The sequence below is a fragment of the Desulfovibrio sp. 7SRBS1 genome (assembly GCF_049723905.1).
Classification (GTDB): Bacteria; Desulfobacterota; Desulfovibrionia; order Desulfovibrionales; family Desulfovibrionaceae.
On sequence record NZ_JBJKFD010000001.1, the window covers coordinates 2,467,895 to 2,525,565 of the forward strand.

A 57,671-nucleotide genomic window follows, 5' to 3' on the forward strand; every position below is an offset into this window, starting at 1 on the left:
TTTTGGGGTTCGGCTGCCCCGGTATCTCCAAAATTTGGGGAATTTGGGGCATATAAGGCGTGTAGTGTATTTTGGGGTGTTCATGCGCGAAGACAGACTGCTTGAGCGAATCCGCAGGCTGGACGAGAAGCAGGACCGGCGCCAGGTGTCCGATCCGTCCCTGCTCTCCGACTCGGTAACCCGCCATCTCATCCAGATTCTCAATTCCCGCCAGGGCGGCTGCCAGTCGGCCCCGGATCTTGGCGTGCCCGATTTCACCCATCTTTCCGCCTCGCCCGAAGCCCCGGACATGCAGGCCATGGAACGCACCATAGAACAAGTCATAGAACGCTATGAACCGCGCATGAAGAACGTACGCATGCGCTTCAAGGAGCGTGTGGACAACTCACTCACCCTGCTCTTCACCATAGAGGCCCGACTCGCCATGGAAAACCTGGACATCCCCGTGATTTTCGAAAGCAGGGTGGATGCGGACGGCCGGGTTTCCATAAACCACTAATCGCTGAAACGAGAAGGAACACACGCCGGGCATGATCAACAAATACTATCAGCAGGAACTCTACCACCTGCGCGAACTGGCGGGTGAATTCTCCAAGGCGCACCCGGCCCTGGCACCGCTTTTGGGCGGCCAATCGCCCGATCCGGACGTGGAACGCCTGCTGGAAGGCTCGGCCTTTCTTACAGGCATGCTGCGGGAAAAGCTGGACGACGAATTTCCGGAGATCGTCCACGGCCTCATGCAGATGCTCTTTCCCCACTATCTGCGCCCCATTCTTTCCGCCACCATCATGGAATTTCTGCCCAAGGCCGGGCTTATGGAAACCATCCGCGTTCCCGCCGGAACCGAGCTGGCATCCGTCCCCGTGGACGGCACGGCCTGCACCTTCCGCACCAGCTACGACATGGACGTGCACCCCCTGTCCATAACCGGGGCCGAGCTGCTGGAAAAACCAGGACTACCCAAGACCATTCGGCTGGATTTCCACCTCAACGGACTTTCCCCGGCGGATTGGAAGGCCACAAGCCTGCGCCTGCATTGCAGCGGCAACTACAGCCGCGCCGCGGACCGCTACCTGGCGCTGAAACGCTATTGTACAGGGGTACGTCTCGTGCAGGGGGAAACCACCTGGGATCTTCCCCGAAACTGCATACGCGAAGGCGGCTTTTCCGACGAGGAAATGCTCTTCCCCTACCCGGCCCACTCCTATCCCGGCTACAGAATCCTCCAGGAATTTTTTCTGCTGCCGGAAAAATTTCTTTTTCTCGACATCACAGGGCTGGAAAACTGGACCAACCGGGGCGAAAGCACGGACTTCAGCCTGTTGTTCGACCTGCAGAACGCCGGACCGGACCTGCCCTGGATAGGGGCGGACAACTTTGTGGTCAACGCCGTACCTGCGGTCAACCTGTTTCCCCACTCCGCCGAACCCATCCGGGTGGACCACATGCAGCCCGAATACCGGGTTCGTCCCTCGGGCAAGCACCCCACCCACTACCAGGTGTTCAGCGTGGAGCGGGTACGCGGCGTACGCCGAGGCGCGGGCAAACTGCGAACCTTTGCCCCTTTTGAAATGTTCACCACCCCTTCGGCAGACCAGCCGATCTACACCACCACCCAGCGGCTTTCGCCCATACGCGACCAGGTGGAAACATCCATAACCCTTGCCTACACGGGCTGGCCCGACGAAACCGCACAGGAAACCCTGTCCATAGACGTGCTCTGCACCAATGCCAGCCTGCCGGAAAGCCTGCGCTACGGGGACATCTGCAAACCCACGGACACCTCGCCCGCGCTCATGGATTTTCGCAACATCATTCCGCCCACCTCGCCGCTGCAACCGCCCCTGGGCAAGCAGCAGCTCTGGAAACTGCTTTCGCATCTGTCCCTGAGCTATCTGTCCATAGCCGACGTGAAATCACTCAAGGCGCTTCTGGAGCTCTACATCTTCCCGGAAGGACGCGACCGCGCCAGGGTGGGCGCCAACCGCAAGCGTGTGGAAGGAGTGCACAGCCTGGAGGTGACGCCGCAGGACAGACTGGTTGGCGGAGCCGTCATCCGGGGCAGTGAAATAACCATGGAGGTGGACGGATCGTCCTTTGCCGGAGCAGGCGACGTGTATCTCTTCGGTTCGGTGCTCAACGCGTTTCTGGCGGGATACGCCTGCATCAACAGCTACACGCGTATGCGCATGGTCAACATTTACAACGGAGAGGAGCATTCATGGGCAGCCAGGACCGGCGACCGTCCTCTGTTATAGAAAAAGACCTGCTCACCAAGAGCAAGTCCTTTTCCTATGTCCAGGCGCTACGTCTGCTCAAGCTGCTTAAGGGCAAACGCACGGCTGGCGATCTGGAGGACTTCCTCACCAAACGGTTGCGCGTTCGTCCGGAACTCACCCTGGGCTTTCCGGGTACGGACATCGTTTCCCTGGAAAAGGAAGAAACCCGCACGGGCGAACGCTGGAACATGACGACAGGCTTTCTGGGGCTGTACGGATCATCCAGCCCTCTGCCCACATATTATACCGAAGACCTGCTGGACGAGGCCCAGAACGACCACTCGGTTTCCCGCGAATTTCTGGACATCTTCAACCACCGTTTCTACGCGCTCATGTTCCTGTGCTGGTCCAAGTACCGCACCTTTTTACGCGTTATCGAAGAGGAAGACCCGGCCAGCCTGGACATGCTCTTCTGCCTGCTGGGGCTGGGCGTGCCCGAACTGCGCGAGGAGCTGGACAATCCGGTCCAGGCCCTGCGCTATATGGGTCTGTTTCTGCATTGGCCCCGTTCCGCCACCGGGCTGCAGGCCCTGGTCAGCGACATCCTCAAGACCCATGCCCGCATCGAGTCGTGCGTGCCGCGCCGGGCGACAATCCCCAGGGACCAGCGCATGTGCCTGGGAAAAAGCAACACCACCCTGGGCGAGGACGCCTACCTTGGGCGGGAAATTTTCGACCGCATGAACAAATTCCGCATCCAGGTGGACGGCCTGGACGCGGAACATTTTCATAACACCCTTCCCGGCTCGGAGACGTTCAAACAGCTTTCGGTGATGACCGGGCTGTATCTGAGCGCGCCTTTGGAGTGCGAGCTGGAAGTCGCCCCTATAAAGGAAGAGGCCTGCACCGCCTGCCTGGGGGGAACCCCGGAAGGCCGCTGGGCACACCTGGGGCTGAGCACCTGGGTCTTTTCCACGGACACACTGGAGGGACAGCCCGCCAGAATTCCCTTGCACACCAACCGCATCCGGCGAGGAGAACAGCCATGCTGACCACCGACCTCCGCTCCCTCATAGCCAAGCTCGGCCCTTTGTGCACAACCGCGCTGCACAACGGAGCCGGTCTGGCCGTAACCCGCACCAACCACGAAGTAACCATTGAACATTTTCTGATAAAATTGCTGGAAAATCCGTCCAGCGACCTTTCCCAGATTCTGCGCGCCTTTGACGTGGAATCCTCGCGCATCATGGCCCTGCTGACCGAAGCCATGGAGGAACTGCGCACGGGCAACGCGGGCAAGCCGGTCTTTTCGCCGCTGCTGCTGGAACTCTTTCAGGACGCCTGGTCCGTCTCCTCCCTTACCCTGAACGAACCCAACATCCGTTCCGGCGCCATCATGCTGGCCTTTCTGGCCAAGCCGCGCTTTTTCGCCTCGGGCGCGTTTGTGGACGCCCTGGCCGAGGTAAGCAAGGAACGGCTGGAAAAGGACTTCTGGACCATTGTCAAAGGCTCGGCCGAGCAGGCAACAAAGGGCGCGGGTGGCGGTTCCGCCGGACCTGCGGCAGCGGGCGGGCCGGGTGGCGAGGCCAATTTCATCTCGCGCTTCTGCATAGACTTTACCCGCCGGGCCAAGGACGGCGACATCGACCCCGTGTTCGGACGCGACCAGGAAATCCGCCAGATCGTGGACATCCTGGCCCGCCGCCGCAAGAACAACCCCATCCTGGTGGGCGAACCCGGCGTGGGCAAGACCGCGGTCATCGAAGGGCTGGCCCTGCGCATCACCCAGGACGACGTGCCGGAAATCCTCCAGGGCGTGACCCTGCTGGGGCTGGACATGGGCGCGCTGGAAGCGGGCGCGGGCATGAAGGGCGAGTTCGAAAACCGGCTCAAGGGCGTGCTTACGGAAATAAAATCCAGTGAAAAGCCCATTGTGCTCTTCATCGACGAAGCCCACACCCTGGTGGGCGCCGGGGGCACGGCTGGCGGCTCGGACGCGGCCAACCTGCTCAAACCCGCCCTGGCGCGCGGGGAGATAAAAACCTGTGCCGCCACTACCTGGACCGAATACAAGAAATATTTCGAAAAAGACCCGGCCCTGGCCCGCCGCTTCCAGCTGGTGAAGCTGGACCCGCCTTCGGTGGAGACCACCAAGACCATCCTGCGCGGCCTCAAGGCCAGCTATGAAAAGGCCCACAGGGTCATTGTACGCGACGACGCAATAGTGGCTGCCGCGGAAATGTCCGACCGCTACATTGCCGGACGCTTTCTGCCGGACAAGGCCATCGACCTGCTGGATACCAGCTGCGCCCGCGTCAAGGTGAACCTCTCGTCCAAACCCGGCGCGCTGGAAGACACACAGCGGTCCATTGCCGCATTGCAGCGGGAAAAAGACGCCCTGCTGCGCGACCAGGCCCACAACGCGCCGGTGGACGTGGAACGGCTGGAAGAAATAGACGCCAAGCTGGCTGAGCTGGATGGCTGGGAAAAGGAGCTGGCCGCCCGCTGGAAGGAACAGAAGGAGCTGGCCGACAAGGTGCTGGAACTACGCGCCAAGGTCTACACGGCAACGACAGATGAAGGTGATGCGGGTGCACCTGAGGCTGAGGCAGAAGGAACAGAAGAAACTACTGCGGATGCAGATACCACCGCGCCAGAAGAAACACCGAAGGTGGCACCAAAGGAATCACCCGAGGAATCACTGGAAGAGCTCAGGAAACAGCTTTTGCAAGCCGACGCCGCTCTGGCCGCGGCCCAGGGCGAGGACGCGCTCATCCACGTGGAGGTTAACCCCGACCAGGTGGGCAAGGTGGTGGCCGATTGGACCGGCATTCCCGTGGGCAAGCTGGCCCGCGACCAGGCCCGCATGGTGGGGGAACTCAAGGAGCGCATGAACGAGCGCATCAAGGGCCAGGACCATGCCCTGGACGCCATTGCCCAGGAACTCCAGGCAGCCAGATCCGGCCTTACCGACCCGTCGCGGCCCCAGGGAGTTTTTCTGCTGGTTGGTCCCTCCGGCGTGGGCAAGACCGAATCGGGCCTGTGTCTGGCCGATCTGCTGTTTGGCGACGAACGCTCCGTGGTCACCGTCAACATGAGCGAGTTTCAGGAAAAACATACGGTCAGCCGTCTCATTGGTTCGCCTCCCGGCTACGTTGGCTATGGCGAGGGCGGCATGCTCACCGAGGCCGTGCGCCAGCATCCCTACTCCGTGGTGCTCATGGACGAGGTGGAAAAGGCCCACCCCGACGTGCTCAACCTGTTCTATCAGGTCTTTGACAAGGGCATGCTCTCGGACGGGGAAGGCAAGGAGATCAACTTCCGGAACACCATCATCATGCTGACCTCCAACCTGGCCTCGGATGTTATCCAGGAAATGACCACGAGCGGGGATAAAATGCCTTTGGACACCCTGGTCGCCGCCATCCGTCCCATCCTGTCCGACCACTTCAAGCCCGCACTGCTGGCCCGCATGACCATTGTGCCCTACGGCAGCCTTGCGCCCGAAGCCATGAAGATGATCACCGGGCTCAAGCTGGGCCGTCTGCAAAAGACCCTTATGGACAACAACAAGATGAAGCTCACCTGGAGCGACAAGGTGGTGGAAAGCATTGCCGAACGCTGCACCGAGGTGGAAACCGGAGCGCGCAACATCGAATACATCCTCAACGGCAACCTGCTGCCGCTCATGTCCCGCCGCATTCTGAGCGAAATGGGAGGCGGCGAAATGCCCTCCAAGGTGGCCGTGGACATGGACGAGGACGGCGGATTCACCGTGGAATTTAGTGGGTAAGCTGAGTTCAGCGGGCAACGTGCTGTCCGCAGATACGTCTTGTATTTTGTGGCTACACAGGAGGACACCATGAAAAAAAGCGTCTGGGTTACGGCTCTGGACAAGGACGAAGCCCTTGCCAAGGAGCAGATGGACACCCTGAGCAAATACGGGCTGGCCGTTTCCGGCCACTTCTGGATAGACGACCTTAAAAAGGCGGCCTGGCTCGGCCCGGTCGAGACCCTGATGGCCCCGGAGACCGCGCTGTGGGTCATTTCCGGCAAGCCCGAAACCTTTGCCGATCCCACCGTGCGCATCGGGCTGTCCCTGCTCTCGCTCAAGATTCAGGCGGCCAAGGGCCACGGGTTCAACATCATGGTGCGTCCCACCGGAGGGGTGCTGGAACAGGAGCTGCCGACTCCCCTGGCAGGCGCGACCATCCTGAAGGAATCCGACAATCTGGGCGTGAAGGCGGCAGCCGCCGTGAACATCCCGGCCAAGCCCCTGTGGGGCGAGTACCGTCTGAGCATCATTGCCATGCCCAGCGTGGGCCAATGGTTCGAAATAGGACCACGCGAAGGCGAATGGGCCGGAGCCCTGTTCGGTATTTCCGGTAAGGCGGAGATTGACGCCCACGGCGTAGGCGATGCAGGCGCACCGCCCGAACGCTGTGTGCTGAACTACCCCATGCAGAACGCCAAGCTGGAACTGGACGGCACGGAGTACACGGCCTGGGCCGTGAAGAACCCGCTGGACGCGGGCAGTTCCTATTATGTGCGGGTCAAAGGCGCGCCCGAAGCATTGGTGTTCGGCGAAATGGGCGAAGGCGACATGCCCGAGCTGTACACCATCAAGCTGGCCTGATTACGCACCGGCTACCACAAAAACTGGAAGCCCATCTGTTCGCTGGCCAGAACCGACATGGGCGGAGTGAAGACCACGTCCAAAGGCAGGCCCGACTCGCCCGGTTCGCCAGCAGTAACGCGCAGATCTTCTGGCACTTTATGGCCGGTTTCGGAAAACAGGGCCGCCAGCACCTGCCGGACAAGTTCGGCCGGGTCCGAGCCGACAGTGGACGCCAGCTCGGCGGTTTCCTCCTGCACCCGCAGGAGCACGCCGATGATACGGGAAAAGAGCAGACAATGGCGCAGGGAACCTCCATCCAGGGCGGTTTCCTTGGGAAGAAAGGCCGTATCCTTGCCGAGCGGCCCCACCAGGGGAGTCAGCCCGCATTCCAAAAGCTGGGCCATGCGGTCCTCGCCCATGGAAACCTCGCAGGCCATGTTGCCCGCCCCCTCGGTTCCGGCGGCCAGATCTTGCAGGACGAAACGGTTGTAGTCGGTAAACAGGGTGGACCAGCCCGTCTGCCCAAGGCTTTGGGCAATCAGCGTTGCCATGGCCCAGACCGGCGCACTCCAAAGATTTTCACGTTCGTCCAGATCGGCATGGCGGGTGCGCACGGCCATGCGGTTGGTCAGAAGGCCCAGCCATCCGGCAGCGGACGAAGCAGCCAGGGTACGAAATTTAGCAAAGGCCGCGTCATCCATATGATGGCGCAGGTAGGCAAGCTTGGAAAAACCGTCCCAGTCGTCCACGCCGAACAGGCGCGGCCCTGCCCAGGCCAAGGTGGGGCAAAGCAGGGACTCGGCAAATTCGGCCAGCCCGCCCAACAGTTCGATGCCGCGGGGTGTGTTGTCGAATTGCAGGTCGCACAGGATCAGTCCGGGCAGGTCGCTTGCCAGCTGGGGCAACAGCCCATCCAGGCTTTCGGCCAGATTGGCCGAAGACACGGAAGCCAGCAGCAGCCGGACCTGTTCCCCGTTTTTCGAGGCCGGGATGATGCCCTGCCGCAACAGCAGGCGCACGCCCTGCCAGCAGGCTTCGGCCCGGCGGAATTCGTGGTCGGCCACGATGCGGGCCATGACCGCCTTGGAAATCTGCTCCGCCTGCTGCGCCACCTGCTTCAGCGACCCGGCATTGCCGGAACGCTCGGCAGAAGACGCGTCCACCGCCACCATGGCCAGGATGTCGTCCACTTCGGAGTGGGTGTCCGAAGATTTGGCAGAGGTTCGCACGGAGGCGTCGGGATAGTCCAGGGGCAGACCGGGCCAACGCGACTGCATTTCGCCGACCGTGGAAGCGAGTTCCTCCCCGGCTGCCGCGGCCTGCGCAACATAGTCCCTGGCCTGGGCAAGGCGGTCCAGGTACTCCACCGCCCTGGGCAGCCCGCGCGGCGAGAAATCGCGCATGGAAGAAATTTCTACGGTGACTTCGCCCCCCGGGCACAGATCCTTGGGCATCTGGATGCGCAGACGCGGCCCCATTTCCTGCAGCGCCTTGTCCGGTTCGGAAGGATCGACCTCCACCAGCGTTGGGGAAACGTCCGCATCGGGCGTGGGACAAAAGGGAGCCAGGGCAACTATGGTGAACGGCGTGAGAACGGCGGACATGATCTCCTCCGGGAAGGTTGCAGGATGGCAAAAATGCCCGCTGGGGGGAAACGGGCGGTAGTTTTTCCTTTTGCTGAACTATGGCACAATGGCGCACAGGGTGCGGCCCTGTCAATTACCTGAGAAAAGGCGCGTAAAAATGAGACGTTCCCGCCACCGTTCACATACGATCTTCCACCTCGCCGCGTTCGCGCTGCTCTTTGTGCTGGCCGTGCTCCGGCCCATTGCCGCCTGTGCCGGTGCGGGAAACGACCTGCCGCCAGAAAGGAAAAACAAGGGCCTGCACACCGGGACCAACGCCACCAGTCTGCACCATGTTAAGCGCGACCATGTCCCGGCCAGGGAAAAGTCCTACCAGGGGCTGTTCTGCATGGACGGCATCCGCCATCCCGGAGATGATCCGTCCAACAGCACGGCCAAGAACCTGGACGTGTTGAAAAAAGACCTGGAACTGACCGCACGCAAGGCCATTCTGCGGGAAATCCTCTACGCCCATTTCAAGGAACAGGGACTGATACAGCCCACCCCGCTGCTGCGCGACGAATCCGTGGCCCCCTATCTGCAAACCCTCAAGCTGACCGGCATGCATTATTTCAACGGCGACAACTTCGGGGAAATCTGCCTGAAGTGTACGGGCCGACTGTCCGCGCGGGACCGCAGGCTGCTGGAAGAAACCACGGTGGCGGTCCAGGGCTTCTGCCAGCCCGGCAACGCCACGCTGGTAAAAGACCTGCGTTCCAACGCCACATTGGATTTCATGCACCAGACCCTGGGCAAGTATAATCCCAAGCTGTTTGCAGCCAGCCCCGGCGAGGCTGCCATGCTTTCCGGCGAACTGTGGCTGACCAACCAGACCGTGAACCTCGACAATCTGAACTATTGCATGGACGCGGTTGCCAAACTGGTGCCCTACTTTGCCACCTATTATGTGGTGCCGAAGAAAGACCCGTTCAAGCCCAAAAAGCCCGTGGTGGTCAGCAAGCAGGTCTGGAGCCTGGATTTGACCAACGGCACCGAAGGCGACCCCAGGCCCGACCTCGGCCAGGGGCTTGTTTTGGAGAACACGCCCCAGGGACGGGCCATAGGGCTGAACGCCAGCTACGCGTCCACAATGACCATTTCCGCCACGACTACTTCCGAGCAGGACCTCAAAGGCTTCAATGCCACGGTACAGGCCGACTGGCCCATCCATTTTCCGCAAAAGGGTCAGGACCCGGTACGCCTGGAGGTCGTTACAATATCCTGGAGCAACGGGGTGCGAAATTTTCTGACCATTGAACTGCCCGGTCCCCAGCCCATGGCCGTGCTGCACTACGGGCGCCAGGGCATAAGCTATCCCATGCCCTGGAACGACACGCTCAACCGCGTCACATTCATCAAAACCGGCGACCTGCTGCGCATCCGCTGCAACGGGAAACCCGCCATCACGCTCAAGGCCGGGGGCGACGCCCTGGGATCGATCACCCTGAACATGCCGGAAGGCACCACGATTCACGATCTGGTCCTTTCCAGGCGGTACATAGACTATGAATAGCCCGACCCGTTTCGCCCTCTTTCCAGCCTTTGCGCGCCTTGTTTTTGCTGCGGCCCTCTGCCTCCTGCTTCTGGCCCCGGCGACGTGGGGCAAAAGGGGCTGGTGCGCCAATGCCACCGGATCGGCTCCACAAGGACAAAATTCTCCGGCAAAACAACAGGCCGCTCCCAAAGCATCCGCCCCCCAATCGTCCACACCGGACACACCAAGCGGGCCCACACCGGATGGGCCCAGACCGGACGGGGCGGCTTCGAGTTCGCCCATCTGGACCGTTCCTTCGGGCACGCCGGACGGCAACCAGATACTCGGCATTCTGCGGGCCAAACAAAAAGCAGCCGGGAACCAGACCAATGCCATTCCCGACACGCAGGACGTCTCGAAAGACGTCCCGGAAAAGACAGATCAGGGACAAGCGGCCAATGCGACGGCCCTGACAAACGCAGCAAATGCAACAGGCGGAAACGGAACAAAGGCCCAATCCGAGCATGTGAACGCCACGAATGCCACGGCCCCGGTAGGTAATAAGACCGCTGGCAACGCGACTGTTCCGCTTGCCACAAATGCAACACATACCACCAATGCAACGGGCACCAACCAAACCCAGGCCGCCCCAAAGGCCCAGCTTGTAGGGCTCCCGCTTCCCGCACCAGACAAACCCATAGCAACCTTTCAGGCCGGGACCACAGGCCAGGGCGCCTTTACCACGGTCATTACCTGTGCGCCGCTTTCCGGCCAGTTGGGCCGCACCCGCCAGCAGGTGGCCGCCAGCCTCACGCAACAGGGCAGGTCCAAGGCCATGGATATTTTCTTCCACCGCCTCTACACCCCCAATGCCAAGGGAGAGCTTCCCCACATGGAGCCGGGCTTCAAAGCGCACGTGCTCTCGCTGCTGGAAGTGGTGGACCAGCCCCGGCTGTTCAACGGCAAGGGGCTTGGCGAACTCTGCGCCCAAACCATGTACAGCCTGCCCCAGCACGTTTTCAATCAGCTGCGCCCCCGCCGGATGGAGCTGAAAAACTTCTGCTACAGCGCCCCGGAACTCTCCCTGGAAGCCATGCGCACCCAGGCCCGCTACGCCGCCATGGACCGCATGCTGCTGCAGGCCGCCCCGCAATACACGGCCCTTACCAGGGAACAGCGCGCCATGCTCCTGCACAACCTCAAGATCAAACAGCTGTTCGACTGGTTCAGCAACGACATGTGCATGAGCGCCAGCGCCGACATCATTCCCATGCAAATGGAGAGGGAAATTAACAAGGCCCTGGGCCGCCTGCCCGACGCCCCGCCGCCCGCCGGTCCCAAGGTCGCCTACCAGCTGGACCTGAAAGGACAAGACGCTGGCGACCCGGTCCCGGAATGGGGCAAGGACATCGGCGTGTTCACCGATTTTCAGGGCAAATGTCTGGGCTCCACCGCGCCCAAAGGGGCCACGGCCCTTTTTCCGCTCACCACGGGCCAGGACTTCGACGTCTCCATCTTTGTGGCCAATGTCTTTGACCTGCCGCAAAAGCCGGGCAAATCCGCGCGCTTTCCCCTGTTTTCCCTGCGCTACGAAAACGGCTTGTGGGAAGACTACTCCCTCATTGCAGGCTACGACGACAAGCTCCAGCCCCAGGCCGTCTACCGGGTGGGCTCCATTGTCACCAACACACTACCCTGGATCGATGCGGTCAACTTCAACGAATACAAGGTGGTCAAACGCGGCTCCCTGATGAAGCTGTTCGTCAACGGCCAGTTCGTGTTCTACTTTTCCACGGGCGGCAACTCCCTTACCGGAGTACGCCTGCTCCTGCCCTGGAAGGCCCGGCTGTACGACCTTGTCATTACCGAGCCGGGACAGGCAGCCGTATCCCAAACGTCCCAAACCTCTCAAACGGGCCAAACGGGCCAAGCCTCTGCAAAGGACACCACGCCATGATCGACAGCCCTACCCCCACTATGACCCGCAGCGAAATCCTCCAGGCCATTCGCGAGGACGACACCATAGAAAACCAGGACCTTTCCGGCCTGGATCTGTCCGGGGCCGATCTGTCCGGGGCCCGTTTCGACCATTGCCTGCTGAGGGGAGCCAACATGAGCGGCGCGGTGATACGGCGCACGGGATTCTTCGACTGCGATCTGGAAGGCGCCAACATGGACGCCACAGACCTTACCGAGGTCTTCTGGGTGAACATGAACCTGCCCGGCGTCACCTTTCGCAATGCCGACTTTACCAAATCCATGCTCACCGGCGCCAAGCTGCCGGGCGCGGACTTCACGGGCGCGGACCTTACCCAGGCCGTGCTCAACGAAACCGACATGCAGGACGCCATCTTCGTGGCCGCCAAGATCGACAAGACCGTGTTTCTGGACGCGGACCTGCGCCGGGCCGTGTTCCGCGACTGCGACATCTACATAGGCATCTACCAGGGAGCCGACCTTACCGGGGCGAATTTCAAGGGAGCCGCCGTGCGCAACACCCTGCTGCGCAAGTGCAATCTGGAAGGCCAGGACTTCAGCGGGGCGACCTTCACCCTGAACCAGGCGGGCGGGGCCAACATGCGCGGCTGCAACTTTGCCGGGGCGGACATCACCCAGACCAATTTCATGGAATGCGACCTGACCGAAGCCGTCTTTGCCAAGGCCACTGCCCCGCGTACGGTCTTCATGGACGCGGTGCTGCACAAGGCCGACTTTACCGGGGCCAACCTGATGCAGTCCTACATGGAGTCCGCCGACCTCACCCTGGCCGATTGCTCGGGCGCGCACATGGAGCAATGCATGCTGCCCAAGGCCATCTGCCGGGCCACCAAGTTTGTGGGAACCAACCTGAACTGCGGGGATTTTTCCCACGCCGACCTTTCCGGGGCCGACTTCAGCCGGGCCGAGCTGACGCGCTGCAAGCTGCACCGCATTCTTGAGGAAAACACCCATTGGGATTCGGGCGCCAAGAGCGCGGCCCTGGGTACGGACGAGGAGCAGGCCGAAGCCGAGGATTGGGGCAAGTAACCGTGCGGTTTTGTCTTTTCCGAAATTTCATGCGGCCCGCGATTACCGGGCTTGTGCTGCTGGCCCTTGTGCTTTCGGTCTGCCTTGTCTCCGGCTGTGCCCTGCCCAAGGTGGATGTGACGCCTCTTACCAAGACCGAATACCCCGTCAACCGCGGCAGTGTGGATATTCTGGACGGCCCGCCCGACGAGGCCTTTGCCAAGGTCGCCCGCCTGGAAGTGAACGACGAGGACGGCGACATGGAAGCCCTTTCCCGCAAGGCAGCCAGCCTGGGCGCCGACGCCATTATAATGGACGAACGCAAGACATTCCGCGATTCCGTCCTGGCGCCCTACGGAGCCAAGGCGAGATACCGAACTGGAGGGATTGCCATCAAATACCTCCGCCCCAGTTTGCCGCCAAAAGCACAATAGCTTCGTTACTTCGAAAAACTCAAACCCTCGCATATCAAAAAAATACGCGTCGGGCTTGAGTTTCTCTTGTGCCTTGCTCTTGCACCTTTGGAGACAAACTGCCGAGTTGGGCAGGCTCATCACTTTGAAAATAAAATCAAAAAACACGGATAGAGGGAGAACAAGATAATCAAGAAACAAGACTGCCTCGTTGCACCTTTTTGAGCAGCCTGAAGAGCTCAGGGCAGGCTCATCACTTTGAAAATCAAAGCAGGAAAAAACAGGAAATACGCTCGCTTCGTTGCTCTTTTTTGAGCAGCCTGCCGGGTTGGGCAATCTCAGTCACTCCAAAGAATAAAAACCACTCGCCCAATTTTCACCTTGCATGGACGCGCCGCTCTTTTTCTGAAACAATGGGTATACGTGTTTTTTCCGTTTCATCCCGATCCCGAACAACGGGGAGGAATCATGGCGGACACACCCCCCATCCGGGTACTGTTGGTGGACGACGAGGTCTCGTACCTGCGGGTGCTGACCAAACGTCTGACCCTGCGCGGCATGGAGCCCATGGCCGTACAAAACGGACAGGAAGCGATCCGGGTCATCAAGGAGCACGAATTCGACATCGCGCTTCTGGACCTCAAAATGGTGGGGATGGACGGGCTGGAAACCCTGCGCATGATCTCGCTCATGGCCCCGGAGCTGAAAGTCATTCTGCTGACCGGCCACGGCGGGGAAAAAGAAGCACGCAAGGCCGTGCAGCTGGGAGCCGTGGATTATCTGGTAAAACCCTGCGACCTGGACACACTTATCGCCCGTATCAACGCTGCCGTAACCAAGACGGCAACAGACCACACGCACAGTACATCTTGAAAAAAGCGGCTTTTCCTACGACATTTATCGGAAATTTAAACCGTCGGACAATACGGCCCTTGCCTTTTGCCGCACGCACCTTATTTTATTTTTTCCGTCTTTTCCACGGGGTCTTCGCGACCAGCCACTTCGCTTGGGGCAAGCTCTTTTTCATCGCCAAACGGCTGTACATCCCAGGGGAACGATTTACGCGCCTCTTCAAGGGCAAAGGCTTCCACCGCCTCGTACCACTGGTTGAAGCTGTCCAGGAGTTTCTCGCCCAAAGGCGAAAGAATAAAGCCCTTGCGAGTCCCTTTTTTTTCCACCAGGGCGGCCCCCAGCATTTCCTCGCTGGTCTTGATTCTTCCCCAGGCGGCCCGATAAGACATGCCAAGGGCTTTTGCGGCCTTGTTCAATGAGCCAAGTTTCTGTACTTCGCGCAGAAGCAATACGCGTCCCAGGCCAAGGACCTGACCTTCGTCGGTTTCGAGCCACATATGAAGACGCAGGCGGGTATTTTGAACAATCATCATCGATCCCGGTTGTTTGATCTTATGTTAATAATAGCAGCTTACCATATTCGACCATGGTTGCCCATTATATGAAGTAGGCAGTCCGCTTTTCTTCAAGAAGGAACACATGACAGAAACCCAAACGAACATCCGCGACATCTGGCACCTTGCATGGCCCCAGTTGTTGATGATGTTCTTCCATTTTTTGATCGGCTTCGTGGACGTATGGGTCGCCGGGCGCATAAACAGCGACGTGCAGGCCTCCATGGGCATGATCAACCAGCTGCTCTTCTTCTTTCTGGTAGTGGCCATTGCCGTTGCCAACGGCTCCGTGGCTGCCATCAGCCAATCCTTGGGCGCGGGGCTGTACAAACGCATCCAGCGTTATGTGGGCCTCATCGTGCAGATAGGCGTGGTTACCGGATTGCTCATCTTCGGCATCGGCCTGGCTTCCACAGAGCTGATGATAAAGATCCTCCAGGTACCGCCACAGCTGACCGATATAACCAGATACTTCTTCAAAGTCTTCATGGGCGTGCTGCCCTGCTATTCACTCTTTGTGCTCACCAACGCGGTATTCCGCGCCCAGCACAAGGTCATGTTTCCGCTGTATACCGGCATCCTCATCACCACGCTGAACACCATCGGCGACCTGGGGCTGGGGCTGGGCTGGTTCGGCCTGCCGGAAATAGGCTACAAGGGGCTGGCCTGGAGCACATTCATTTCCGTGGGCGCAGGCGCAATCCTCAACCTGGCCATACTTGTCCGCCTTGGCAGCCTGCGCTGGGACAGCTTCCCTCCGCTGCGCTGGAGCAAACGCGCCCTGCCCTACCTGTTCAAGGTGGCCTGGCCGGGCGGCCTGCTGCACATTGTCTGGCATTCGGCATACATGCTGCTTTTTTCCATTACAGCCAGCCTGCCGCACAACAGCGTGGTGGCCCTGGCCGGAATGACCGCTGGCATGCGCGTGGAGGCCTTCCTGTTCATGCCCGGATTCGCCTTCAGCATGACCGGCTCCATCCTGGTGGGCCAGTACCTGGGCATGGGACGGCCCGACCTGGCGCGCAAGAACGCCTACCTGACCCTGCTTATCGGCATCACCGTCATGTCCACGGTGGCCGTGCTCCTGTGGCAGGTGATAGGCCCGGTAACCCATTTTCTGGCCCCGGACCCGGCAGTGCAGGCCGAAAGCATCAACTACCTTATCTACAACATGCTGTGCATTCCCTTTACACTGACCGGCATGATCATTTCCGGCGCCATGACCGGTGCGGGCGCCACCATGTACAATCTGGTCGCCTTTGGATTCAGTTCCTGGGTGGTTCGCCTGCCCCTGGCCTGGTACCTTGGCCACGAAGTTTACAAAGGCCCCACGGGCGTTTGGCTGGCCATGCTCATTTCCATGGCCTTCCAGGCCCTGTTTATCCTTTATCTGTTCCAGTTTCGCGACTGGACCCGTTTTGCAATGAAAACCCGGCGCAATGGCCGTACAAATATGAATGGAGTTCCCAATGCTTCTTGATTTTACTCCCGTAACCCTGGACAGACAGACCGAATACCGGACACTGTTCGACAACTGCCGCCAGAAAGCCTCGGACTACAGCTATATAAACCTGTGGGGCTGGCGGGACGAATACGGCCTGGAATGGGCCTGGACAGAAGACCGCGTGTGGCTGCGCCAGACCAAGCCCGAGACCGTCTATTGGGCACCCATCGGACGCTGCTGCAAGGGCAAATGGAACCGCGACATGTTCCCGGACGACGCCACCCGCTTCATCCGCGTGCCCGAGGCACTGGCCCAGATATGGACCGACGAACTGGGGCTGGAACTCACCGAGGACCGCGGACATTTCGACTACATCTATTCCGTGCCCGAGCTGGTGGAGCTGTCCGGCAACAAGTTTCATAAAAAAAAGAACCTGCTGAATCAGTTCAAGAAAAAGTACGATTACGAGTTCAAGCCCATGACTCCCGACTGCGTGGAACAGGCCCTGGACATGCAGGACTCGTGGTGCCGCTGGCGCGACTGTGAATCCAGCGAAACCCTGCTGGCCGAAAACGAGGCCATCTATCGCGTGCTGACCCATTGGGATCGGCTTGACGGATTGATCGGTGGAGCCATATGGGTTGATGGACGCATAGTGGCATACAGCCTGGCCGACGCCCTGGAAGGGGACACCCTGGTTATCCACTTCGAGAAAGGGGAAACCAAGTACAAGGGCATTTATCAGGCCATCAACCAGATGTTTCTGGAAAACCAGGGCGGAACATACCTGAGTGTGAACCGGGAACAGGATCTGGGAGACGAGGGATTGCGCAAGGCCAAGCTTTCGTACAATCCCACGGGCTTTCTCAAGAAGTACGCTCTGGACCTGAAGTGAGGACACATGGACTGGCGGGAACGAAAGGAAAAAGTACTGCATGATGCCAAGCGCATCGTGGTCAAGGTGGGCAGTGCCGTGCTTACGGGCAGGCAGGGCCTGGACCTGCGCGTGGTCAACCGGCTGGCAGACCAGATAGCCAAACTCCACGACGACGGCCTGGACGTGGTGGTGGTATCCAGCGGTGCCGTGGCTGCGGGCCGCAAGGCCATTATCCACTGCCAGAACTGCATGGAAGGCGAAGGACTGCCGGACAAGCAGGCCGTGGCCGCCATAGGCCAAAGCCGCCTGATGCACGAGTACGACGAAGCCTTTGCACGCTACGGCAAAACCACGGCCCAGGTATTGCTGACCAAGGACGACTTCAAGAAACGCCAGCGGTATCTGAACGCGCGCAACACCCTGCGCACCCTGCTTTCCTGGCACGTCATCCCGGTCATCAACGAAAACGACACCGTGGCCGTGGCCGAGCTGAAATTCGGGGACAACGACTCCCTGGCAAGCATGGTCCTCTCCCTGGTGGAGGCCGACCTGTTCGTGAACCTGACCAGTGCCAAGGGCGTGTTCGACATGAACCCGGACACCAACCCGGAAGCCCGTCCCATAGAATACATAGAGGATATCGCCCACCTGGATATCGACGCCGCCTGCGACGGCAAGACCAATGTGGGATCGGGCGGCATGCACTCCAAGCTCCAGGCGGCCCGCCGCGTGGCCCAGCTGGCCGTGCCCACGCTCATTGTTTCCGGGCTGGAACCCTTCGCCCTGGAAAAGGCCCTGTCCGGGGAAACCAGCGGCACCTGGATCATGCCCGAGGAAAACGCCGTGTCGGCCCGCAAGTTCTGGCTGGCCTACAACAGCGAACCCGTGGGCTCCATATGGGTGGACCAGGGAGCGGCCCGCGCCCTCATGGAAGGCGGAAAAAGCCTGCTTTCGGCCGGGATTTCGCGGGTGGAAGGCAAGTTCGGCAAAGGCGAGCTGGTACGTATTCTGGATTACCAGGGCCAGACCGTCGGGGTGGGACTCAGCAACTACAATGCGGACAATCTGCGCAGGATCATGGGCAAAAAGTCATCGGATATTCCGGAAATTCTCGGCCCCGGCATGTATTCCGAGGCCGTACACCGGGACAACCTGATGCTGGACCCCGCCTTGTAGCATTCGCTGTCTCGCTCTCTTTTTACTTTGCTATCACCAAGCCGGTGCCCGTAGGGGCACCGGCTTTTTTGTGGTCAATTCCCGGATTTTTCCGCGTAAAAAATAAAAAAACAAACCTCGCCTAGGGCGGATCAAGAAAACAGAACAATCGCTAAAAGAAAAAGACAAGCACCATAACCTCCTTTTATTACGGGAAATACAATTATAGAAAAAAACATGAAATAGTGTTTGACAATAATATAAAGAACACATAGCACACAAATTATGTACAAAATCTGTACAGAATGAGGAGCACAAGTGAGCGTATTCAAAAAAGAAGCCGAGACAAAACGCGTCATTTTCAATGTACGCCTCGACCTGGCGGAACGTCTGGAAAAAGCCAAAGAAGACGCCAGAATGTTGGGGAAGAAGCTCGACCACGAAGGCGTGATAGACAAGGCCCTGGAAAAATTTCTCCACAAGGCGGAACGCAAACTCGAGGAATTGCGTCTCGAAACCGACAAGAAAGGAAGTGTACAAAGGACTTCCCGCCCTAGTGGTGACGAGATGGAAATCCCCGAAGATTGCGACGGGGAGATTGAACAAGCCAACGAGCCAAACCAGGACCTGGAATAAGGAGTCGACAATGGGATCCAAATCCGAATCCATGAAAAAGGAAGAAGTCCGTCTGTCGTATGATGCCGGGGTGCTGCTGCGCCAGATTGCGGAAGGCTTCTCCCACCGCAAGTTCACGTTTGCATCCGAGGATGGCGACGTTGTTGTGGAAATTCCCGACGAAGTGAAAGTCAAATTCGCGTTCAAGGAAAAGAACAAGAAAGACGGAACGAAAAGCAAGCTCAAGGTGGAGATGGCATGGTTTACGCCCTGCTGCGACCAGCCTGAAGAGTGTACCACCAAAAGCAGCGAGGCTGCCGGGAAAAACGAAGAATAATGGCCCTCGCCTCGGCGGGCGAAAACTTTGTACAGGCAGAAAGCCCACACACCACAAATCCAGGAGGCGGAGATGAAAGTTGAGAAAATAGACATTGAGGGCAACCTCAAGTTGGAATCGGTCTGCACCTATCTGGAAGATATCGCCGCCAGCCTGCGTGCCGGGCGCGTCTGTCTGAGCAGAAACACGGACTTCGTCACCCTGACACCTTCCGACCTTTTGGAAGTGTCCATTGCCGCGGGCAGCAAAAAGGGCAAGGAAAAGTTGAGCCTGCGGCTGGAATGGAAAACCGAGCTGAACTCCCCCGACAGCCAGACAATTTTCGCCGTGAGCACCGAGGAACCGGTCCAGGAAAGCGAACCGGAAAAATCCGAGGAAACGGCAGCCCAAGAGCCGGAACAAAAGGCCTGCCCCACCAAGGCAGCAGAATCGCCCAAAGAAGGCCCGGCACAACCCGCTGAAACCAAAGCCGAAGCCGCGCCCAAGGCTGCGGAGAAAAAAGAACCTGCCAAGCCCGCGGCCAAGAAACCCGCGACCAAAGGCAAAAAGGCTTCCAAATAGCCAGAGCAACAATCATTTGAGATGATAAAAAAAGACCGGGGATTTTCCCGGTCTTTTTTGTGATGGGCATCTTCTGTCACCGAAATTTCAAGCCCGAACTGTTCAAACTCATTGTGGGCGGTTCTGGACAGCTTGCCTTCTTATCCAGGCGGCTCAGGACTACGCAAAGTAAATTTTTCGCGGCAACGCAGTTAGCGTGCCGTTATGAACGACCTATCGCGGGCGGCTCAGAATGGTGCGAAAACAAGGCGCAATGGAAATGAAGTCGTGAAGTGTGCTCTTCTGCACATGAGCGATCTTCATTTCCTGCGGCAACGCAGTTAGCGTGCCATTCTGGGCCGCCTGGCTTACCCGGCTGACTGCATTTCGCCGATAAGACGTTTCAACTCCCCAGCCTGCTGCGCCAGCTCTGTAATGGCCTGGCTGGCCGCGCCCATGCCCTGGCTTGTATCCATGGAAATTTTGGTTATTTCCTCCACTGCGAGATTGATTTCCTCGCTGGAGGCCGACTGTTCCTCGCTGGCCGCGGCAATGGACTGCACCTGCATTGCGGTCTCGTCCACCATGCCCACAATGGCTTCCAGGGCCTCTCCGGACTTTGCGGCCAGGTCTGTGGATTCGCCAATGGCCTTGGTGGCCAGTTCGGTTTCCTGCACACTTTGGTGGGTACCGCTCTGGATGCGGCCGATGGCTTCGGTAACCTCTTTGGTTGCGCTCATGGTCTTTTCCGCGAGTTTGCGCACCTCGTCGGCCACCACTGCGAAACCGCGTCCGGCGTCTCCGGCCCGGGCCGCCTCGATGGCGGCATTGAGGGCAAGCAGGTTGGTCTGGTCGGCGATATCCTCGATAACCCCGATGATCTGCCCGATGCCCTGCGCCCCTTCTTCCAGATCCTGCATATTGGTGCGCAGTTCCTCGGCCATTTTGTTGACCTTGCCTATGGAGGCCACGGCATTACGGACAATATCGGCCCCGTTGCCCGCCACATCCTTGGTGCTGAGGGCGTTTTCCGAAGCCTGGGAGGCATTGCGGGCCACTTCCAGAACTGTGGCGTTCATCTGCTCCATGGCGGCGGCTGTTTCCGTGGTGCGGTCGTTCTGCAGCTGGGCGCCCTGGCTGGCCTGTTGCACCTGGGCTGCCAGTTCCTCGGCTGCCGCGGAAACCTGATCCGCAATGGCATTGGCCTCGGCCGCAATGTGGGCGATCTTTTCGTTCTGTTCCAGAATCTGCTGTTCCTGATTCCTTATCTCGGTCATGTCCAGATAGAGACAGAAGCCGCCGATGATCTCCCCGTCCAGATCATGCAGCGGAACCACATTGGCCCGCACGTACCGGGCGTTTCCTTTCCGCCCTGTAATGGTCACGTCCTTGTTGCGCACCACTTCGCCGGTCTTCATAACCTGGGAGACAACGGTACTCTTTTGGGGGTCCCCGTAAAAGAGCTCTCCCAGAGTCATCCCCAGACACTCATCCGTTGTCTCATCCACTTCCAACATGTCCAGACAGGGCTGGTTGGTGTAGACGACTTTTTCCGAGGTGTCCGTCACAATACCCGGCACGCTCAGCCCTTTGAGAATACTTTCGGAAAAGCCCAGCTTGGCCTTGATTTCCCCTACCATGGTCTGCACCGCTGTAATGGTGTCGCGGATGGAATCCGGCGCATCGTAGGTAATGGTGGCGTCGTAGTTTCCTTCGGCAACGCTGGTGGCGTATTGTACAAGCCGTTTGAGCGGCGCGCCCACAAGCTTCATGGCAAAGGCGGTGATGAGGCTGGCAAGAAGCAACAGGGCTACCGCGGTCATGGCGCTGGACTTCACCACTGCCATGTCCGCACCCTGCAGCATGTCGGCGTCCTTCATGCCCACGGCGATATAAAGATCCCACGGTTGGAAATAAAGAACATAGACGGTCTTGGCCACGCCCTTGTCCATGTAGTGATACAATCCGCCTTCTTTATTGAACACGGTTTCCGGCAGGCCAAGCTCTGTTACGGACTGCCCCAGCTCTCCCTTGTTCTGGTCCACAAGGATATTTCCCTTGGGCCCGAAGGCCATGGCGAAACCGTGGCCGTGGATGTTGGCTCCGCCAATGGTCTTGTCCACATGCTTGGTGAGCATTTTCCGGCCCGTATAGATGACGGCGACAATATTGCCCTTGGCGTCCTTGAGCGGCTTGTAGGCCGTAATGTACCAGGCATTGACCACAAAGGCCGTGCCCCGGAAGGTTTCGCCGTTCATCACCGCCTGGTAGACCGGGCTGGATTCGGGAATATAGGTACCAGTGGCGCGGGTGCCGTCGAGCTTGCGCACGTTGGTGGAAATGCGCACCAGCTTGCCCGGAAGCACCTGAAAAATGGTGGCCGTGCCCCCCACCATCCGCTGCACCTTGTCCACCACGCCGGGATCGTGCAGCTTGGCGAAGCTGGCCTTGAGCGTGGGAAGTTCAACCTGCTCGGATGCCTTGGTAACCTGGTTGACGATGGTCAGCTTGCGTTTCTCGGCGTTATCCACATACAGGAGAAGGCCCAGCCCTTTTATCTCTTTTTCCAGAAGCGTCAGGTCCGCAGCGACTTTTTCCTGGGTAATGTTGTTCTGCCCGTCCAAATCATTGTAGAGCGCTTCGCTGACGGACATAATGGTTGTGTTCGCAAGTTCGGTGAGAGAGGTCTTCACTTTCAGAAGGGTGACTCCTGTAAGCAAAACAATCGTCAATAAAACAATACCCATTGTCGTCAGAATAATCTTCACATTGAAAGAAAGGCGGCTGAACATACCTCTTCTCCAGATTACTCACAAACATTGCGAATAGTTAAATGCCCACCAAAGCGACGGCAGCAAACATTTATAATTGACTTATTTTTTTTACTATTACTAACCGGGCACATATCAGTCAATACTCATATATACTTTATACAATATTTTAAGCATATCAGATCAGCACCTTAGGGCAGTTTCAGACACAAGGTTATCTCATATGGCACCTCTTATTGTTTTGCGTTTTCCGTGCAATACAATATATCCGCAACGTATCCACGGGCGGCTTTTAATACAAAAACCGGGAAGATTCCCGGTTTTCATTCGTCTCAATCTGTACGGTTATTGTCCTTGCATTCCGAAACACCCGTTTGCCCGCCAAACACAGGCAAACGTTTTGTGGACACCGGCCTGGTGTGATGTGCCGCTTGCTTTACCGCATATATTATGATGCGGCAGAACAAACGGCACGAGAGTATAGACGCGGCACTAGTGCATGTTGCCTATCAGCTCCTTGAGTTCGGCAGCCTGACGCGCCAGGTCGGCAATGGCTATGGTCGCCTCTTCCATGCCCTGGTTGGTCTCTGCGGAAATCTTGGTAATGTCCTCGACCGCCCCGGTTATTTCCTCGCTGGAAGCCGACTGCTCTTCGCTGGCTGTGGCAATGGACTGCACCTGCAAGGCGGTTTCATCCACCATGCCCACAATGGCGTCCAGGGCTTCTCCCGACTTTTCAGCCAGGGCCGTGGACTCGCCAATGGCCCGGGTGGCCATTTCCGTCCCCTGGGTGCTGTGCGCGGTGCCGCGCTGGATACGCCCAACAGCCTCGGTGACTTCCTGGGTCGCGCTCATGGTCTTTTCGGCCAGTTTGCGCACTTCGTCGGCCACCACGGCAAAGCCCCGCCCTGCGTCTCCTGCCCGCGCGGCCTCGATGGCGGCATTGAGGGCCAGCAGATTGGTCTGGTCCGCGATATCGTTGATGACGCTGATGATGGTGCCTATTTCCTGGGCCCGAACGTCCAGCTCCTTCATATTCTCGCGCAGGTCCTCGGCCATGTGGTTGACCTTGCCGATGGAAGCCACGGCCTGGCGCACCACCTCGGCACCTTCCGCCGCATGGGTCCTGGCGCTGGCCGCGTTTTCCGAAGCCTGGGACGCATTTCTGGCGACCTCAAAAACCGTCGCGTTCATTTGCTCCATGGCGGTGGCTGTTTCCGCCGTGCGGTCCGACTGCTGCTGCGCCCCGCGGTTGGCCTGCTCCACCTGTATGGCGAGCTGTTCGGCTGCCGAGGAGACCTGATCGGCAATGGCGTTGGCCTGGTCTGCCACACGGGCGATATTTTCGTTCTGCTCCAGAATTTTGCGTTCCTGGGCCTTGATCCCGGTCATGTCCAGATAGAGGCAGAATCCGCCGATGGTCTTTCCGTCCAGGTCCAGCAACGGGGCGACATTGGCCCGCACATGGCGGACACCTCCTTTGCGCCCGGTCAGGGTCTCGTCCAGATCACGCTCGGTCTCACCGCTTTGCATGACACGGGCAACAACTCTTTCCTGCTGCGAATCGCCGTGGAACACATCGGCCAGCCCCATTCCCAGGCAATCTTCCGGGCTCTGGTCCATCTCCAGCATTTCAAGGCAGGGCCGGTTGATGTAGACGATCCGGCCTGCGCTGTCCGTTACAATGCCCGGCACGCTCAGCCCCTTGAGGATGCTTTCGGAAAAGCCAAGCTTGTGCTTGATTTCCTCCACCATGGTCTTGACCGAGGAAATGGTGTCGTGAATGGCATCGGATGGCGCGTACTCGATTTGGGCGTCGTAATCGCCCTGCGCCACACGGGAGGTGTAATGCACCAGCCTTCCCAGCGGCGCGCCCACCAGCTTCATGGCAAGCCCCGTAACCAGCGTAGCCAGAACAAGCAGCACCACGCCCGCTATGGCACTGGAACGCATCACCTTGAAATCGGCGCCCTGCAACATGTCGGCATCGTTCATGCCAACCGCGATATACCAGTCCCAGGGCGCAAAATAGCGCACATAGGCAGTCTTGGGCACGTTGTTCTGTACGTAATGATAAAACCCATCCTTCCGCGAGAGCACCTTCCCGGAAAATCCCATGTCGGCAACGGAAAGGCCCACAATGTCCTTGTCCGGCGAGGAGAGCACCTTGCCTTTGGCATCAAAGGCAAAGGCAAAGCCCTGCCCCTGGATATTGGCTTCCGCAATGGTCTCCCCCACATGCGGGGTAAGCATTTTCCGGCCCGTGTAGAGCACCGCAATGATGCGGTCCCGTACGTCGCGGATGGGCTTGTAGGCGGTGATGTACCAGGCATTGACCACGTAGGCCTTGCCCTGGAAAACGTCGCCGTTCATCACGGTCTTGTACACCGGGCTGGACTCGGGGATATAGGTGCCGGTGGCGCGGGTTCCGTCCTGCTTGCGCACGTTGGTGGCAATGCGCACCAGCTTGCCCGGCACCACCTGAAAGACGGTTGCCGTGCCGCCCACCATTTTTTGCACCTCGTCCACCACAACAGGGTCGTCCAGGGTTGTGGAGCTTGCCACGATGGTGGGCAGAGCCGCCTCTTCGGACGCTCCCGTCACCTGGTTGGTGATGGTCATCTTGATGGTCTTGCGCTTGTTTTTATAGAGCATTCCGAGGTTCTCCACCTCCTTTTCCAGCAGGGCGAGATCGGAAAGAACTTTTTCCCGGGTGATTGTATTTTGTCCGTTCAAGTCGTTGTACAGGGTGTCGCACACGGAATGGATGGTCGTATCCGCCAGATCCCCCAGAGACTCCTTCACCTGAAACAGCGTTACCACCGTCAGCAGCAGAGTTGTCGCCAGGACTATCCCCACGGTGGTCAGAATGATTTTGGTATTGAACGACAAACGCTTGAACATGACATGCTCCACAATCTTGAAAATTGAATAGACATCGCGCACCTCGAAAGAAGTGCCGAATTTGTCAACTAACCAAAGTAAAAAGAGATTGCAATCAAACTTATTTTACATTTTTATCATTTCAAGACACAAACCATCCACATGCGCAGGGGCCATACTCACAATAACGACGAGTTCGTTACCCCTTCGACATTCTTTGAAAAAGAATAGGTTACAAAGAGAAAAAGGCCGGAACACAAAGTGTTCCGGCCATAGATTTACATTGCACGCTCAATACATGACGAATTTTCAACCAGACGGATAAAAAACAGAAACAACCGCCCACATTGCCATAGGTGCCAGCCCCCCTACTGTGGCCCCCCTCCCAGAGTACCCAGCAGGTTCACCAGATCGTCCATTTCAAAGGGCTTGGCCAAATACCCGTTTGCCCCTTCGCGCAGGAACGTTTCCCGGTCGCCCTTCATGGCATGGGCAGTCAGGGCGATGACCGGCACGTTACGCACTTCTTCGAACTCTCCATCCGTACGCAACCTGCGGATGGCTTCCATACCGTCCATCTCGGGCATCTGGATATCCATGAGCACCAGATCGAAGGTTCCCTCCCGCAGCCGGTCCAGCGCCTCAAGCCCGTTGTCCGCACATACGACATCCGCCCCCTTTAAAAGCAGCAGCTTGCGGGCCATCATCTGGTTGATCCGGTCGTCCTCGGCGAGCAGCACACGCAATCCTTCCAACCCAAACGCCTTGGCAGGAGCCTGCCCCGTATCCTCCCGTTCCACCCCAAGGGCAGTGACGGATACGGTAAAATAGACAAATGTGCCCTTGCCCGGCTCACTTTCCAGGCACAAATGCCCACCCAAAAGCGGAACCAGCTTGCTGACGATGGACAATCCAAGGCCAACGCCCTGATGGCGGCGGGTAAGCGACCCGTCCACCTGTACGAACGGATCGAATATCCCACCCAGCTTTTCGTGTGGAATACCCACCCCGGTATCCTGCACCGAGAACAGCAGACGCGATGTGGCCCTGCCTTCATCCAGAAAACAGGCCCGGAGGGTGACGGAACCGTGGCTGGTGAATTTCAGCGCATTGCCCACCAGGTTGAACAATATCTGTTGGATTCTCGGCTGGACCCCCTGCAGCCCCGGCGGCAACCCACCCTCGACTTTGAAATCGAGCTTGATACCGCGCTCCTGCGCCTGCACCTCGAAGTTGTCGGCAACCTCCTGCAAGGTCTTGCGCAGGTCGAACTCGGTCTTTTCCATCTCGACAACGCCCGCCTCCATCTTGGACAGGTCAAGGATATCGTTGATAAGGGCAAGCAATCCACGCCCCGAGGAACGGGCCACGTCCACATACTTGACCTGTTCCTTGTTCAACCCGGTGTATTCAAGAAGCTGGAGCATGCCGAAAATGCCGTTGAGCGGCGTACGCAGCTCGTGCGACATGTTGGCCAGAAATTCGCTTTTGGCCTCGCTGGCCTGCTCCGCACTTTCCTTGGCCAGCACAAGCTGCTGCTCCGCCTGTCTGCGGGCCGCCAGGGAGCGCAAAACCACCACCGCCCAAAACACGGCGATAAACACCCCGAACGCGGTCATAATTGCGGCGAACCACAAGGTCCGGTCCGCGGTATGACGGACGCGGATACGTGCCAGCTCCGCAACCTCTTTCTGGCGCTCCCGAATCATCTCCCGCAGATTGAAAAATTCGTCCTCGGCCTTGTTGTTCATCAAATGACGCGCCGTGTTCAAGGCAAAGGCATATTGAAGCTGAATGACGGAATCCAAGGTCTTGCGGTGTTCCAACAGCAGCTTCGTATCCAGCCCCGACGCCCGGAAACGCCACACCAGCTCGGCCATGTGCCGTTCATACCCTTCCTTGCTTTCGTCCATCCGCGTGGGGCTGGTACTGCCAAGAACCTCGAACACAAAAAAACGGTTTTCGTCCAAAAGTTCCATCAGCGCCTTCAGCTGCAACTCATGGGAAAAGACCTCTTCCTGCTCGTCCATCACCCGATAGGCATTGTAGTAGGCAAAGGTACCCAGCCCCATAAGGACGAGAAGCATGCACAGGAAGGCCATGAGAAGGTGGCCCCCAAGAGAGGAACGCAGCGAACTAGGGAACATGCTCTCCCTCCAACCGCAGGGCCTCCATCAGATATTCGGGTACAAAGATCTCCCGAGGAGGAATTTTGCGGGAAACCATCTCGTACTCGTATAAAAATCGGGCCGCATCCCGGAGGTAGCTGGTGAAAATACCTCCCGGACGGTTTCGGGCCACCAGCTCCCGGGGCGAATGAATGACCACGCGGGAAAGCTGCCCGTGTATCGCTTCTTCACTAAAATCCGGCAGACGGAAAAATAAGCGCTCGTTTATAATGTCATAAAAAGCCTTTTGGTTGGCCGGGTCCTGCAGCCACCTGACGGCCCGAATCCAGCCCCGCAGGATGGCAACCACATCCTCCCGCGGAAACTCCCTCAGCTTGTCCGCCATCACGCTGATGACCTCGGGGATAATGCCCGGATAATCCGCCGAGGTTGCCACGCTCTGCCCGCCCCCAAGCCGTATGGCGCTGTCCACCACAGGCTCGAAAAGCACCACGGCCTTGAGACGGCCCATGATGAACTGCTCTGCCAGGTCTTCGGCAGGCAGGGAGATCACTTTGACGTCCGAAATGCTCCGCCCCTGCGTTTTCAGATACTGATGCAGAAAATAGTGCAGCGCCCCATACCGCGCATACACCCCGACGGGAAGTTTTTCCCCCTTGCCAAGGCTGTCAAACTGCATCCCCTTTTTGACCACAATCATGTCGCCGCCGTGCGAAAGGTCCACATCGGCAAGTATGCGCACCCCGTGGGAATGGTCATGGAACCATATGAGATTCGCCCCCATGCTCATGCAAAAATCCACCGTTCCCACCAGCAAGGCTTCCTGCATCATCACGACGTCATCGTAATTCTCCACCTTCACATCCACACCAAGGGCGCTCCAAAGCCCCAGAGCCTCGGCCACCTCCAGCGGCACCCAGCCCATCCAGGAGGCAGATCCTATACGGTAGGTTCTGGCCTCGGCCTTCCACGGGCAAAAAAGCAGCCCGAACAGAAGCCAGACCGCAATACTCATATGGATTTTTGAATTCGTCATACGTATCTCCCCGCACTCAAAGTATAAATCCCGCCCGGCGGACTGCACATGATTTTTCAAAGAAGGTCGGCACGGCTGCGTGTTCCCCGACTATGCAAAGCCACAAAGGCAGAAAGAAAAAGGGAGAGACAGAAGAAAGACGGTGCAGGAATTTCCCCATGCAAACACACGGGAAGCATCCCGCAAAAAAGTCTTTTTTGTGCAGCCCTACACAGGGCTTACCATGAAAAAGACAAGTTCTTCCAGCAGAGCCTGCATTTGCCCGTATATTCCCCCGGAACTGGGAGGAGGACCGAAAAGTGCCCGGCGCTGCTCCTTGAGACCGGTCATGCACACGGCCTGTGGCGAGTGGGACAAGGCCATGTCCAGCCGTTCGGCCAGCAGATAGCCGGAGACGCCGGCGCAAAACTCGCGCATCAGGGCGGCAAACGTTTCGGAATTCTCACGCCAGTACTGCAAGGCCGCGTTCCCTGGATCTTGCGACAGGCAGTACCGAACCAGGGCGTACAGCGAATTGATTGCCAGACCGGGCAAGCCGCGCCGCCAGCCCATAAGCCAGGAGTTGCGCTCAAACAGCAGAAAATGATCCGTGCCCTGGGCAATGATGCCCTGCAGGCAGGTACAGGCGGAAAGCAGGGTCGGGTCTTCCCAGATTTTTGGCTCCAGGCGCAGGTTCCATTCCGGCACCTCGGCACCGCCTTCCGGGTGATCCCGCAAACCGCCAAGCTCGGCCAGCAGAAAGGCCAGCCAGCCATTGGCCTGGGGCGAGGCAGGCGTTTCCAGGTGGGCATAACTCAGCACGTACCGCCCCTTGCCGTACTCCCCCTGCACCAGACACGGCTGGCCGCACATGAAATCGGGCCGCAGCCGGATGCCGTACTGCTCCTCCCAAAGGGACAGGGCCGGTTCGGGCAGGTCGGCCAGACGCATGTCCGCCACCCAGAAATCTTCGTCCGGCACGTCGTATGTTGCCAACACGCTCAGGCCGCTGTCGCCATCCGGTGCAAAACGCGACGGCCACCAGACCGGCAGGGTGAGGCTGCCTATCTGGTCGGAAGATACGGGCATGGTGTCGTCAGCAGGAGGCTCAGCCACGGCCTCAGGCAGGGTATCAGCCCCATCAGCAGGTCCACCAGAAAAGAAATCGGGCGTCAGTTCGTGCTCCAGGTTGGGCCGCACCCGCATGTGGCCGCTCACCAGATGCTGCAACCGGCTTTCAAACGGTTTGCGGCACCACGGGCACAGCTTCAGCCCGCCGTCGGACAGGCCCAGCCCCGCGCCGCCGCAAAAGCCCAGATAATTGCCGCCGCCGGAAACAAAATCCCGCACGGCCTGCACACCTTCGTGCCCCAGGGTCTGCGCCTTGCGCCGCGCATTGCCGCCCGGCACAACCAGCAACCCGGGCCGACCAGAGACCAAACAGCCCCCGGCCACGTCCGCGCCGCGCACCAGCCGCATGGGCACGTTCCAGGCCTGCAACGCCTTGAGCACCAAAAGGCCCCATATATGGGAATCATCCCAAAGTACTTGTATTTCTGCCATGGAACAAAACTAACAGGGAGGAGCAGGCGGGGCAAGGAAAGGGAAATGAAGGGAGAAAAGACGGAAAAAAGGAGGGGAAAAGAAGGGGAAAAGAAGGGGAAAAAGGCAACTGAGGGAAACCCCTTTTGCAAAAGGTGAAGTGCCATATAAAAAATGGACATTCTCTGAGAGGTTAGTCCGCTACGTTACTTTTAGCCTGGTGGATGTTTTCATATTCCACCGGGCTTTTATAACCGATTCCGGCATGCCGCCGTTTCCTGTTATAAAATCCTTCCAGGAACATGAAGATATCCAGTTTGGCTTCGGAGCGGGTCTGGTACCTGCTCCAATTTACCCATTCCCTTTTCAGCTTGCTGAAAAACGTTTCTGCAACGGCATTGTCCCAGCAGTTTCCCCTGCGGCTCATGCTACAAACCATTCCATTTTGACTCAGGGCTTTTCTATACAGTTCGCTGGTGTATTGACAGCCTTGGTCGCTGTGATGGAGCAATCCCGCTTTGGGGGATCTGGATTTAACGGCCATTGTCAGAGCCTTGCAGGCGAGATGTGAGTCCACGCGTTCCGACATTGCCCAACCCACCACGCGTCTGGAGAACATGTCCAGAGTAACAGCAAGATACAGCCAGCCTTCTCGTGTCGGAATATACGTAATGTCCGACGCCCATTTCTGATTCGGTGCCGAGGCTAAAAACTGTCGTGAAAGATGGTTTTCAGCCACAGGCGGATTCGGTCCAGTTTGACAGGGATAACGATGTTTTCGCTTCAACTTGGACTGCAGTCCAGCAGCCGCCAGCACCCGCCGCACTGTCTCCGGGCAACACCAAAACCCAACCTGCTCCACGACGTCCATATGCACCTTGCGATAGCCGTAAATTCCCCTACTGGCGTGATACGACTTCTGTGCTGCGGCAAGGACCAGCTGCCGCTTCAACGCCAGTCTACCGGGCTTTCGCCTTGCCCACGCATAATAGCCGCTTCTGCTGACGGACAGAACTTTGCAAAGAACCTTCGTCGGGTAATGTCCCCTTTGCTTTGCGATCCACGCGTACTTTACAGGGACTCTTTTGCAAAGTACGCCGCTGCCTTTTTTAGAATTTCATTCTCCATGCGCAGGCGGGCATTCTCGTCCCTCAGCTTGGCATAATCGCTGGCAGCTGACGTGCTTTCCTCTCTGGGAGAAAGTTCGCCACTTGCACGATACTTTCTAACCCAATCACGAACTGACCAGCCGCTACAGCCAAGCTGCTGTGCAACCTCAGAAAAGGAATACCCTTGTTCGACAACAAGCTTTGCCGCTGACAACTTGAAATCTTTTGAATATCTCATACGTGCCACTATGCTCTCCTGTTGGAGCGAACAGTAACCTCTCGGTTCGTGTCCGTCATCTATAGGGCACTTCAAGGGGTTTCCCTCAGACTCCCTTCCTCAAAAACCTCTACGCTTGGAAACGGTTGGGCGCAAAAGGCGACATTGATTGCGCTACGGCAAAGGCGGCCCGAGCGTGCTAAAGAATACCGTCCCCGCCCACGTCATGCAGTAATTTGTTTTTCTCCACGACCTTCTCGGAATGGTTTGCATAGCAATAGATGCACATGTGTCTGCACGTGTTATACATCCCCACATCTTTGCTTTCGATGCAGCCGCACGCTTTGCGCTGCCCTGCGGCCTTGCATAGTTGCACATCGTAGGATTGGGGCAGCAGGCTCATCTGATCTTTTTGAATGCCCAGATACTTTTGCAGCCTATGGTTGGTTGCCCTGCAAATTCGGGCAAACTGGTTTCCATCAACGCACTTGTTGTGCGCAATGCCCAAATGTTCAAAGGATCGTGGTTCGCCGCAGGTAAAGGCTTTCATTTGAAACCGGGATGCGATTTCGGCTATTCCCCGGGCAAGCTGGTCCTCCTCGTCAATTGTCGGCTCACGAAGCAAGGGGACATTGTTCTTTTTGATGTTTCTTTGCACCTTGGCATAGGCGGACACATCCACGAAACTGAACACAAGCTGCTCTGTAAACCCGCCAAGCGCGTCCGCAATGCGTTCAATCCGGTCCAATATGTTCTGCACATCAATGGTATCGGACAGGCAAATGGGATCGAACCGCCAGATGACCCGATCTTTGCCTTTTGAGCGGGACAACCTGCGGAAGGTTTCCAAACGCTGCTGCAATTCTGGAACGCGCGGTTCAAAACCCACATCCTCGTAATCGTTCACCGTGAACTGAAAATAATAGTCGATCCCCATCCCGTCGATTTCATCCAAAAAGGGAAGCAGCGGCGTCGGGTTCTTGGACCAGAAGACAATCCCACCCACCTGGCTGAGATCGTAATAGAAATCCTTCTGATTGAACGGATTCCGCCACCGCAAATACCCCGCCCGCAGCCGGTTCATGAACCACTCGGCATAAAACGCGGGAATGTCGGTGGACCGACTTGCCGAGAGCAGAACCGGCGATTTTGCTTCCCGCTCCACATTGTCCACGACTATTGTTGTCTTCTTCACTCCACGAACTTCCTTTGCAATGCAAAAACCTCAGCCCTCAGCTGCATAACTTTCATCCCAGAACCATGACGACCCCACACCTACAATGCGGTTCGCGGCATGTCGATTCCGGGCGCTTTGCCCAACCGGACAGGGGTGGAAGAGCACACAAGCGACTTCAATTTCGCCGCGGCAACGCCGCTATCGTGCCGTTCCCGCCTCCCTGAGATTGACAAGAGTCATGAGCCTCGTTACACATGACACATGATGGTTTCATTCAAAGGGAAAATCGCTCCCAAGCTGTGGGACCGTCAAAAGACCAAGCTCCCGCCTGAACTTTGGGAAAAAGCCCTTATGAAGCTTATGGTTATAAACCGTGCTTATTGTCTTGAAGACCTTCGTGTGCCACCGGACAACCGCCTGGAAGCACTCAAAGGAAGTCGTGAGGGGCAATACAGCATACGCATCAATGCCCAATGGCGGATATGTTTTGCCTGGGACGGACAAAACGCTCACGATGTGGAAATCGTGGATTATCATTAAAATGTTCCTGCAAAACAAATATATAAATGCCATACTGGGAGGAATTACAAATGAATGAACGCGTCATTGCCCCTATCCATCCGGGCCGCATTCTCAAGGAAGAATTTCTGGAACCTCTTGAAGTGTCGCCGGGACAACTGGCCATTGCCATGGGAGTTCCGAGCCAACGCATCTACGATGTCGTGGCCGGAAAGCGCGGCATTACCCTGGACACTGCTTTGCGTCTTGCCAAGTTTTTCGGAACCTCGCACCAAATGTGGCTCGGGTTGCAGGCTGAGTATGAATTCCAGAAGGCCCAGGACGAAGGGCTGGTGGACCGCGTTGCGCAAGAGGTGCGCCCTCTTTCTCCGGAACAAAGGAAGATTGTTGTGGCCTCATAATATGAGGTTCGGCTTACATTCACTCTGAGCCTGCCCACTGACACTTGCCCAACAGTTCCCCGCCGAATTTCCCTTTCCCGGATCAAAGCCGCTAGCACACCGCCCTATTCCGATACCCCTGACAGAATGGTATGAAAGCCAGGCGCAAGGCGAATTGAAGAGCGACGTGTACTCTTCTCGTACACAAGCGACTTCAATTTCACCGCGGTAACGCCGCTATCGTGCCGCTCTGTCTCCCCAGGCCCAGGCCTCAGGCGGGCGGGAACGCGGCTAGCACACCGCCCTATTCCGATGCCCCCTGGGGAGGCAGAATGGTACAAGAGCAAGGCACGAGGGAAACTCAAGGCCGACGCGTATTCTTTCATACGCGAGGATTTGAGTTTACCGCAGTAACGAAGCTATTGTGCCGCTCTGTATCCCCAGGTGCGAGAGCAAGGCGCAAGGCGAATTGAATCGCGACGCGTACTCTTCTCGTACACAAGCGACTTCAATTTGGCCGCGGCAACGCCGCTATCGTGCCACTCTGTCTCCCCAGGCCCAGGCCTCAGGCGGGCGGGAATGGTGCGAGAGCAAGGCGCAAGGCGAATTGAATCGCGACGCGTACTCTTCTTGTACGCGAGCGACTTCAAATTCACCGCGGTAACGCAGCTATCGTGCCGTTCCCGCCTGCCTGATACGTTTTGATTAACCTCTCCCGCCGCTGCTCGCTACAATACATCCACTCGGAAACCGGAACCAATCTGTGGCCCTGCTCGATACGGAAATGACGCTCCAGGCCGTTGGGGTTGCGCTCGGGATGGCGGGGGGCTTTGCATTTGACGATGCGGACCGCGCCTATGGTGGCGCCGGGACGGTGCAGCAGGCAATCCATGGCAAGGTAGAGCCGGGCCTTTTCCGCTGTGGATTCCCCGCCCCTGGCGTACAGGGCACCGGACTTTTTCTGCATGGCTATCACGGCCACGCCGCTTCCCAGCGCATCGTAGATACGCCGAATTTCCGAGGCATTGCGAAAATACTCCCCTTCTATTTCCTCCAGAAAGTCCACCACAGTGATGCCGTCCGGGTTGTGCGCCTTGACCAGGCCGTCGAACCCTTCGGAGCACTCTGCGGCCCGAACCCGGTGCGACCACTGCTTGAGGGATGGACACAGGGGGGAGACGCGCTGCTTGTATTCGGCAACGCCCATTTCGGACATGAGGTAGACGAGCCCCTGTTCTGTGTTCAGATTGTCTCTCAGAAGATTCAGGAGAAAGGCGGTCTTTCCGGCATTGGTTGCCCCGGCTACAAGAATCACCGCCTTGGGAGGCAGCGCCGCAAGGTCGGACAGGCCGAGCGGCAGATTGAGAGGAAAATCCCCGCCCTCTGCCGTTTCCAAGTCCACCCAGTCCACTTCCGCCCGGAGGATGTGGTACTTTCCGGCCACACGCCGGTCCCGCACTATCCTTCCTTCTTTGATCAATGTGTATAAGGCGTCGGACCGACGCTTCTTGTCCTGCCGCAAAACAAGATTGAACTCCCGGTCCACTTCGGAAGAAGTAAAGGAACCACGCTGGGTTGCGACCCATTCCCGAAGTTCCCCGGTAAGGTTTCCCTCAAAGCGCTCGGGGCGGGAAAATGCGGTTTTGCCCGATGCCGACCGGCATTGTCCGGTTCTGTCCGACGCCGACCGGCCCTGACCGGTTCTGCCCGATACGTCCGCCTTGTCCGAAACGTCCGATTGCCGCCAGGGGTCGTATCTCTCCCGGTTGTCGGCCACGGCCTTGTCTATGGTGCCCTGGCCATAGGTCCGCCCATCGGCATGATGACGCGCATCCCACTTGGCGCGGTATAGCCCGCTGGATCGGAACACGCGGTCCATGCGTGCCGGGTCTCCGCCCAGCCAAAAGGCCAGCCGGAAGCACAAGGCCATGTCGGCAGCCGAGTGGTCCCCGCCGTAGTCGGAGATATCCCCGGCCATGAGCCGGGCGAACAGGTCGCCGTCCTTTGCCCGGCAGGCGCGCTCCAGAATTTCCTCGTCAGAGAGGGGAAGCGGCCTTTCATGGGGGGCAACCATCTCCTTTGCCGGAGGAAAGATCCGGGCGTGCAGGCTTTCCAGTTCGGCCTGGCGTTCCTTAATGGCGCTGCGGCCCCCCAGGACGGCTCCGGTCACGGTCAGATACCGGCCCGAATCGTACATTTCCAGCATACCGCCCTCCCCCACTGCTTTTTTACGGCCTCCCGGAGGCAGCTTGCCCCGGACAAATATCCGCAGCCCCTGCCGGGAGGGGGAAACCTCGGCGTACGAGGCCATATCCTCCACAATCCGCCGCGCCCAGGGCGCAAGCGTGCCGTCCCCGCGCAGGCAATGGTCCAGATCTATCCCGGCAAAAGGGGTTTCCGGGGTCAGCACAAAGCCCACGCCACGCATCCCGGCCCAACGGTTCGCTTTGTAATGTTTCCAGGCCGTGGCAAAGGGCGCCCAGGTGGCCGGATCGTTGGCCTTGGCGTTTTCGTTGGAATGGGGATTTACAGGGGGCTTGGTCCACCGGGCTTTTTCCCCTTCACCACGCAATACCGCACGCCAGCAAACCCACTGGGGGATGCTCTTCAATTCCTCGGGAATACCCACCTCTTCCGGAGGGAGCCAGTTCGGTTCCAGTACCATGGCTACGCCTCCCGGTCCGGGGCCGGAACACGCGGAAGGGAGTCCACCCAGGCGTCAACGTCGCGGATGTCGAACCACGTTCTGCGGTTGTGCTTGATAACCGGCAGGGGAATCTGCCCACGGTGAAGCCGTACCCTGACGGCATTTGCACTCAGGCCCAGATACCGGGCCAAATCTTCAACTGTCAGCAACCGGCGGCCTTCCATACCGCACGAAGAAGAAAAATCACTTGCCAATGTCCATGCCTCCAAACTCTCGTAATTTCGGGAGGTTGCAGCCATCCCAACAGGCGACGAACTTGACAGGCGGAATAAAGTCGAGGAAAGTGCGTACTGTTCTGGGGTCGCATTTCCAGGCCGCGCCAACGGCCGACCTCTTTTCCGCCTCCGGTGTTGCCACGCGCCGGGGGCTTTCTCTTTCAATGTTGTCCACATCCACTCAAACGAATTCAAACGTGATCAAACGTGCACCACGGAACGACATTTTTCCTTCAGCTGTATCAACACCTGTTTCATATCGACTCCAACCATCCTTAATCACACAATATTTTCTTAGTATACCCCATCTCGGAACACCGGAACATACAAGACATTTCACAGTGTTTCCCGGAAAAACACTGCACGATGATGAAAAAACATGTGATTTTAGTTTGTTATGCGTGCCGTTCCATTCCGAAAAAAATTCTGGCGGGGCAGAGTGGTGTGAAAGCAAGGCGCGAGGGAATTTCATCGCGACGTGTACTCTTCCGCACACAAACGACTTCAATTTCGCCGCAGCAACGCGGCTATCGGGCCGTTCCACTCCCCCCACAACCATCTGGCTGGGCAGAGTGGTGCAAGAGCCAGGCACCAGAAAAACTCAAGGCCGACGCGTATTCTTTTATACGCGAGGATTTGAGTTTACCGCAGTAACGAAGCTATTGTGCCGCTCTGTCTCCCCAGGCCCAGGCGGGCGGGAACGGTTGGAGAGCAAGGCGCAAGACGAATTTCATCGCGCCGTGTGCTCTTCCGCACACGAGCGACTTCAAATTCGCCGCAGCAACGCGGCTATTGTGCCGCTCTGTCTCCCCAGGCCCAGGCGGGCGGGAACGGTGCGAGAGCAAGGCGCAAGGCGAATTGAATCGCGACGCGTACTCTTCTTGTACGCGAGCGACTTCAAATTCACCGCGGTAACGCAGCTATCGTGCCGTTACCGCCCGCCTGAGAGGGTTTGCGTCCCTCATACTTGTAGTGTAAAGCGAAACTTCGATGTGCTACCAAAGTTTTGGCACATGCTCCAAAAAAGATGGCCGCAGAACTCTACTGCTTCGCCATCTTTTTCAGTCCTCACAGCCAAATTTTCGGGCCACAAAGATTGGGAGGGGGAGGCGGAGCGAGTTGCTCCGTCTACGGTACCGCGCACCGAAGCGTCATTCTACGCCTGTTGAATAGGTTCCGCGGATGGCGCGCATAATGCGCCCCGAATTTCGAAATGTTCTGGAAGGGGGAGCGCGAGGGGGAGAACCTCTTTCAAGAGGTTGCCCCCTCGCTCCCTCCTCCACGTAGTAAGGAGATAAATATGGCGACTAAAGAACTAGCCAAAGGCTACGAACCCAAAGATGTGGAAGCCAAATGGCGCGAGCACTGGGAATCCAACAACACCTTTGCGCCGGATATGGACGCCGAGGGTGATCCGTACTCCATAGTCATTCCGCCGCCCAACGTTACGGGCGCTCTGCACATGGGGCATGCCCTGAACCTCACCCTCCAGGACATCATGTGCCGCTACAACCGGCAGAAGGGCAAAAAGGTGCTGTGGGTTCCGGGCACCGACCACGCGGGCATTGCCACGCAAAACGTGGTTGAGCGCAAGCTGCTCAAGGAAAACATCACCCGCGAGGAGCTGGGCCGGGAAAAATTTCTGGAACACGTCTGGGAATGGAAAAAGGAATACGGCGACCGCATTCTGAACCAGATCCGCCGCATGGGTGCCAGCGTGGACTGGACCCGCGAACGCTTCACCATGGACGAAGGGTTGTCCAAGGCCGTGCGCGAGGTGTTTGTAAGCCTGTACGAACAGGGCCTCATCTACCGCGGCAAGTACATCATCAACTGGTGCCCCCGCTGCCACACCGCCCTGGCCGACGACGAGGTGGAATACGCACCCAACAAGAGCATGCTCTACCATCTCCAGTACCCGCTGGAAGACGGCTCCGGCTCCCTGACCATTGCCACGGTCCGGCCCGAGACCATGCTGGGCGACACCGCCGTTGCCGTACACCCGGAAGACGAACGCTACGCCGACTTTGTGGGCAAGAACATTGTTCTGCCCATTATGGGCCGCAAAATTCCCATTATTGCCGACGCCTACGTGGACCGCGAGTTCGGCACGGGCTGTTTGAAGATTACCCCTGCCCACGACATGAACGACTGGGAACTGGGCAAAAAATACGACCTGGAAGCCATCAGCGTTATCGACGACATGGGCCGCATGAACGAAAACGCGCCCGAACGCTACCAGGGCATGAGCGCGGACGACTGCCGCAAGGCCATTGTGGAAGAGCTGCGCGAATCCGGCGTGCTGATCAAAGAAGAAGAATACGAAAACAAGATCACCCAATGCTACCGCTGCAAAACCACCATTGAGCCGTTCGTGTCCGAACAATGGTTCGTGGCGGTCAAGTCGCTGGCAAAAAAAGCCCGCAAGGCCGTAGAGGACGAACGCACCCGCATCCTCCCCCAGCAATGGGAAAAGACATATTACAACTGGCTGGACAACATCCGCGACTGGTGCATCTCGCGCCAGCTGTGGTGGGGACACCGCATCCCGGTGTGGTACTGCGACGAGTGCGGCAAGACAATCGTCTCGCGCGAGGACATCACCACCTGCGAATGCGGCGCTACCCTGCGCCAGGACGAGGACGTGCTCGACACCTGGTTTTCCTCGGCCCTGTGGCCCTTCACCACCATGGGCTGGCCCGACAAAACCAAGGAACTGGACACCTTCTACCCCACCGGCCTGCTGGTCACCGGGTTCGACATCCTGTTCTTCTGGGTGGCGCGCATGATGATGATGGGCCTGGAGTTCATGGACGAAGTGCCGTTCCGGGACGTGTACATCCACGCCCTGGTGCGCGACGAAGAAGGCAAGAAGATGTCCAAGTCCACGGGCAACGTCATCGACCCGCTGGAAATGATAGACAAGTACGGCTGCGACTCGCTGCGCTTCACCCTGACCTCGTTTGCCGCCATGGGCCGCGACATCAAGCTCTCGGAAGCGCGCATCGAAGGCTACCGCCACTTTGTAAACAAAATCTGGAACGCGGCCCGCTTCTCGCTGATGAATCTGCCCGAAGAGATTCCCAATGTGGAACTCTCGGAGATCAAGGGCCTGCACCATCAATGGATATTCTCGCGCCTGGAACAGCTCAAGAAGGACCAGGAAAAGGCCACGGCCGAGTACCGGTTTAACGATCTGGCCCAGAACATGTATTCCTTTATCTGGCACGAGTTCTGCGACTGGTACCTGGAACTGTGCAAGAACGACTTTACAGGGCCCAATGGTCAGGCAAACGAGCAGGCCAAGGCCGGAGCGCAAAAGGCCCTGTGGACCGTGCTCTCGGAAACCCTCACCCTGCTGCACCCCATCATGCCCTTTGTGACCCAGGAAATCTGGAACACCCTGCCCGGCATTGCCGAGGACAAGTCCGACCTGGCCCTGATTCCCTTCCCGGAAGCGCGCCCGGACATGCAGTCCGAACAGGCCGACCAGGACATGCAGATGTTGCAGGAAGCCATTATGGCCGTGCGCAACATCCGCGGCGAACTGGGCATCAAGCCCAGCCTGCCCCTCAAGGTGCTGGTCAAGACCGCCTCGGAACACACCAAGGCCGTGCTGGAAGCCAATGCCGACCAGATGGCGCGCCTGGCACGCGTGGACCAAATGACCATTGCCCCGGACGTCACCGCGCCCAAGGCCTCGGCCTCGGCAGTCATCCTGAATAGCGAACTCTTCGTGCCCCTGGAAGGCGTGGTCGATTTTCAGGAAGAACTCGCCCGCCTGGACAAGGAACTGGGCAAGGTTACCAAAGACTGCGAAGTGGTTACCAAGAAGCTGAACAACGAAGGCTTTGTAAGCAACGCGCCTGCCCATGTGGTGAACACCGAACGCGAAAAGCTCGCCGTGCTGAGCGAAAAGCGCGACAAGCTTGAGGCGCTGCGTAAGCGTATGGCAGACATGGTGTAAGGCTGTTGAAAAAGGGCCGTTGGCTGCGTTGCCGCGAAAAAGACGAACCCTCGTGTGCACAAGAGCACACGTCGGAACCGTCTTTTTCTAGCGCCTTGCCCTCAACCCTTTTTGAACAGCCTGTGGTAAGAGGGAATTAAGCCCTTACTCATCCGAACTCAATAAAAGCAATAAAAGCCCGGAGGAACAGCGTGTTTTTCCGGGCTTTTTATTTTTAACACCCAAAACACCCTTCTCACGCAGGCTGGTCAAAAGGAATTGAGAGCAAGGCGCCAGGGAAATTTAATCGCGTAGTGTGCTCTTTTGCACATGAGCGACTTAAATTTCCCGCAGTAACGAAGCTATCGGTTTCTTTTCAGCAGCCTAAATAAGAATGCCTCCGGCGGCCGGGGAGATGATGGCCCCCGGTCCCCCACATTACATAGAACGCAAATAGGCCCCGAAGAAACAAGCTGCGCTTGCTCCTCCGGGGCCTATTTGCGTTCTATGGATGGGACGTTAGGAATTGAAGGTAAGACGAACATACATAACTTGTTCTTCCTGCCTCTCACGGACATTAAACACATCAAAATAGAATTTCTTCACGAATCCCTAAAATCAGGCCTATCAAAAGAACTTGAGAGCAAGGCGCCAGGGAAATTTAGTCGCGTAGTGTGCTCTTTTGCACATGAGCGGCTTCAATTTTCCGCAGTAACGAAGCTAGAGGACTCAAAGCGAAGGAAAGGTCAGCATTACTGACGTATCCTGATCAATCCTCGTCGATTTGCACTTTCCCGCCTGATTCTATGATCACAGAAAATTTGCGATGAGCCTTGGACGAGTGAACCGTGTAAACCTTTTCTGCTCCATATGTGGGACAAGTTAAATCTGTGGTCTCGCAAAGGCAATGGTACACTTCTATTTTATCTATTGCATTAACGACATAATCTTGAACTTTATGTTCACCTTTCCTTATTATTATGGAAGTCTGACAAGGAATTTCCATAACTCTCCCCGAATATTTAACCAAATAAGGATTGCCGTCATTGTAATTTCGTATTTCAATTTTCCCTGCAAAAACTGGTACTGCAGTTATTGCCAGCAGCAATAGCGACAATAAAGCACTTTTTTTGATCATGGTATTACTCCTTCCAGGATGCTTCCGGAATTAAGCCGGGTGCCAATACGCGGGGAAATCCTTCAAAACCAAAACAGAGACTGAAACCTCAGCAGGATGGATGCCAGTGTTATCAACCCTATAGTACCTATCAAAGTATGTAAAACTTTTTAAAAACCCTCGCGCCTTTTTCATCATTTCTGACTTGTTTTCTGCTTTGCCCTCACGAAAGGCATTACTTTTAACATCCTGATTTACCAACTCATCCGGATTCAATTACAGACTTCCTGATGGACTCGTTTTCCTCCTTTAGGGCATCCGTGCGGTTTCCTGAAACAACGAAGCTATCGGTTCCTTTTGATCGGCCTGAGGCTGTTTCCCACACTCTTTCTTTGGGCTCTTTGCCCAAAGAAAGAGTGTGGGAAAATCGCAGGTCCAGGAGGCCGTTGCCTCCTGGCGGAGTCCAGAGGCAGCGCCTCTGGCGGGGTGCAGGGGCGGCGCCCCTGCCTGCCCTTTCCCCCGAACGGTAAAATTCAATCGGCAAACGGCACCTCCTCGCGTAGACGTGAATAAAGGCCAGTGCTACGTATTGGCCTTTGGAAGAATCCAACGAATCGGGAGAGAGCATATGCTGCTCGGCATAGATGTGGGAGGAACGCACACTGACGCAGTGCTGATACACGACAAAGGCATTGCCGCGGCGTTCAAGGTTCCCACAAATCACGACAACCTCATGGAATCCATCGACGCAGTGCTGGATAAAGTCTGCGCCGATGTGGACCCCGCGTCCGTGGAACGGGTCAACCTGAGCACCACGCTGACCACCAACGCCATTGTAGAGGGCAAGACCGACCCTGTGGCGGTTCTGGTGGCCGGTGGTCCGGGCGTGGACCCTGCACATTTTAAACTCTGCCCGGATTTTCACGTGCTGTCCGGCTCCACGGACCACCGTGGCAACACGGTTGCGTCCCTGAACAAGACCGAGCTGAACGACGCGGCCCAGGCCTGCGCTGCCAAAGGCATCCGCGCCTACGCCGTGGTGGGCAAATTTTCCCCGCGCAACCCGTCCCTGGAACAGAGCATGGCCGATGCCGTGGCGCCCGCGGCCGACGTGGTCACCATGGGCCACGAGCTGACCGGACGGCTCAATTTTCCGCGCCGCATTGCAACGGCCTATTTCAACTCCGCGGCCTGGGGCATGTTCGACGGCTTTGCCCGGGCCATCAGCTCCAGCCTGAAGGCACGCGGCATAGAGGCCAAGGTGAACATCCTGAAGGCGGACGGCGGCACCATGCCCCTTTCCCTGGCCCGTCGCCATCCGGTGGAATCCATCCTGTCCGGCCCGGCCGCCAGCGTCATGGGCATTATTTCCATGTGCGACATCGCCCTGGACTCCATTATTCTGGACATCGGCGGGACCACCACGGACATTGCCGTGTTCGCATCCGGCGCACCGCTCATGGAGATGGACGGCATTTCCATCGGCTCGCACCCCACGTTGGTGCGGGCGCTGCTGACGCAGTCCATTGGCGTGGGCGGCGACTCGGCCCTGAGCGTGCTGGGCGACGAAATCCACGTGGGACCGCGCCGTCTGGGACCATCCCTGGCGCAGGGCGGGGAACATCCCACGCTTATCGACGCCTTCATCTACCTGGGCCAGTCGGACATGGGCGACGTGCAACGCTCCAAAGAGCAGTTCAAGGCCTTTGCCACACAGCGGTCCATCAGGCCGGAGACCCTGGCCCAACGTGCCGTGGACAGGGCCGTGGATATTATCGTCACGGCCTCGCGCCAGCTGGTAAAGACCATCAACTCCAAGCCCGTGTACACCATCCACGAGCTGCTGGAGGACGCCCGCATCGTGCCCAAAAAGGTGTACGTGATGGGCGGCCCGGCCAAGGTTTTCAAGGAACCGCTGTTCAAGGCCTTCAAGCTCACCATTGCCGTGCCCGAACACCACGGCGTGGCCAATGCGGTGGGCGCGGCCCTTACCCGCACCACGCACAACGTGGAACTGTTTGCGGATACGGAACGGTTGCGCATGCACATTCCCAGCATTGGCCTGTCCAAGACCATAGAACGCGATTACGACCTGGACGAAGCCGTGCGCGACGCCCGCACCCAGCTGCTGAACCATCTGCGGCAGGAGGGCATCCCCTCGCGTGAGGAAAACACCGAGATAACGCACGCATCGTCTTTCAACATGATCGACGGGTCGCATCTGGCGGGCCGGAACATCCGCGTCAAATGCCAGATCAAGCCCGGCATTCTGCACCGCTACAAAAATCTTTTGGGGCGCTTATGTTAAAAGCCGTCAATTCACTCGGCGTCATATTCTTCCCCGCTTTCGACTGGGCCATCAGCGCAACCCACCCGGAACGCGAGGAACGCCTGCTCTACACCCAGGACCAGCTTATCGAGGAAGGCGTCTTCGACATCGAAGGCATTACCGAGTTCAAGCCGCTGGTGGCCGACCGGACCGCCGTGGAGCGGACCCATTTCTGTTTTCCGGACGTGGAAAGCGTGGCCACGCGCTCGCACATGATTTCCGCGGGCGGTGCCATACGCGCCGCCGACCTGGTGCTGACCGGAAAATGCGACAAGTCCTTTGCCCTGGTGCGTCCTCCCGGACACCACGCCATGAAGTGCGTGCACGGCTCGCGCGGCTTCTGCAACGTGAACAACGAAGCCATCATGATAGAGCACATCCGGGAAACGTACGGTCCCAAGCGCATCGCCATTGTGGACACGGACTGCCACCACGGCGACGGCACCCAGGACATCTACTGGAACGATCCGGACGTGCTGTTCATCTCCCTGCACCAGGACGGGCGCACGCTCTATCCCGGATCGGGCTTTCCCTACGAGCTGGGCGGGCCGGGAGCGCGCGGCAAAACCCTGAACCTCCCGCTGCCTCCGGGCACCTCGGACGAAGGGGTTCTGTACGCCATTGAAAACTTTGTTCTGCCCGTGCTGGAAGACTTCAAGCCCGATCTGGTCATCAACTCGGCAGGCCAGGACAACCACTTTACCGACCCCATCACCAACATGAGCGTAACAGCCAAGGGCTATGCCCGGCTGAACCAGCTGGTGAATCCGGATATCGCGGTGCTGGAGGGCGGCTATGCCATCCAGGGCGCACTGCCCTACGTGAACCTGGCCATTGTGCTGGCCATGGCAGGGCTGGACTATTCCCATGTGGCCGAGCCCGACCTGTCCAAGCCGGAGTTCAAGAAACGGCTGCGTCAGGACTCGCGCATCGACGGCTACGTGGAACAGCTGTGCCGGGAAATGCTCAAAATCTACTTTCATCCGCCCAAGGACGACACGCTGGACAAATCCGGCGGGTATTATGTGCGCGACAAGAGCATTTACTACGACACGGACGGCATTCAGGAATCGCAAAAGGAAAAACTCCGCGATTGCGGCAACTGCCCCGGCGTAAAGGTCATAGAAACCAGCTCCACGGCGGTGCCGCGCAGCCTGGGAATAGAAATTCCCATCAACGCGTGCCCGCACTGCCGCGACGAAGGCTACCGGGTGTTCGAGGATGCCCAGCTCAAGGGCGGGTACAGGTACGTGCAGCTTATCAACAGATTGGACAAGGACTACCAGCAGGTAGGTTTTTAATGTGACGTATCCAGCGCGCCACCAGAACTTGCACTGATATTTTCCAGTCTCACTTGCTCTGGCGGCTGCTGTTCTTCACACTTCCTCCGGTATTTTGCCATCAAACGGCCGGGAGACACCCCCTCCCGGCCGTAACCTTTCTGTAATAATCCCTGGCCTTTTTGCACCAAGTCATGTATCTGCGGTGGCGGTTTGTTGTTACATAGTGTTTGAAACATCTTCGCATATTCTATTTTTCATGAGGGGTGTCTGATGAAGAAACCGGCGCTGCTTGCGGCTCTGGCCGCTACTCTTCTACTCTGTCTGCTGTCCGTGCCCGCATTTTCCGCGGGTTTTGCCATGTATGAATTCAGCGCCAGGGGCAATGCCGTGGGCGGTGCCGTGGTGGCAAATCCCAAGGATGCCTCCACCATGGCCACCAACATTGCGGGAATGACGCAATTGGACGGCGGACATGTTTTGGCCGGTGCCACAATCATCCAGCCGCACCAGGACGTGGAAACCCCCGAAGGAGACTTCCGGGGCCAATCGCCCAACTGGGTTCCCCCGCACGCCTACTACACCCAACAGGTCACAGACCGCTTGTGGATGGGGCTGGGCGTCTTCACCCGCTACGGCCTGTCCGCCGAATTCGACCCGGAATGGCCGGGCCGCTACAATTCCTATTTCGCGCAGATCGTCAGTTCTTCCGTGGTGCCGGGCATAGCCTACAAGCTGACGGACACACTCTCTCTGGGCCTGGGCCTGGAAGCCATGTACTTTGATTTCAAGCAACAGAAGAAAGTACGCACCGCCCCCGGCGACGTGGACGGCACACTGCACGGCGACAGCCTGGGCGTGGGCTTCAACGTGTCTGCCCACTATCACCCCATCCAGCCGCTGCGCATCGGCCTTGCCTATCGCAGCCTTGTGGAGCAGCGGGTTACGGGCCGGGCTTCCTTCAACAATCCCGCGGGCCTGCCGCCCATCTTTTTTCAGGACACCGACGCATGGGGAACCATCCGCCTGCCCGACTCTGTCCAGGCCGGTGTTTCCTACGACATTCTGGACAACCTGACAGTGGAAGCCGACGTCATCTGGACGCGCTGGTCTTCCTACAGAAACCTCACCATCAACTACGACAAGGCCCTCATGCCCACCAACCCGGCCAGCACATCCACCATGTCCGAAAAGAACTACAAGGACGTGTTCCGCTACTGTCTGGGCGTGGAATACGGGGTTCTGCCCTGGCTGGACCTGCGCGCGGGCTATGTGTACGACGAATCCCCGGTGCGCGACTCGTACGCCGACTACCTTGTTCCGGCCAACGACCGCCAGATTTTCTCCCTGGGTACCGGCATCAAATACGACAACTGGAACTTTGACGTGTCGTACTCCTACCTGTGGATAATGGGCCGCGACGTGGACGCCCGCCCCGAAGACGGCGTGGTGGACTCCAATTTCAAGAACGGCGACGCGCATATGGTGGGTTTTAGCGTCGGCTACAAGTTCTAGGGGGCGGGGATGGTTGGAAACAGCCGATAGCGGCGTTGCTGCGGAAAATGAATCTCGCTCGAGTGCATAAGAGCACACGTCGCGACTTCATTTCCCTGGCGCCTGGCTCTCGACCATTTCCAAACATCCCGCGCAAGGCAGAGGTTGGGAAAGACAATAAGTCTCGGAACCCTTGCTAAGCTTAAGGGCAAAAAAGAAACAAAGGCTCGTGCCATTTCCAAACATCCCGCGCAAAGTGGAGGTTGGGAAAGACAATAAGTCTCGACACCCTTTGTACGCTTCAATAAAAGATAAAAAAACGGGCGTGGAACCAAATTCCACGCCCGTTTTGTTTTTGCAGGCCGCTCAAAAAGGTGCGAGAGCAAGGCGTGAGTCTTTCCCAGGTTCCGACGTGTACTCTTCTTGTACACGAGGGTTCTGGGAAAGATGAAACAACGAAGCTAACGTACTTTTTTCAACAACCTGCGTCAGGGCATCTTGGCCCGGCAGTGCCACTGCTTACTCTGTTGGCATCAATATCACCCAGCGCCAACCTTGTATGCAGACTCCTATAGAAAACATCGAGAGCAATTCGCCTAACTCATCTTTTTAAAAAGAATTTGTTACATGGCACGTTTTTTGTTAATTTATAGTAGAGAATGGGGGGAATAAAAAATGGTGTCGTTGCTTTTCCCTTCACAAGTCGACTTTGTGCAAGGACACACAGAAGACGGCGCAAGGTGAAGCATCAACAAGATGGATGAAACACAGGGGAAGAATGGTCATGAAAAAATGGTACAGATATTTGTGTTCAGCCATGTTGCTGGTTGCCGTTTCCATAGGGTTGTCCACTGTTGCCTGGGGATCTGGCGAACCTGCTCCGGGAAAATGTGAGAGTCTTGGTGCGCTTACAACCTACTGCTACTACTGCGAACCTGGTCATGAAAAATACCTGGGCAAAGTGGCTGTACTGGCAGAGTACGACGAGAGTCATAAAACATGCGCAAAGTTCACTACAGCAAAAAATGCTTGTGAAAACGCATTTGGAGACAGTAACATAGGATTTTACACGGTTTACTGGCTTGGTTTGTTTGAGAAGACCGCGACATTTGATAAAAGATGCGTAAATAAGGTTGGAAAACAGTAGCAGTCTCAAAGGCTGAGCTTTGACCAGCAAATTACGTTCTGAAGTATTTTTTTGTTTACAAATAATTATAGTGTCGTGTCTATGGTCTCAATACAGTATTCTTCCCTGCGAATAGCTCAGGAATGAAAGATCTGGAACTCTTGAATGGACTGCATCGTCAAAGTGAATGGCAGTGCACCCTACAAAAGCGACCAAGTGCCAAGCCTGGCACTCCCTCGGATTTCGCGACTATTTCCAATCCCATGAAACAAGTGTGCGCGGAACAGGCTTCCAAAGCTGCTCCCAAACAACCGCTTCGGCGGTTTTCTCCTTTCCATTCAGCGTGGTAACAAGCTCCAGCTTGTAGTTCATCCCGGCTACCACCTGGGCTTGCGCAACGGCGGCATCGCGTGGCTATGAATTTTCGTACTGCAGGTTCGTAGGCTTGTCTGTCCGCCAAAGCGCTGACAGGGAGGGGGATGCGTGGAAGGATGTAAGGCGTAAAATACCGTACTTTTTTTCACCCAAGACGAAGTTACTACCGCCAACTGCGCTTCACTAGGCCGCTCAAAAAGCGTGAATCTTTCCCAGGTTTCGACGTGTATTCTTATATACACGAGGGACCGTCTTCTTTTGCAGCAACGCCGCTAACGCACCTTTTTCAACAACCTGGAACCTACCGCAGGGCGTGAATCTTTCCCAGGTTCCGACGTGCATTCTTATATACACGAGGGTTCTGGGAATGATGAAACAACGAAGCTAACGTACTTTTTTCAGTGGCCTGCGTCAGGGCGTTCAAAAAGGTGTGGAAGCAAGGCGCCAGGCCTATTCAAGACGCGACGTGTACTCTTCTTGTACACGAGCGGTTTGAATAGACCGCAGCAACGCCGCTAACGCGCCTTTTTCAACGCCCTTCTACCTGCCGCAGGGCGTTCAAAAAGGTGTGGAAGCAAGGCGTGAGTCTTTCCCAGGTTCCGACGTGTACTCTTCTTGTACACGAGGGTTCTGGGAAAGATGAAACAACGCCGCTAACGCGCCTTTTTCAACGCCCTCTGTTGGGATTGTTCCATAAATGTTTCCAAATTCAACCGCATAGTCTGCGACGCTGTACCGTCGAACGGCAGGGTGATGACGGGGATGCCGTACTTGCGTCCCACTATGTCCAGCATTCCTGCGGCAATGGTGCCGGGCATGCAGCCGAACGGGACGGCGTTGATGATGCCGTGCACGCCATGTTCGGCCATTTCCACAGCCTTGCCCACGGAAAGCACGGCCTCGCCTTCGAAGGTATCGCGCAGGTAGGGCGCGGCCTTGTCCAGCAAGTCGCGGACGGGCGGCTCGTGCGCGGTTTGTGTACATGGGGCCATGAGGTCGGCAAATGCATGTTCCACCTTGCGCTGGTACAGTTCCTCCACCCACAGCCGGGCAATCTGCTTGTAGGCCCTGCGGTAGCGGGAACGGCGGCGGGACATGGCCCCCACGTAGTAGATCCATTCGCCTATCTGGGCCAGCCAGGCGCGTCCGCCCAGAGACTCGACCCGCCGGGCAATGTCCTGGTTGGAAAAAACATTCGAGCGCACGAATATTTCGCCCACAATGCCTATGAGCGGCCGGTGGCCGTTGTGCCGGGCCATGTTGGAAAAATCGGTGCGTGCCCGGTCCAGGGCCGATTTCACATCGCAGTCGGGCGAAGCCAGGGCCTCCATGATGGAACTGAGATGACGGGCATAGAGATGGTCGGCCATGCCCGGTTCGGCCTCGTAGGGGCGGTGCTCGTGCAGACATTTCACCAGCAGGTCCACGGCGGCCACGCCCTTCCAGGCGCGCTTGCTGAAGTCGCGGCCCAGAATGCCAAGGTCGCTGTAAAATTGCGCATCCTGCATGGGGGAGTAGAGCGGCACGTTCTGAAACCCGGCCTGATCCATGATCATGCGCTGGGCCACATTGTACTGGCCGAATCGGCACGGACCGGAACCATTGAAAATGGCAAAGGCGGAGCGGTCGGGATCAAAGCCCGGAGCCTGTGCCGCGTGCAGCATATCCGCGGTGGTCACGGCAAAGGGATAGCACTCCTTGCCCGAAACATACGGCGTGGCAGCCTGCATGGTTTCCGCCGTGGTCGGAGGAAGGGCCTCGGCGTGGCCTCCGCAGCCTTGGAACGCAGCAGCCAGGCTGGCGATCTGGTCGCACATGGGCGGCAGGTAGATGGTCCGCTTCCGGGCGCTGGAACCGTCCGCTATGTAGGCCTGGCGGGAATGGGACTCGCTGACCGCGGTATCTGCCGTGCGCGCCCTGTGCAGGCTGTCCAGAAAGGCCTCCACGCGGGTCACGGCCCCGGCGTCCGCGCTGTGTTCGTCTATTTCCAGACACAGGCTGGGCTTGTCCGCGAACTCCTCGTCCAGATAGCGCAGGATAAAGGAATCCGGACCGCAGGAAAAATTGCTGATGATCACCGGAAAGAGCCGGTCGTCCGCAGCCACGGTCCGGGCCGCCTGCAACAGACGCTGGCCCGAACGCCAATACATGTGCGGCCAGTCGTGATGCAGCTCGGCCTCACCCTTGGCGCCCGAAAGGGGCAGGAAATCCATGGGAATGGCCACCCGGCCCAGAGCCTCTATCTTGCGTGAAATATTCAGGTTCATGCCCCGGTCCAGGGCATTGTAGGCCCGGCCCATGACCACCAGGGCGGACTTTTCAGAGTCCAGGGTGTTCAGCACCTCCTGTCCCTTGTCCTGAAGCTTTTGCACATAGGCGAACTGCGCTTTTTCCGCCGCGCCCATGGCCCGGACCAGCTCCCGCCGGGAAACCCCGTAGGGACGCAGCGCAGCCAGAAGCTCGCGCGTAAAAAGGCCTCCTCCATGGCGCGTGGTCAGAGACGGGGCCACCACCTCGGCCTCGGGATGGATGGCCCGCACCTGATAGGGAAAACTCTGGGTGAGCGGGCAGGCCTGGCTGGCGGCAAAAGGAGAATCCGGCGCGGCCATGTTCACGAAACTGGGCAGAAAAATCCGGGTGACGCCATTGTCCAGCAGCGACTGCACATGGCCCAACGCGGCCTTGACCGGGAAACAGGTGTCGGAAAGGGTCGCGCCCGCCCCGGCAGTAATGATGCGCCGGTCCGTGGGGCCGGAAACCTGCACTTCAAAGCCCAGCTGCCACAGCAGGGTGGAAAACCAGGGCAGCATGTCGTGCAGAAAAAAGACCAGGGGCAGGCCCATGACTCCGCGTTTGCAGGGGCCGTTTTGTTTTGCCCAGTCCTGGTACGCGCAATGGACGGCCCGCAGCGCCTTGTCCCGAAAGGCGAACAGATCTTCTCCGGCCAGAGCGGGCTTCTTGCCACGCGTATCCACATCGTATTTTTCGCAGCGCCCGCCGTAGAACAGCGGCCTGTCATTGCCGTCGATAACAACCTTGTTGATCTCGCAGCAATTGTCGCAGCCCTTGCACACAAACGACGACATTGCATACGGTACATGGGCCAGATCAAAGCCCCGAAAGCTCGATGCACGACCGGGCACCACCGCGTCCCGCGCCATGAGGGCCATGCCGATGGCTCCGGTTACGTCGTGGTTGGGCGGCACGGTTACGGGCTTGCCCAGATAACGCTCAAAGGCCGCGGCAACGGCCTTGTTGAAGGCGGTGCCGCCCTGAAAAAATATGCGCTCGCCCACTTTGCGCCCGGCCACAACCCGGCCCATGTAGTTGGCGACAATGGAATAGGACAGCCCGGCCAGCACGTCGGGCAGCGAGGCGCCCCCGGCCAGCTCGGCCATGAGCGAGTTTTCCATGAACACGGTGCAGCGTTCGCCCAGATTGCGCGGTTCCCGGCCGGACAGGGCCAGAGACGAGAACTCGCCCTTGATGTCCACGCCCAGCTTTTCCGCCTGTTCCTCCAGGAACGATCCGGTCCCGGCGGCACAGGCCTTGTTCATCTCAAAGTCGGCAATAACGCCGTTTTCCAGACGGATGAATTTGGAATCCTGACCGCCGATCTCGAAAATGGTGTCCACGTCCGGGTCGATGAAGGCCGCGGCCATGGCCTGGGCCGTAATCTCGTTGCGCACCACGTCCGCGCCCACAAAGTCGCCTATCATGTAGCGGCCCGAACCGGTGGTGCCCACGCCCAGCACGGGCGGATCACCCAATGCGGCCATTTCCCGGCCAATTTCGTCCAGCCCGGTACGCACGGCCTCTATGGGACGGGAGGCGGTGCGCAGATAGCGCTTGGCCAGCAGATTGCCCTGCGCATCGATGACCGCCAGATTGGTGGATATGGAGCCCACATCAATGCCCATGTACACGCCGGAAATATTGTCCCCCACAGCACCCAAAACAGGCGGTGTGGACACGGGCGACGCAGACTGGGCCGGGACGTGGCGGGCCTGCATGTCCGCGGGCACCGGCCCCAAAGGTGGATGGAACGATGTGCAGGAGGTGTGCGCGACGTTGTGTGCATTATCCAGCAGGGAAATATCCAGCGGGGCCTCGGCACGTTCTGCGGAGTGGCCGGCCTGATAAATCAAGGCAGCCCCCACGGCACCCACCTGGACCGCTCTTTCCGGCACCAGCAGAGTGGCCGGAATGTCCGATTCTTCCGAAATATCCGGGGTCGCACTTGCACTGCTTTCCAGGCCGAACTCCTCGGCCATGGCCCGGACCACCCCGGCATTGCGGGAAACCCCGCCCAAAAAGGCCACACCGGGCTGCATGGGCCGGTTGCGCACCACGCTTCCCTTGTAATTGCGGGCCACTGCCCGGCACAGCCCGGCGGCAATGTCGCCAACGGGCGTGGCAATCTGCTGCAGATGGATCATGTCCGACTTGGCAAAAACACTGCACCGCCCCGCAATGTAGGGCGGCGTGTCGCAGGCTCCGGCCTGCCGGGAAAATTCCTCGATATCCAGCCCCATGCGCTCGGCCTGCTGGTCCAGAAACGACCCGGTGCCCGCGGCGCAGACCGAGTTGAGGGCAAAGTCCTGCACCAACCCGTCGGCCACGGAAATATATTTGCAATCCTCGCCGCCAATCTCAATGACCGTGCGGACCTGCGGACAGACAAGAGCGCAGCCGCGCGCCAAGGCGGTTATTTCATTGATATGGGGAAGGTGAAGCAGGTCGGCCAGGCGGCGCCCGGTGGAACCGGTGCAGACAAGACGCAGCCCGGGGAATTGTTCTGCAAGAGGAAGCAAAAGCGACCGGGCGCAGTCGGCCACCCGCCCGTTGTGCCTGCGGTAGTCCGTATGAAGAATGTGTCCGTCAGAGTCGAGGACGGCCAGCTTGAGGCTGACGGCCCCGCCGTCAATACCGGCAAAGAACGACAAAAAACGCCTCCGGTCCTTGGGTACCATGTGGAAAAGCCCGGAACGGATGTAGCGTAACAGACGTCGCAAAACGCCATGCTTCCCACTCCGATACTTTTAACAATCGCCAGTAGGGAAGCAATATCGCGATATGCAAGACAACTCAATGTACGTAGCTACCGCAAAATGCCGCATACGGCCATTGCGAAGCGCTGCTGCGGAACCATTCCACCGTCCCGCAGCCGTACAACAACGAACGTTTTAAAAAAACTCATTCAACCGAATCGCTCCGAACCAGCCGGAACATCTTTGTAAAAGCAGTACCCCACCCGCCTTGCGCACTCCATGCATTACTTTTTCTTTCTCTTTTCCCACAATTTCATATCACGCATCTTGTTGCGGCGTTCGCGGGCAAGGCCTTTGGCTACCAGGGAAAGGGTCTTCTTGTACCCGTACTTTTCCTTGTACTCCTTGGGCGTAAGACCGTGCGTCGCCAGGTGGCGTTTGGTAAGAATCTTGAACTTCTTACCACACTCCAGACAGGTAACGGACTTTTCCCGTATGGCCTTCAGGGGATCTGCAACAAGTGGATGCGGCTCTTCCTCTTCAGATACTTCTACGCCTTCCGAAACTTTTTTGATGCCTTCCGAAAGACTGCGAAGCATGTTGACGATCTCTTCTTCCGTCATATGACGAACACTCGCCTGTGCCTTCACAATGCCCAGAGCTTCCTTGAGATGTGGTTCCATACCTGTTGTTTCCTCCTTAAGTAAGACACCATCAATGCATGTCACTTTACACCGTTACTATAAATAGAATATTTAGATCAAGTTATTTTAATTAAAAATACAAACTCTATTTCTAGTATATACGCCATGCTCAATTTAGATGGCACGTCCATCCAGGGTAGTACATGATTTATTCAGGATGAATAGCGTATCAGAATGGTAGGAAAGACAAACAACGGCAACCTGCAATGCAAGAAACCACCTTGCTTTTCAAAGAAAAGCACCTGGCAGGATATTGAAAAATTAAAATGGCAAAACTGTGCAACTATAGCGAAGAATCAGAGGAAAAGCTTTTATAAAAGCAAAGGGGAAGGAAGCGGATGGGGAGAAATTCTTATTCGTAAGGTGTGCGATAGAATTTTGGTTCCTGAATTGACTTGCGGCGCTTGTCTCTGCGGTCCAGAAAACGCATAAACTTCTTGCTCACATCCAGGTCGGGATTGATATCCAGGGACTTGCGCAAAAAAATACGGGCACTGGCCACGTCGCCCTTGTCGAAGCAGGCCCGGGCCATGTTGTGAAAAAGGTTTTCGTCGTCGTTCACCAGCTTGGCGGCACGGCGGTAAAAATCCAGGGCCCTGCCCGACTGCCCATTCTTGCGCAGGCTGATGCCGCAGGTGTTGAACAGATGCTTGTGCTCCGCCTGGAAAGGGGCCTCCAGGTGCAGGATGCGCTCGAACACTTTGGCCGCCTTGTCCTTCTGCCCCTGTTCCAACAGGGCCAGACCGTGCTTGAAGCTGGCCAGGATGTTGCTTTCATTGACTTCCTGGGCAGACTCGCCCCGCGTCATGGCCAGGGCAAGATAGCTGTCCGCGTCGGATTCCTTGCCAGCCAGCGACTGGACAAAGAACTCCGGTTCCGGCTCGAACTTTACGGAAAAATCCTCGCGCGAAATCACATGCGCCTTGCCCACGGGCACCAGCGTATTGCTGAGCTTCTGCACTTCCATTCGCCCGTCGGGAAGTTCGGCCGCACTGAAGTAGGTCTTCACCGAGGTACCGCTTTCGCCTCGGACTTTGGCGGAAAAAATGCCTTTGTTCGTCTGCACCAAGATCACCTCGCGTAGTCCTCTTGTATGACATTTAAGGACATTTGCAAATACCGTCCGCGAAAACGCGGTTCCCGCAAGGAAAAACGCCGCGCGGCAAAAAAGGCCGAGATGAGTACCACGCCCAGGTTGTTGCAATATACAAGCCCCATGGTAAGGCCGCCGACCAGACACAGCAGACAGAGCGCCCGAAGTGCCCGGCCCGCGCGGCCCATCCCCCGTGAGGGCACGCACAGCAGCCAGCCCGCTGCTCCGGCAGCCAGAACCGCCGCAAGCAGGCCCGCTGCAAGCAGTCCCGCCGCAATCAGGCCCCATGTAGCGCCCATCCGCAGCCAAAAGGCGTGCAGATTGAAAGGATGCACGCCTGCCAGCCCCCACTGCCGGGCCTGTGCAGACCACAAAAAGGAAAGTGGGGCCGGCACGCCAAACGGCAGTTCACTGCCCGGCCAAAAACCGGCCACGGCCTGCCATGGCGCACTCAGGACAAATTCTCCCGCCGTATGCCACATCCAGAACCTGTCCAGCGCTTCCAATGCTCCCAACAGACCGCGCACCTGAAAGGACAGCCACACTCCGGCCAAACCGAGGAAGAGCAGGCAGACCTTGCGCACCACGCCATAGGGGCCGAAACAGATGAGTACGCCCGTTGCCGCCAGCACCGAGGTCCGGGAAAAGGTCACCAGTATCCCCAGCGCCATCAGCCGAAGAAAGCCCCTGTGCTCCCGCCCCAGCCCAAAGCAGAGACAGATGACCATGAGCATACCGTCGTAGTTTATCTCGCCCGAGCCCACGGGCCGCTCCACCTGTCCGGTCAGAAACCAGGTGACACAAAACTCGGCCAGCACCAGCAGGGCAAGCCCGGCCCCGCATTTTCTGAACCGTGCGGCCGAAGGTACGCCAAAGGCGGCCATCCCCCCTACCGCGGCAAGCACATACAAAAGAGGCTTCAGCTCCATGGCCCAGGCCACGGAATTGAAGCCCGGCAAGCCCACGGGCCAGGCAAAACGAAAGGCAACAAGGCCGCACAGCCCGAAGCACAGCGCCGTCCTCAAAAACAGGCGGCGCTCCTCTGCGCGGGGCAGCCTGCGCAACAGCAGGCAGCCAACAGCCACCGCACCCCACAGCAGCAACGCCCCGTCTATCCAGTTGCGGGGCGGCTGTGCTCCCACAGCCCGGCCCAAAAGCATGGATGCGGGAAAAATCCAGCAGCAAAGGTATAATGGGAAATCGGCCCATAAAGACAAATCAACGCGCATCAGCCAGCCTCGGAAGAGGAGCAAAGCCCCGGCAACACTATTTTACAGCGGGCTCAAATCATACTATCCTTTATATCAACTGGGAAATAGCAGTTTCCAGCCCGAGATTTCGGGGACCGCTCATTGCATAAACTCCCGCACACGCACCGGAGAAAGACGCGTATGGCCGACGCAACGCAAGATACACTGTGGTTCAAGGATGCCATTATTTATGAAGTCCACGTCAAATGCTTCTTCGATTCCAACGGAGACGGCATAGGCGATTTCAAGGGACTGACCCAAAAACTCGATTACCTGCAGGAACTCGGAGTAACCGCCATCTGGCTGCTGCCGTTCTATCCGTCCCCGCTCAAGGACGACGGCTACGACATTGCCGACCCCATAGATGTGAACCCGGACTACGGCACGGTGGCAGACTTCAGGAAATTCCTGCGCGAAGCCCACAAGCGCGGCCTCAAGGTCATCACCGAACTGGTCCTGAACCACACCTCGGACCAGCACGCCTGGTTCCAGCGGGCCCGCCACGCCGCCCCTGGTTCGCGCCACCGCAACTACTACGTGTGGAGCGATACACCGGAAAAATACCGCGAAACACGTATCATCTTCAAGGATTTCGAGACCTCCAACTGGTCCTGGGACCCTGTTGCCAAGGCCTATTTCTGGCATCGTTTTTACAGCCACCAGCCCGACCTCAATTTCGACAGCCCGGACGTGCGCCGCGAAGTCGTCAAGATTCTGGATTTCTGGCTGAAAATGGGCGTGGACGGCCTGCGCCTGGACGCCATCCCCTATTTGTTCGAACGCGAAGGCACCAACTGCGAAAACCTGCCGGAAACCTACGATTTTCTGCGCAAGCTGCGCTCCCATGTGGATGAAAAATACAAGGACCGGATGCTCCTTGCCGAGGCCAACCAATGGCCCGAAGACGCCGTCGCCTACTTTGGCACGGGCGACATGTGCCACATGGCCTTTCACTTTCCGCTCATGCCGCGCATGTTCATGTCCCTGCAGATGGAGGACCGCTTCCCCATCATCGATATTCTGGACCAGACGCCGAACATACCGGAAAATTCGCAGTGGGCCCTGTTTTTGCGCAACCACGACGAACTGACCCTGGAAATGGTGACGGACGAGGAGCGCGACTACATGTACCGCATGTATGCCCGCGACCCGCGCGCCCGCATCAACCTGGGCATCCGGCGCAGGCTGGCCCCGCTGCTGGACAACGACCGCCGCAAGATAGAACTGATGAACGTGCTGCTTATGACCATGCCCGGCTCCGTGGTGCTCTACTACGGCGACGAACTCGGCATGGGCGACAACTACTATCTGGGCGACCGCGACGGCGTGCGCACCCCCATGCAGTGGTCGGCGGACCGCAATGCCGGATTTTCCAAGGCCAACCCCCAGCGCCTCTTCCTGCCGGTCATCATAGACCCGGAATACCACTACGAATCCATCAACGTGGAAAACCAGGAACGCAACCGCTCGTCCCTGTTGTGGTGGATGAAGCAGTTCATTGCCATGCGCAAGCGCTACAAGGCCTTTGGCAGAGGTTCCCTGGAATTCATCATGCCGGAAAATCCCAAAGTGC

At 57.8% G+C, this 57,671-nt stretch carries 44 protein-coding genes and 1 pseudogene (1 of these 45 cut by a window edge); 25 read left to right on the forward strand and 20 right to left on the reverse strand.

The features are described from left to right. Positions 1–82: 82 nt before the first annotated feature. The 5 genes from tssE to ACI0FJ_RS11215 all read left to right on the forward strand — a co-directional run bounded on the left by tssE (position 83) and on the right by ACI0FJ_RS11215 (position 6,855). Positions 83–499, forward strand: coding sequence for a type VI secretion system baseplate subunit TssE (tssE, locus tag ACI0FJ_RS11195; RefSeq protein ID WP_424303233.1), 417 nt, complete (start codon positions 83–85; stop codon positions 497–499). 31 nt (positions 500–530) lie between these two features. Next, positions 531–2,258, forward strand: coding sequence for a type VI secretion system baseplate subunit TssF (gene tssF / locus ACI0FJ_RS11200; protein ID WP_424303236.1), 1,728 nt, complete (start codon positions 531–533; stop codon positions 2,256–2,258). Continuing rightward, positions 2,222–3,271 (forward strand): type VI secretion system baseplate subunit TssG, encoded by a 1,050-nt coding sequence (gene tssG, locus ACI0FJ_RS11205; protein WP_424303239.1) that lies wholly within the window; start codon positions 2,222–2,224, stop codon positions 3,269–3,271. The genes tssF and tssG overlap by 37 nt, the downstream gene beginning before the upstream one ends. Next, the gene (gene tssH, locus ACI0FJ_RS11210) at positions 3,265–6,012 is read left to right on the forward strand and encodes a type VI secretion system ATPase TssH (RefSeq protein WP_424303242.1); all 2,748 of its coding nucleotides are present in this window, start codon (positions 3,265–3,267) and stop codon (positions 6,010–6,012) included. The genes tssG and tssH overlap by 7 nt, the downstream gene beginning before the upstream one ends. Positions 6,013–6,081: 69 nt before the next feature. Next, on the forward strand, positions 6,082–6,855 hold the full coding sequence (locus ACI0FJ_RS11215; RefSeq protein ID WP_424303245.1) for a hypothetical protein: 774 nt from the start codon (positions 6,082–6,084) through the stop codon (positions 6,853–6,855). 11 nt (positions 6,856–6,866) lie between these two features. On the opposite strand, the gene ACI0FJ_RS11220 is transcribed toward ACI0FJ_RS11215, so the two are convergent. Continuing rightward, the gene (locus ACI0FJ_RS11220) at positions 6,867–8,441 is read right to left on the reverse strand and encodes a type VI secretion system contractile sheath domain-containing protein (RefSeq protein WP_424303248.1); all 1,575 of its coding nucleotides are present in this window, start codon (positions 8,439–8,441) and stop codon (positions 6,867–6,869) included. A gap of 139 nt (positions 8,442–8,580) precedes the next feature. Here ACI0FJ_RS11220 and ACI0FJ_RS11225 point away from each other — a divergent pair, with 139 nt between their 5' ends. The 5 genes from ACI0FJ_RS11225 to ACI0FJ_RS11245 all read left to right on the forward strand — a co-directional run bounded on the left by ACI0FJ_RS11225 (position 8,581) and on the right by ACI0FJ_RS11245 (position 14,228). Next, positions 8,581–9,975: a hypothetical protein gene (locus ACI0FJ_RS11225; RefSeq protein ID WP_424303251.1), complete on the forward strand. Its 1,395-nt coding sequence runs from the start codon at positions 8,581–8,583 to the stop codon at positions 9,973–9,975. Further along, the gene (locus ACI0FJ_RS11230; protein WP_424303254.1) at positions 9,968–11,893 is read left to right on the forward strand and encodes a hypothetical protein; all 1,926 of its coding nucleotides are present in this window, start codon (positions 9,968–9,970) and stop codon (positions 11,891–11,893) included. The genes ACI0FJ_RS11225 and ACI0FJ_RS11230 overlap by 8 nt, the downstream gene beginning before the upstream one ends. Further along, positions 11,890–12,963 carry a pentapeptide repeat-containing protein gene (locus tag ACI0FJ_RS11235; protein ID WP_424303257.1) on the forward strand — a complete coding sequence of 358 codons (1,074 nt, stop codon included), beginning with the start codon at positions 11,890–11,892 and terminating at the stop codon, positions 12,961–12,963. The genes ACI0FJ_RS11230 and ACI0FJ_RS11235 overlap by 4 nt, the downstream gene beginning before the upstream one ends. 29 nt (positions 12,964–12,992) lie before the next feature. Next, positions 12,993–13,376, forward strand: coding sequence for a hypothetical protein (locus tag ACI0FJ_RS11240; RefSeq protein WP_424303260.1), 384 nt, complete (start codon positions 12,993–12,995; stop codon positions 13,374–13,376). A 447-nt stretch (positions 13,377–13,823) separates the two neighbouring features. Next, a complete protein-coding gene (locus tag ACI0FJ_RS11245) occupies positions 13,824–14,228 on the forward strand; it encodes a response regulator (protein ID WP_424303263.1) in 405 nt (134 codons plus the stop codon). 80 nt (positions 14,229–14,308) lie between these two features. Here the strand turns inward: ACI0FJ_RS11245 and ACI0FJ_RS11250 are convergent, their stop codons facing one another. After that, positions 14,309–14,737 carry a winged helix-turn-helix domain-containing protein gene (locus ACI0FJ_RS11250; protein WP_424303266.1) on the reverse strand — a complete coding sequence of 143 codons (429 nt, stop codon included), beginning with the start codon at positions 14,735–14,737 and terminating at the stop codon, positions 14,309–14,311. A 109-nt stretch (positions 14,738–14,846) separates the two neighbouring features. Between ACI0FJ_RS11250 and ACI0FJ_RS11255 the strand changes: the two genes are divergently transcribed. From ACI0FJ_RS11255 to ACI0FJ_RS11280, 6 genes are all read left to right on the forward strand, one after another. Beyond that, on the forward strand, positions 14,847–16,241 hold the full coding sequence (locus tag ACI0FJ_RS11255; RefSeq protein WP_424303269.1) for an MATE family efflux transporter: 1,395 nt from the start codon (positions 14,847–14,849) through the stop codon (positions 16,239–16,241). Further along, positions 16,231–17,100, forward strand: coding sequence for a DUF2156 domain-containing protein (locus ACI0FJ_RS11260; protein WP_424303272.1), 870 nt, complete (start codon positions 16,231–16,233; stop codon positions 17,098–17,100). Before ACI0FJ_RS11255 ends, ACI0FJ_RS11260 begins: the two co-directional genes overlap by 11 nt. 6 nt (positions 17,101–17,106) lie before the next feature. Continuing rightward, the gene (gene proB, locus ACI0FJ_RS11265; RefSeq protein WP_424303274.1) at positions 17,107–18,258 is read left to right on the forward strand and encodes a glutamate 5-kinase; all 1,152 of its coding nucleotides are present in this window, start codon (positions 17,107–17,109) and stop codon (positions 18,256–18,258) included. 297 nt (positions 18,259–18,555) lie between these two features. Next, entirely contained in the window at positions 18,556–18,873 is a 318-nt protein-coding gene (locus ACI0FJ_RS11270; protein WP_424303276.1) for a hypothetical protein, read from the forward strand. A 10-nt stretch (positions 18,874–18,883) separates the two neighbouring features. Further along, positions 18,884–19,189 carry an amphi-Trp domain-containing protein gene (locus tag ACI0FJ_RS11275; protein ID WP_424303279.1) on the forward strand — a complete coding sequence of 102 codons (306 nt, stop codon included), beginning with the start codon at positions 18,884–18,886 and terminating at the stop codon, positions 19,187–19,189. A gap of 72 nt (positions 19,190–19,261) precedes the next feature. Beyond that, the gene (locus ACI0FJ_RS11280) at positions 19,262–19,750 is read left to right on the forward strand and encodes an amphi-Trp domain-containing protein (protein ID WP_424303281.1); all 489 of its coding nucleotides are present in this window, start codon (positions 19,262–19,264) and stop codon (positions 19,748–19,750) included. 347 nt (positions 19,751–20,097) lie between these two features. Here the strand turns inward: ACI0FJ_RS11280 and ACI0FJ_RS11285 are convergent, their stop codons facing one another. The 9 genes and pseudogenes from ACI0FJ_RS11285 to ACI0FJ_RS11325 all read right to left on the reverse strand — a co-directional run bounded on the left by ACI0FJ_RS11285 (position 20,098) and on the right by ACI0FJ_RS11325 (position 32,590). Beyond that, on the reverse strand, positions 20,098–22,521 hold the full coding sequence (locus ACI0FJ_RS11285; RefSeq protein ID WP_424303284.1) for a Cache 3/Cache 2 fusion domain-containing protein: 2,424 nt from the start codon (positions 22,519–22,521) through the stop codon (positions 20,098–20,100). Between the two features lie 471 nt (positions 22,522–22,992). Next, positions 22,993–23,892 carry a methyl-accepting chemotaxis protein gene (locus ACI0FJ_RS11290; protein WP_424306546.1) on the reverse strand — a complete coding sequence of 300 codons (900 nt, stop codon included), beginning with the start codon at positions 23,890–23,892 and terminating at the stop codon, positions 22,993–22,995. Continuing rightward, positions 23,875–25,404 (reverse strand): annotated as a pseudogene (locus ACI0FJ_RS11295) (Cache 3/Cache 2 fusion domain-containing protein); the annotation flags it as partial. The gene ACI0FJ_RS11290 and the pseudogene ACI0FJ_RS11295, both read right to left, overlap by 18 nt. Positions 25,405–25,751: 347 nt before the next feature. Next, positions 25,752–27,530, reverse strand: a complete 1,779-nt coding sequence (locus ACI0FJ_RS11300) for a response regulator (protein WP_424303287.1) — start codon at positions 27,528–27,530, stop codon at positions 25,752–25,754. Beyond that, on the reverse strand, positions 27,520–28,548 hold the full coding sequence (locus ACI0FJ_RS11305) for an ABC transporter substrate-binding protein (protein ID WP_424303290.1): 1,029 nt from the start codon (positions 28,546–28,548) through the stop codon (positions 27,520–27,522). The genes ACI0FJ_RS11300 and ACI0FJ_RS11305 overlap by 11 nt, the downstream gene beginning before the upstream one ends. Before the next feature lie 207 nt (positions 28,549–28,755). Then, positions 28,756–30,090 (reverse strand): BPL-N domain-containing protein, encoded by a 1,335-nt coding sequence (locus ACI0FJ_RS11310; RefSeq protein WP_424303293.1) that lies wholly within the window; start codon positions 30,088–30,090, stop codon positions 28,756–28,758. 172 nt (positions 30,091–30,262) lie between these two features. Next, positions 30,263–31,129 (reverse strand): IS3 family transposase, encoded by an 867-nt coding sequence (locus ACI0FJ_RS11315; RefSeq protein ID WP_424306474.1) that lies wholly within the window; start codon positions 31,127–31,129, stop codon positions 30,263–30,265. 11 nt (positions 31,130–31,140) lie between these two features. Next, positions 31,141–31,416: a transposase gene (locus ACI0FJ_RS11320; RefSeq protein ID WP_424306476.1), complete on the reverse strand. Its 276-nt coding sequence runs from the start codon at positions 31,414–31,416 to the stop codon at positions 31,141–31,143. A 178-nt stretch (positions 31,417–31,594) separates the two neighbouring features. Beyond that, the gene (locus tag ACI0FJ_RS11325; protein WP_424303296.1) at positions 31,595–32,590 is read right to left on the reverse strand and encodes a DUF1848 domain-containing protein; all 996 of its coding nucleotides are present in this window, start codon (positions 32,588–32,590) and stop codon (positions 31,595–31,597) included. 243 nt (positions 32,591–32,833) lie between these two features. On the opposite strand from ACI0FJ_RS11325, the gene ACI0FJ_RS11330 reads away from it, so the two are divergent. Then, complete coding sequence (locus ACI0FJ_RS11330) at positions 32,834–33,112, forward strand: type II toxin-antitoxin system RelE/ParE family toxin (protein WP_424303299.1); 279 nt, start codon at positions 32,834–32,836, stop codon at positions 33,110–33,112. Between the two features lie 50 nt (positions 33,113–33,162). Then, on the forward strand, positions 33,163–33,492 hold the full coding sequence (locus tag ACI0FJ_RS11335; protein ID WP_424303302.1) for a HigA family addiction module antitoxin: 330 nt from the start codon (positions 33,163–33,165) through the stop codon (positions 33,490–33,492). A gap of 631 nt (positions 33,493–34,123) precedes the next feature. On the opposite strand, the gene ACI0FJ_RS11340 is transcribed toward ACI0FJ_RS11335, so the two are convergent. Further along, positions 34,124–36,136 (reverse strand): hypothetical protein, encoded by a 2,013-nt coding sequence (locus ACI0FJ_RS11340; RefSeq protein ID WP_424303305.1) that lies wholly within the window; start codon positions 36,134–36,136, stop codon positions 34,124–34,126. Positions 36,137–36,138: 2 nt separating this feature from the next. Beyond that, positions 36,139–36,372, reverse strand: coding sequence for a helix-turn-helix transcriptional regulator (locus ACI0FJ_RS11345; RefSeq protein ID WP_424303308.1), 234 nt, complete (start codon positions 36,370–36,372; stop codon positions 36,139–36,141). 387 nt (positions 36,373–36,759) lie between these two features. On the opposite strand from ACI0FJ_RS11345, the gene ACI0FJ_RS11350 reads away from it, so the two are divergent. Next, a complete protein-coding gene (locus tag ACI0FJ_RS11350) occupies positions 36,760–37,047 on the forward strand; it encodes a hypothetical protein (protein WP_424303310.1) in 288 nt (95 codons plus the stop codon). A 646-nt stretch (positions 37,048–37,693) separates the two neighbouring features. Continuing rightward, the gene (locus tag ACI0FJ_RS11355) at positions 37,694–40,360 is read left to right on the forward strand and encodes a valine--tRNA ligase (RefSeq protein ID WP_424303313.1); all 2,667 of its coding nucleotides are present in this window, start codon (positions 37,694–37,696) and stop codon (positions 40,358–40,360) included. A gap of 748 nt (positions 40,361–41,108) precedes the next feature. Here the strand turns inward: ACI0FJ_RS11355 and ACI0FJ_RS11360 are convergent. Together ACI0FJ_RS11360 and ACI0FJ_RS11365 are read right to left on the reverse strand one after the other, a co-directional pair. Next, positions 41,109–41,477 (reverse strand): hypothetical protein, encoded by a 369-nt coding sequence (locus ACI0FJ_RS11360; protein ID WP_424303316.1) that lies wholly within the window; start codon positions 41,475–41,477, stop codon positions 41,109–41,111. Positions 41,478–41,507: 30 nt separating this feature from the next. Further along, positions 41,508–41,732, reverse strand: a complete 225-nt coding sequence (locus ACI0FJ_RS11365; RefSeq protein ID WP_424303319.1) for a hypothetical protein — start codon at positions 41,730–41,732, stop codon at positions 41,508–41,510. A gap of 352 nt (positions 41,733–42,084) precedes the next feature. Here ACI0FJ_RS11365 and ACI0FJ_RS11370 point away from each other — a divergent pair, with 352 nt between their 5' ends. The 4 genes from ACI0FJ_RS11370 (at position 42,085) to ACI0FJ_RS11385 (ending at position 47,706) form a co-directional block, all read left to right on the forward strand. Next, a complete protein-coding gene (locus ACI0FJ_RS11370) occupies positions 42,085–43,764 on the forward strand; it encodes a hydantoinase/oxoprolinase family protein (RefSeq protein ID WP_424303322.1) in 1,680 nt (559 codons plus the stop codon). Then, positions 43,758–45,086: a histone deacetylase family protein gene (locus ACI0FJ_RS11375; RefSeq protein ID WP_424303325.1), complete on the forward strand. Its 1,329-nt coding sequence runs from the start codon at positions 43,758–43,760 to the stop codon at positions 45,084–45,086. The genes ACI0FJ_RS11370 and ACI0FJ_RS11375 overlap by 7 nt, the downstream gene beginning before the upstream one ends. A gap of 252 nt (positions 45,087–45,338) precedes the next feature. Next, on the forward strand, positions 45,339–46,580 hold the full coding sequence (locus tag ACI0FJ_RS11380) for an OmpP1/FadL family transporter (RefSeq protein WP_424303328.1): 1,242 nt from the start codon (positions 45,339–45,341) through the stop codon (positions 46,578–46,580). Between the two features lie 763 nt (positions 46,581–47,343). After that, complete coding sequence (locus ACI0FJ_RS11385) at positions 47,344–47,706, forward strand: hypothetical protein (protein ID WP_424303331.1); 363 nt, start codon at positions 47,344–47,346, stop codon at positions 47,704–47,706. A gap of 228 nt (positions 47,707–47,934) precedes the next feature. On the opposite strand, the gene ACI0FJ_RS11390 is transcribed toward ACI0FJ_RS11385, so the two are convergent. The 5 genes from ACI0FJ_RS11390 to ACI0FJ_RS11410 all read right to left on the reverse strand — a co-directional run bounded on the left by ACI0FJ_RS11390 (position 47,935) and on the right by ACI0FJ_RS11410 (position 56,077). After that, positions 47,935–48,057 (reverse strand): hypothetical protein, encoded by a 123-nt coding sequence (locus tag ACI0FJ_RS11390; protein WP_424303334.1) that lies wholly within the window; start codon positions 48,055–48,057, stop codon positions 47,935–47,937. A 656-nt stretch (positions 48,058–48,713) separates the two neighbouring features. After that, positions 48,714–53,075, reverse strand: a complete 4,362-nt coding sequence (locus ACI0FJ_RS11395; RefSeq protein ID WP_424303337.1) for an acyl-CoA dehydratase activase — start codon at positions 53,073–53,075, stop codon at positions 48,714–48,716. Positions 53,076–53,335: 260 nt separating this feature from the next. After that, a complete protein-coding gene (locus ACI0FJ_RS11400) occupies positions 53,336–53,734 on the reverse strand; it encodes a MucR family transcriptional regulator (protein ID WP_424303340.1) in 399 nt (132 codons plus the stop codon). Positions 53,735–54,107: 373 nt separating this feature from the next. Next, positions 54,108–54,821 carry a tetratricopeptide repeat protein gene (locus ACI0FJ_RS11405; RefSeq protein ID WP_424303343.1) on the reverse strand — a complete coding sequence of 238 codons (714 nt, stop codon included), beginning with the start codon at positions 54,819–54,821 and terminating at the stop codon, positions 54,108–54,110. 5 nt (positions 54,822–54,826) lie between these two features. Beyond that, complete coding sequence (locus tag ACI0FJ_RS11410; RefSeq protein ID WP_424303346.1) at positions 54,827–56,077, reverse strand: O-antigen ligase; 1,251 nt, start codon at positions 56,075–56,077, stop codon at positions 54,827–54,829. 162 nt (positions 56,078–56,239) lie between these two features. On the opposite strand from ACI0FJ_RS11410, the gene treS reads away from it, so the two are divergent. Continuing rightward, positions 56,240–57,671, forward strand: the 5' end (the start) of a protein-coding gene (treS, locus tag ACI0FJ_RS11415; RefSeq protein WP_424303349.1) for a maltose alpha-D-glucosyltransferase. The gene runs 1,997 nt beyond the window's last position; the window shows 1,432 of its 3,429 coding nt (coding positions 1–1,432); it begins with the start codon at positions 56,240–56,242; its stop codon lies beyond the right edge, outside the window.

Excerpts from the sequence above, each read along its gene's own strand:
- ACI0FJ_RS11400 (WP_424303340.1), bottom strand. The coding sequence starts at position 53,734 with ATGGAACCACATCTCAAGGAAGCTCTGGGCATTGTGAAGGCACAGGCG.
- ACI0FJ_RS11225 (WP_424303251.1), top strand. The coding sequence starts at position 8,581 with ATGAGACGTTCCCGCCACCGTTCACATACGATCTTCCACCTCGCCGCG.
- ACI0FJ_RS11330 (WP_424303299.1), top strand. The coding sequence starts at position 32,834 with ATGATGGTTTCATTCAAAGGGAAAATCGCTCCCAAGCTGTGGGACCGT.
- ACI0FJ_RS11355 (WP_424303313.1), top strand. The coding sequence starts at position 37,694 with ATGGCGACTAAAGAACTAGCCAAAGGCTACGAACCCAAAGATGTGGAA.
- tssH (WP_424303242.1), top strand. The coding sequence starts at position 3,265 with ATGCTGACCACCGACCTCCGCTCCCTCATAGCCAAGCTCGGCCCTTTG.
- ACI0FJ_RS11320 (WP_424306476.1), bottom strand. The coding sequence starts at position 31,416 with ATGAGATATTCAAAAGATTTCAAGTTGTCAGCGGCAAAGCTTGTTGTC.
- ACI0FJ_RS11350 (WP_424303310.1), top strand. The coding sequence starts at position 36,760 with ATGATGAAAAAACATGTGATTTTAGTTTGTTATGCGTGCCGTTCCATT.
- ACI0FJ_RS11250 (WP_424303266.1), bottom strand. The coding sequence starts at position 14,737 with ATGATTGTTCAAAATACCCGCCTGCGTCTTCATATGTGGCTCGAAACC.
- tssG (WP_424303239.1), top strand. The coding sequence starts at position 2,222 with ATGGGCAGCCAGGACCGGCGACCGTCCTCTGTTATAGAAAAAGACCTG.
- ACI0FJ_RS11305 (WP_424303290.1), bottom strand. The coding sequence starts at position 28,548 with ATGACGAATTCAAAAATCCATATGAGTATTGCGGTCTGGCTTCTGTTC.
- ACI0FJ_RS11340 (WP_424303305.1), bottom strand. The coding sequence starts at position 36,136 with ATGGTACTGGAACCGAACTGGCTCCCTCCGGAAGAGGTGGGTATTCCC.
- ACI0FJ_RS11375 (WP_424303325.1), top strand. The coding sequence starts at position 43,758 with ATGTTAAAAGCCGTCAATTCACTCGGCGTCATATTCTTCCCCGCTTTC.
- tssE (WP_424303233.1), top strand. The coding sequence starts at position 83 with ATGCGCGAAGACAGACTGCTTGAGCGAATCCGCAGGCTGGACGAGAAG.
- ACI0FJ_RS11410 (WP_424303346.1), bottom strand. The coding sequence starts at position 56,077 with ATGCGCGTTGATTTGTCTTTATGGGCCGATTTCCCATTATACCTTTGC.
- ACI0FJ_RS11370 (WP_424303322.1), top strand. The coding sequence starts at position 42,085 with ATGCTGCTCGGCATAGATGTGGGAGGAACGCACACTGACGCAGTGCTG.
- ACI0FJ_RS11380 (WP_424303328.1), top strand. The coding sequence starts at position 45,339 with ATGAAGAAACCGGCGCTGCTTGCGGCTCTGGCCGCTACTCTTCTACTC.
- ACI0FJ_RS11240 (WP_424303260.1), top strand. The coding sequence starts at position 12,993 with ATGCGGCCCGCGATTACCGGGCTTGTGCTGCTGGCCCTTGTGCTTTCG.
- ACI0FJ_RS11335 (WP_424303302.1), top strand. The coding sequence starts at position 33,163 with ATGAATGAACGCGTCATTGCCCCTATCCATCCGGGCCGCATTCTCAAG.
- ACI0FJ_RS11245 (WP_424303263.1), top strand. The coding sequence starts at position 13,824 with ATGGCGGACACACCCCCCATCCGGGTACTGTTGGTGGACGACGAGGTC.
- proB (WP_424303274.1), top strand. The coding sequence starts at position 17,107 with ATGGACTGGCGGGAACGAAAGGAAAAAGTACTGCATGATGCCAAGCGC.
- ACI0FJ_RS11280 (WP_424303281.1), top strand. The coding sequence starts at position 19,262 with ATGAAAGTTGAGAAAATAGACATTGAGGGCAACCTCAAGTTGGAATCG.
- ACI0FJ_RS11310 (WP_424303293.1), bottom strand. The coding sequence starts at position 30,090 with ATGGCAGAAATACAAGTACTTTGGGATGATTCCCATATATGGGGCCTT.
- ACI0FJ_RS11300 (WP_424303287.1), bottom strand. The coding sequence starts at position 27,530 with ATGTTCCCTAGTTCGCTGCGTTCCTCTCTTGGGGGCCACCTTCTCATG.
- ACI0FJ_RS11290 (WP_424306546.1), bottom strand. The coding sequence starts at position 23,892 with ATGACCGGGATCAAGGCCCAGGAACGCAAAATTCTGGAGCAGAACGAA.
- ACI0FJ_RS11360 (WP_424303316.1), bottom strand. The coding sequence starts at position 41,477 with ATGATCAAAAAAAGTGCTTTATTGTCGCTATTGCTGCTGGCAATAACT.
- ACI0FJ_RS11255 (WP_424303269.1), top strand. The coding sequence starts at position 14,847 with ATGACAGAAACCCAAACGAACATCCGCGACATCTGGCACCTTGCATGG.
- ACI0FJ_RS11275 (WP_424303279.1), top strand. The coding sequence starts at position 18,884 with ATGGGATCCAAATCCGAATCCATGAAAAAGGAAGAAGTCCGTCTGTCG.
- ACI0FJ_RS11390 (WP_424303334.1), bottom strand. The coding sequence starts at position 48,057 with ATGAACTACAAGCTGGAGCTTGTTACCACGCTGAATGGAAAGGAGAAA.
- ACI0FJ_RS11285 (WP_424303284.1), bottom strand. The coding sequence starts at position 22,521 with ATGTTCAGCCGCCTTTCTTTCAATGTGAAGATTATTCTGACGACAATG.
- ACI0FJ_RS11215 (WP_424303245.1), top strand. The coding sequence starts at position 6,082 with ATGAAAAAAAGCGTCTGGGTTACGGCTCTGGACAAGGACGAAGCCCTT.
- ACI0FJ_RS11385 (WP_424303331.1), top strand. The coding sequence starts at position 47,344 with ATGAAAAAATGGTACAGATATTTGTGTTCAGCCATGTTGCTGGTTGCC.
- ACI0FJ_RS11230 (WP_424303254.1), top strand. The coding sequence starts at position 9,968 with ATGAATAGCCCGACCCGTTTCGCCCTCTTTCCAGCCTTTGCGCGCCTT.
- ACI0FJ_RS11235 (WP_424303257.1), top strand. The coding sequence starts at position 11,890 with ATGATCGACAGCCCTACCCCCACTATGACCCGCAGCGAAATCCTCCAG.
- tssF (WP_424303236.1), top strand. The coding sequence starts at position 531 with ATGATCAACAAATACTATCAGCAGGAACTCTACCACCTGCGCGAACTG.
- ACI0FJ_RS11220 (WP_424303248.1), bottom strand. The coding sequence starts at position 8,441 with ATGTCCGCCGTTCTCACGCCGTTCACCATAGTTGCCCTGGCTCCCTTT.
- ACI0FJ_RS11260 (WP_424303272.1), top strand. The coding sequence starts at position 16,231 with ATGCTTCTTGATTTTACTCCCGTAACCCTGGACAGACAGACCGAATAC.